The 54,392-nt window shown below is 68.1% G+C and carries 57 protein-coding genes and 2 tRNA genes (2 of these 59 running past the window's edge); 34 read left to right on the plus strand and 25 right to left on the minus strand.

What is annotated here, in order from left to right:
• The 6 genes from tpx to ACK4SG_RS00850 all read right to left on the minus strand — a co-directional run.
• Positions 1-403: the 5' portion of a thiol peroxidase gene (gene tpx, locus ACK4SG_RS00825; RefSeq protein ID WP_409598972.1), read on the minus strand. Its footprint begins 98 nt before the window's first position; only the first 403 of its 501 coding nucleotides appear in the window; the start codon lies at positions 401-403; its stop codon lies off the left edge, out of view.
• Positions 404-472: 69 nt separating this feature from the next.
• Complete coding sequence (locus tag ACK4SG_RS00830) at positions 473-1,246, minus strand: biotin/lipoate A/B protein ligase family protein (RefSeq protein ID WP_409598973.1); 774 nt, start codon at positions 1,244-1,246, stop codon at positions 473-475.
• Entirely contained in the window at positions 1,243-1,536 is a 294-nt protein-coding gene (locus ACK4SG_RS00835) for a biotin--protein ligase (RefSeq protein ID WP_409598974.1), read from the minus strand. The genes ACK4SG_RS00830 and ACK4SG_RS00835 overlap by 4 nt, the downstream gene beginning before the upstream one ends.
• A 40-nt stretch (positions 1,537-1,576) precedes the next feature.
• Complete coding sequence (locus ACK4SG_RS00840; RefSeq protein ID WP_409599681.1) at positions 1,577-2,377, minus strand: amidohydrolase; 801 nt, start codon at positions 2,375-2,377, stop codon at positions 1,577-1,579.
• 87 nt (positions 2,378-2,464) lie between these two features.
• Positions 2,465-3,799, minus strand: a complete 1,335-nt coding sequence (msrA, locus tag ACK4SG_RS00845; protein ID WP_409598975.1) for a peptide-methionine (S)-S-oxide reductase MsrA — start codon at positions 3,797-3,799, stop codon at positions 2,465-2,467.
• A gap of 22 nt (positions 3,800-3,821) precedes the next feature.
• Entirely contained in the window at positions 3,822-4,970 is a 1,149-nt protein-coding gene (locus ACK4SG_RS00850) for a pyridoxal phosphate-dependent aminotransferase (protein ID WP_409598976.1), read from the minus strand.
• Positions 4,971-5,081: 111 nt separating this feature from the next.
• Here ACK4SG_RS00850 and ccmA point away from each other — a divergent pair, with 111 nt between their 5' ends.
• From ccmA to ACK4SG_RS00910, 12 genes are all read left to right on the plus strand, one after another.
• Positions 5,082-5,732, plus strand: coding sequence for a heme ABC exporter ATP-binding protein CcmA (gene ccmA / locus ACK4SG_RS00855; RefSeq protein WP_409598977.1), 651 nt, complete (start codon positions 5,082-5,084; stop codon positions 5,730-5,732).
• On the plus strand, positions 5,729-6,400 hold the full coding sequence (gene ccmB, locus ACK4SG_RS00860; RefSeq protein ID WP_409598978.1) for a heme exporter protein CcmB: 672 nt from the start codon (positions 5,729-5,731) through the stop codon (positions 6,398-6,400). Before ccmA ends, ccmB begins: the two co-directional genes overlap by 4 nt.
• Positions 6,401-6,869: 469 nt before the next feature.
• Complete coding sequence (locus ACK4SG_RS00865) at positions 6,870-7,634, plus strand: heme ABC transporter permease (RefSeq protein ID WP_409598979.1); 765 nt, start codon at positions 6,870-6,872, stop codon at positions 7,632-7,634.
• The gene (ccmD, locus tag ACK4SG_RS00870) at positions 7,631-7,807 is read left to right on the plus strand and encodes a heme exporter protein CcmD (protein ID WP_409598980.1); all 177 of its coding nucleotides are present in this window, start codon (positions 7,631-7,633) and stop codon (positions 7,805-7,807) included. Before ACK4SG_RS00865 ends, ccmD begins: the two co-directional genes overlap by 4 nt.
• Positions 7,808-7,817: 10 nt before the next feature.
• On the plus strand, positions 7,818-8,303 hold the full coding sequence (gene ccmE, locus ACK4SG_RS00875; protein ID WP_409598981.1) for a cytochrome c maturation protein CcmE: 486 nt from the start codon (positions 7,818-7,820) through the stop codon (positions 8,301-8,303).
• The gene (locus ACK4SG_RS00880) at positions 8,303-10,225 is read left to right on the plus strand and encodes a heme lyase CcmF/NrfE family subunit (protein ID WP_409598982.1); all 1,923 of its coding nucleotides are present in this window, start codon (positions 8,303-8,305) and stop codon (positions 10,223-10,225) included. The genes ccmE and ACK4SG_RS00880 overlap by 1 nt, the downstream gene beginning before the upstream one ends.
• Complete coding sequence (locus ACK4SG_RS00885) at positions 10,222-10,767, plus strand: DsbE family thiol:disulfide interchange protein (RefSeq protein WP_409598983.1); 546 nt, start codon at positions 10,222-10,224, stop codon at positions 10,765-10,767. Before ACK4SG_RS00880 ends, ACK4SG_RS00885 begins: the two co-directional genes overlap by 4 nt.
• Positions 10,764-11,210, plus strand: a complete 447-nt coding sequence (locus ACK4SG_RS00890; RefSeq protein WP_409598984.1) for a cytochrome c-type biogenesis protein — start codon at positions 10,764-10,766, stop codon at positions 11,208-11,210. The genes ACK4SG_RS00885 and ACK4SG_RS00890 overlap by 4 nt, the downstream gene beginning before the upstream one ends.
• A complete protein-coding gene (locus ACK4SG_RS00895; protein ID WP_409598985.1) occupies positions 11,210-12,205 on the plus strand; it encodes a tetratricopeptide repeat protein in 996 nt (331 codons plus the stop codon). Before ACK4SG_RS00890 ends, ACK4SG_RS00895 begins: the two co-directional genes overlap by 1 nt.
• Positions 12,206-12,291: 86 nt before the next feature.
• Complete coding sequence (locus ACK4SG_RS00900) at positions 12,292-13,446, plus strand: homoserine O-acetyltransferase (protein ID WP_409598986.1); 1,155 nt, start codon at positions 12,292-12,294, stop codon at positions 13,444-13,446.
• Positions 13,447-13,474: 28 nt separating this feature from the next.
• Positions 13,475-13,561: transfer RNA gene (locus ACK4SG_RS00905), tRNA-Leu, on the plus strand.
• 259 nt (positions 13,562-13,820) lie between these two features.
• Positions 13,821-14,417, plus strand: a complete 597-nt coding sequence (locus ACK4SG_RS00910; RefSeq protein WP_409599683.1) for a cysteine dioxygenase — start codon at positions 13,821-13,823, stop codon at positions 14,415-14,417.
• Positions 14,418-14,433: 16 nt separating this feature from the next.
• Here ACK4SG_RS00910 and ACK4SG_RS00915 read toward each other — a convergent pair whose 3' ends face one another.
• Positions 14,434-15,822, minus strand: a complete 1,389-nt coding sequence (locus ACK4SG_RS00915) for an FAD/NAD(P)-binding protein (protein ID WP_409598987.1) — start codon at positions 15,820-15,822, stop codon at positions 14,434-14,436.
• Positions 15,823-15,963: 141 nt separating this feature from the next.
• Between ACK4SG_RS00915 and ACK4SG_RS00920 the strand changes: the two genes are divergently transcribed.
• The 9 genes from ACK4SG_RS00920 to ACK4SG_RS00960 all read left to right on the plus strand — a co-directional run bounded on the left by ACK4SG_RS00920 (position 15,964) and on the right by ACK4SG_RS00960 (position 23,675).
• Positions 15,964-17,112, plus strand: a complete 1,149-nt coding sequence (locus ACK4SG_RS00920) for a glycosyltransferase family 4 protein (protein ID WP_409598988.1) — start codon at positions 15,964-15,966, stop codon at positions 17,110-17,112.
• Positions 17,090-17,641: a phosphatase PAP2 family protein gene (locus ACK4SG_RS00925; RefSeq protein WP_409598989.1), complete on the plus strand. Its 552-nt coding sequence runs from the start codon at positions 17,090-17,092 to the stop codon at positions 17,639-17,641. Before ACK4SG_RS00920 ends, ACK4SG_RS00925 begins: the two co-directional genes overlap by 23 nt.
• Before the next feature lie 67 nt (positions 17,642-17,708).
• A complete protein-coding gene (locus tag ACK4SG_RS00930; protein WP_409598990.1) occupies positions 17,709-18,494 on the plus strand; it encodes an SDR family oxidoreductase in 786 nt (261 codons plus the stop codon).
• Positions 18,495-18,498: 4 nt separating this feature from the next.
• The gene (gene nei, locus ACK4SG_RS00935) at positions 18,499-19,326 is read left to right on the plus strand and encodes an endonuclease VIII (protein WP_409598991.1); all 828 of its coding nucleotides are present in this window, start codon (positions 18,499-18,501) and stop codon (positions 19,324-19,326) included.
• A gap of 9 nt (positions 19,327-19,335) precedes the next feature.
• Positions 19,336-20,763 carry an aldehyde dehydrogenase gene (locus ACK4SG_RS00940; RefSeq protein WP_409598992.1) on the plus strand — a complete coding sequence of 476 codons (1,428 nt, stop codon included), beginning with the start codon at positions 19,336-19,338 and terminating at the stop codon, positions 20,761-20,763.
• On the plus strand, positions 20,760-22,040 hold the full coding sequence (locus ACK4SG_RS00945) for a hypothetical protein (RefSeq protein ID WP_409598993.1): 1,281 nt from the start codon (positions 20,760-20,762) through the stop codon (positions 22,038-22,040). Before ACK4SG_RS00940 ends, ACK4SG_RS00945 begins: the two co-directional genes overlap by 4 nt.
• On the plus strand, positions 22,037-22,702 hold the full coding sequence (can, locus tag ACK4SG_RS00950) for a carbonate dehydratase (protein ID WP_409598994.1): 666 nt from the start codon (positions 22,037-22,039) through the stop codon (positions 22,700-22,702). The genes ACK4SG_RS00945 and can overlap by 4 nt, the downstream gene beginning before the upstream one ends.
• Complete coding sequence (locus ACK4SG_RS00955; protein ID WP_409598995.1) at positions 22,699-23,124, plus strand: RidA family protein; 426 nt, start codon at positions 22,699-22,701, stop codon at positions 23,122-23,124. Before can ends, ACK4SG_RS00955 begins: the two co-directional genes overlap by 4 nt.
• A gap of 5 nt (positions 23,125-23,129) precedes the next feature.
• Positions 23,130-23,675 carry a 3-hydroxyanthranilate 3,4-dioxygenase gene (locus ACK4SG_RS00960; RefSeq protein ID WP_409598996.1) on the plus strand — a complete coding sequence of 182 codons (546 nt, stop codon included), beginning with the start codon at positions 23,130-23,132 and terminating at the stop codon, positions 23,673-23,675.
• Positions 23,676-23,775: 100 nt separating this feature from the next.
• On the opposite strand, the gene pnp is transcribed toward ACK4SG_RS00960, so the two are convergent.
• The 14 genes from pnp to ACK4SG_RS01030 all read right to left on the minus strand — a co-directional run bounded on the left by pnp (position 23,776) and on the right by ACK4SG_RS01030 (position 38,303).
• Positions 23,776-25,881 carry a polyribonucleotide nucleotidyltransferase gene (pnp, locus tag ACK4SG_RS00965; RefSeq protein WP_409598997.1) on the minus strand — a complete coding sequence of 702 codons (2,106 nt, stop codon included), beginning with the start codon at positions 25,879-25,881 and terminating at the stop codon, positions 23,776-23,778.
• Between the two features lie 158 nt (positions 25,882-26,039).
• Positions 26,040-26,300 (minus strand): 30S ribosomal protein S15, encoded by a 261-nt coding sequence (gene rpsO / locus ACK4SG_RS00970; protein WP_114960194.1) that lies wholly within the window; start codon positions 26,298-26,300, stop codon positions 26,040-26,042.
• A 133-nt stretch (positions 26,301-26,433) separates the two neighbouring features.
• On the minus strand, positions 26,434-27,438 hold the full coding sequence (gene truB, locus ACK4SG_RS00975) for a tRNA pseudouridine(55) synthase TruB (protein ID WP_409599685.1): 1,005 nt from the start codon (positions 27,436-27,438) through the stop codon (positions 26,434-26,436).
• Positions 27,428-27,799: a 30S ribosome-binding factor RbfA gene (rbfA, locus tag ACK4SG_RS00980; protein ID WP_409598998.1), complete on the minus strand. Its 372-nt coding sequence runs from the start codon at positions 27,797-27,799 to the stop codon at positions 27,428-27,430. Before rbfA ends, truB begins: the two co-directional genes overlap by 11 nt.
• Positions 27,800-27,815: 16 nt before the next feature.
• Positions 27,816-30,422, minus strand: coding sequence for a translation initiation factor IF-2 (infB, locus tag ACK4SG_RS00985; protein ID WP_409598999.1), 2,607 nt, complete (start codon positions 30,420-30,422; stop codon positions 27,816-27,818).
• An 85-nt stretch (positions 30,423-30,507) separates the two neighbouring features.
• Positions 30,508-31,995 carry a transcription termination factor NusA gene (gene nusA / locus ACK4SG_RS00990; RefSeq protein ID WP_409599000.1) on the minus strand — a complete coding sequence of 496 codons (1,488 nt, stop codon included), beginning with the start codon at positions 31,993-31,995 and terminating at the stop codon, positions 30,508-30,510.
• Between the two features lie 6 nt (positions 31,996-32,001).
• Positions 32,002-32,634 (minus strand): ribosome maturation factor RimP, encoded by a 633-nt coding sequence (gene rimP, locus ACK4SG_RS00995; protein ID WP_409599001.1) that lies wholly within the window; start codon positions 32,632-32,634, stop codon positions 32,002-32,004.
• A 171-nt stretch (positions 32,635-32,805) separates the two neighbouring features.
• Positions 32,806-32,882: transfer RNA gene (locus ACK4SG_RS01000), tRNA-Met, on the minus strand.
• An 88-nt stretch (positions 32,883-32,970) separates the two neighbouring features.
• The gene (locus ACK4SG_RS01005) at positions 32,971-34,074 is read right to left on the minus strand and encodes a flavin monoamine oxidase family protein (protein WP_409599002.1); all 1,104 of its coding nucleotides are present in this window, start codon (positions 34,072-34,074) and stop codon (positions 32,971-32,973) included.
• Entirely contained in the window at positions 34,071-34,745 is a 675-nt protein-coding gene (locus ACK4SG_RS01010) for a cupin domain-containing protein (RefSeq protein ID WP_409599003.1), read from the minus strand. The genes ACK4SG_RS01005 and ACK4SG_RS01010 overlap by 4 nt, the downstream gene beginning before the upstream one ends.
• A 139-nt stretch (positions 34,746-34,884) precedes the next feature.
• On the minus strand, positions 34,885-36,090 hold the full coding sequence (locus ACK4SG_RS01015) for an MFS transporter (protein ID WP_409599004.1): 1,206 nt from the start codon (positions 36,088-36,090) through the stop codon (positions 34,885-34,887).
• A gap of 202 nt (positions 36,091-36,292) precedes the next feature.
• A complete protein-coding gene (locus ACK4SG_RS01020; RefSeq protein ID WP_409599005.1) occupies positions 36,293-36,661 on the minus strand; it encodes a type II toxin-antitoxin system RelE/ParE family toxin in 369 nt (122 codons plus the stop codon).
• On the minus strand, positions 36,648-36,917 hold the full coding sequence (locus tag ACK4SG_RS01025) for a type II toxin-antitoxin system ParD family antitoxin (RefSeq protein WP_409599006.1): 270 nt from the start codon (positions 36,915-36,917) through the stop codon (positions 36,648-36,650). The genes ACK4SG_RS01020 and ACK4SG_RS01025 overlap by 14 nt, the downstream gene beginning before the upstream one ends.
• An 87-nt stretch (positions 36,918-37,004) precedes the next feature.
• Entirely contained in the window at positions 37,005-38,303 is a 1,299-nt protein-coding gene (locus tag ACK4SG_RS01030) for a DEAD/DEAH box helicase family protein (protein WP_409599007.1), read from the minus strand.
• A gap of 32 nt (positions 38,304-38,335) precedes the next feature.
• Here ACK4SG_RS01030 and ACK4SG_RS01035 point away from each other — a divergent pair, with 32 nt between their 5' ends.
• Complete coding sequence (locus ACK4SG_RS01035; protein WP_409599008.1) at positions 38,336-38,539, plus strand: DUF3489 domain-containing protein; 204 nt, start codon at positions 38,336-38,338, stop codon at positions 38,537-38,539.
• Positions 38,540-38,923: 384 nt separating this feature from the next.
• Here the strand turns inward: ACK4SG_RS01035 and ACK4SG_RS01040 are convergent, their stop codons facing one another.
• Both ACK4SG_RS01040 and ACK4SG_RS01045 read right to left on the minus strand, forming a co-directional pair.
• On the minus strand, positions 38,924-39,253 hold the full coding sequence (locus ACK4SG_RS01040; protein ID WP_409599009.1) for a type II toxin-antitoxin system RelE/ParE family toxin: 330 nt from the start codon (positions 39,251-39,253) through the stop codon (positions 38,924-38,926).
• Positions 39,250-39,501: a type II toxin-antitoxin system ParD family antitoxin gene (locus ACK4SG_RS01045; RefSeq protein WP_409599010.1), complete on the minus strand. Its 252-nt coding sequence runs from the start codon at positions 39,499-39,501 to the stop codon at positions 39,250-39,252. Before ACK4SG_RS01045 ends, ACK4SG_RS01040 begins: the two co-directional genes overlap by 4 nt.
• A gap of 69 nt (positions 39,502-39,570) precedes the next feature.
• Here ACK4SG_RS01045 and ACK4SG_RS01050 point away from each other — a divergent pair, with 69 nt between their 5' ends.
• From ACK4SG_RS01050 to ACK4SG_RS01060, 3 genes are all read left to right on the plus strand, one after another.
• Positions 39,571-40,182 (plus strand): hypothetical protein, encoded by a 612-nt coding sequence (locus tag ACK4SG_RS01050; protein WP_409599011.1) that lies wholly within the window; start codon positions 39,571-39,573, stop codon positions 40,180-40,182.
• Between the two features lie 559 nt (positions 40,183-40,741).
• The gene (locus ACK4SG_RS01055; protein WP_409599012.1) at positions 40,742-41,866 is read left to right on the plus strand and encodes a Fic family protein; all 1,125 of its coding nucleotides are present in this window, start codon (positions 40,742-40,744) and stop codon (positions 41,864-41,866) included.
• A gap of 83 nt (positions 41,867-41,949) precedes the next feature.
• Positions 41,950-42,159: a helix-turn-helix transcriptional regulator gene (locus ACK4SG_RS01060; protein ID WP_409599013.1), complete on the plus strand. Its 210-nt coding sequence runs from the start codon at positions 41,950-41,952 to the stop codon at positions 42,157-42,159.
• 461 nt (positions 42,160-42,620) lie between these two features.
• On the opposite strand, the gene ACK4SG_RS01065 is transcribed toward ACK4SG_RS01060, so the two are convergent.
• Entirely contained in the window at positions 42,621-43,208 is a 588-nt protein-coding gene (locus ACK4SG_RS01065) for a DUF3223 domain-containing protein (protein WP_409599014.1), read from the minus strand.
• Between the two features lie 151 nt (positions 43,209-43,359).
• Positions 43,360-43,728 carry a hypothetical protein gene (locus ACK4SG_RS01070; RefSeq protein WP_409599015.1) on the minus strand — a complete coding sequence of 123 codons (369 nt, stop codon included), beginning with the start codon at positions 43,726-43,728 and terminating at the stop codon, positions 43,360-43,362.
• Between the two features lie 122 nt (positions 43,729-43,850).
• Here ACK4SG_RS01070 and mads1 point away from each other — a divergent pair, with 122 nt between their 5' ends.
• From mads1 to ACK4SG_RS01115, 9 genes are all read left to right on the plus strand, one after another.
• Positions 43,851-44,132 (plus strand): methylation-associated defense system helix-turn-helix domain-containing protein MAD1, encoded by a 282-nt coding sequence (gene mads1, locus ACK4SG_RS01075; protein ID WP_409599016.1) that lies wholly within the window; start codon positions 43,851-43,853, stop codon positions 44,130-44,132.
• Between the two features lie 37 nt (positions 44,133-44,169).
• Entirely contained in the window at positions 44,170-44,739 is a 570-nt protein-coding gene (locus ACK4SG_RS01080; protein ID WP_409599017.1) for an Hsp20/alpha crystallin family protein, read from the plus strand.
• Between the two features lie 102 nt (positions 44,740-44,841).
• A complete protein-coding gene (clpK, locus tag ACK4SG_RS01085) occupies positions 44,842-47,700 on the plus strand; it encodes a heat shock survival AAA family ATPase ClpK (RefSeq protein ID WP_409599018.1) in 2,859 nt (952 codons plus the stop codon).
• A 17-nt stretch (positions 47,701-47,717) separates the two neighbouring features.
• Positions 47,718-49,148, plus strand: coding sequence for a phospholipase D-like domain-containing protein (locus ACK4SG_RS01090; protein ID WP_409599019.1), 1,431 nt, complete (start codon positions 47,718-47,720; stop codon positions 49,146-49,148).
• Between the two features lie 27 nt (positions 49,149-49,175).
• Positions 49,176-51,056, plus strand: a complete 1,881-nt coding sequence (ftsH, locus tag ACK4SG_RS01095; protein ID WP_409599020.1) for an ATP-dependent zinc metalloprotease FtsH — start codon at positions 49,176-49,178, stop codon at positions 51,054-51,056.
• Entirely contained in the window at positions 51,053-51,499 is a 447-nt protein-coding gene (trxC, locus tag ACK4SG_RS01100; protein ID WP_409599021.1) for a thioredoxin TrxC, read from the plus strand. The genes ftsH and trxC overlap by 4 nt, the downstream gene beginning before the upstream one ends.
• Positions 51,500-51,502: 3 nt before the next feature.
• Positions 51,503-53,227, plus strand: coding sequence for a cation:proton antiporter (locus ACK4SG_RS01105; protein ID WP_409599022.1), 1,725 nt, complete (start codon positions 51,503-51,505; stop codon positions 53,225-53,227).
• Positions 53,224-53,712, plus strand: a complete 489-nt coding sequence (locus tag ACK4SG_RS01110; protein WP_409599023.1) for a phosphate-starvation-inducible PsiE family protein — start codon at positions 53,224-53,226, stop codon at positions 53,710-53,712. Before ACK4SG_RS01105 ends, ACK4SG_RS01110 begins: the two co-directional genes overlap by 4 nt.
• On the plus strand, positions 53,699-54,392 hold the 5' portion of the coding sequence (locus ACK4SG_RS01115; protein ID WP_409599024.1) for a zinc metalloprotease HtpX. Its footprint extends 269 nt past the window's final position; 694 of the gene's 963 nt are visible here — the first part of the coding sequence; its start codon is at positions 53,699-53,701; its stop codon lies off the right edge, out of view. The genes ACK4SG_RS01110 and ACK4SG_RS01115 overlap by 14 nt, the downstream gene beginning before the upstream one ends.

Below are 54,392 nucleotides of genomic sequence, written 5' to 3' on the forward strand. Positions count from 1 at the left end.
CCACCGCGCGCGCCGCGACGCCAGCCAGCGGGCCATCCTCCAGCGCCACGCCGTAGTCGTGCAGGAACGCACGACCGCGCATGGTAGAGAGCATCACCACGTTCCCGATACCCTCGGCGCCGCAGAAACGCGCCTGCGCGAACGGCAGGTCGGCGGAGATGCACAGCACCACCGTGTTGGCCAGCTTGGCGGCGTCCTGGTTGAAATGGCGCACCGACGCGGCACACACGCCGGTATCGACGCTGGGGAAGATGTTCAGCAGCTTGCGCTTGCCGGCGAAATCCGCCAGCGCGCGGTCGGCCAGGTCGGTGCCGACGAGGGAGAACGCCGGGGTCTGGCTGCCGACGGCCGGAAGCTGGCCGCCAACGCGGACCGGGTTGCCTTTGAGGGTGACGCTGGACATGCGGAAGTTTCCTGTGTGGGGAACGGACGCGAAAGCATACGGGGCCGGGCGTCAGTCCGGCGTCACGATTCACGGTACCAGACCGTTCCATGCCGGCGACGCGAATTTCTCCCGTGCCAGCGCCTCCGCACGGGCCAGCTCGTCCGGCCGCACCGTGTCGTCCACCAGGCCATGCATATCGCGGAAGGTCTGGATCATCCGCGCGATCACCTCGGTGCGGGGCAGTCCGGTCTGGCTGCGCAGCGGATCGACCCGCTTGTTGGCGCTCTGGGTGGCCTTGTCGGACAGCTTCTCGCGCCCGATGCGCAGCACCTGCAGCATCTTGTCGGCGTCGATGTCGTAGGCCATGGTCACGTGGTGCAGCACCGCCTTGCCGCGGCGCATCTGGGCGGCGCCGGCAATCTTGCCGGCGTTCGAGGTGATGTCGTTGAGCGGCTGGTACCAGGCCTCGATGCCCAGCGAGCGCAGCGCCTCCAGCACCCAGGCGTCCATGAAGGCATAGGACTGCTCGAAGGACATGCCCGCCACCAGCGACTCCGGGGCCGACAGCGAGTAGGTGATGGTATTGCCCGGCTCGATGAACATCGCGCCGCCACCCGTGACCCGCCGCACCACCTCAATGCCATGGCGCGCCGCGCCCTCCGCATCCACTTCGTTGCGCAGCGACTGGAAGCGGCCGATCACCACCGCCGGCGAGGCCCACTCCCAGACCCGCAGCGTGGGCAGCCGGCGACCGGCCGCCACCTCGTCGGTCAGCACTTCGTCCAGCGCCATGTGCAGCGCCGGCGACTGCGGCCCGGCGTGGACCAGCCGCCAGTCCAGCGCGCGCCAGCGGGCGTTCATGCCACCGCACCGTCGATGGCGCGCCGCACCGCGACCGCCACCGCGTCCGCGCTGATGCCGAACAGCCGCGCGTCCACCGGCAGCGCCGCGGCCACCGCGGCGGCCAGCACTTCTGGCGCAGCGGCGGAAGGCATCCCGAACAGCGCGCGGTTCATCGCGTCCAGCGCCTCGTCGGGCTCGAGAAAGAAATCCCCGCTGATCGCCACCCGGACCAGCAGGTCGGCCGCGATGGCGACATCGGCCACCACCAGCTTGCCCCCCGGCATCTTGTATTCGCCATGTCCGTTCATCCGGCCATTCTAGGCCGGGGTGGACGCCCGGCGGGGACGGTCACGGCTCGATGGTGAACGCGTCGCCGTCCTGCAGCGCCGGGAAGCGCTGGCGGTGCGCCAGCAGTTCGGCGGCCTGCAGCGTGGTGGTCACCACCACCGGCTCGTCCATGCACTCGCTGACCGGCTGGCCAAGGAAATCCACCACCGCGCTGTCGCCGCTGTAGTGCAGGCCGTTGCCGTCGGTGCCGACCCGGTTGACGCCCACCACGTAGCAGACGTTCTCGATGGCGCGGGCGCGCAGCAGGGTCTTCCACGGATAGCTGCGCACCGAGGGCCAGTTGGCCACGTACAGCGCCAAGTCGTAGTCCGGCAGCCCCGGGCGTGCGGCGTCGAAGCGGTTGCGCGAAAACACCGGGAAGCGCAGGTCGTAGCAGACCTGCAGCAGGATGTGCCAGCCCTTCCACTCCACGATCACCCGCCGGTTGCCTGCCGCGTAACGCTCGTGTTCGTTCGCATACGAGAACAGATGGCGCTTGTCGTAATAAGCCAGCCCGCCGCCGGGCACGGCGAACAGCATGCGGTTGTAGATGCGCTCGCCGTCGCGCAGCTGGACGCTGCCGGTGATGGCGGTATCCAGGCGGTCGGCCTGCTCCAACAGCCAGTCCACGGTAGGCCCGCGCATGTCCTCGGCGGATGCGATGGCGTCGTTCGAGAAGCCGCTGGTGAAGGTCTCCGGCAGCACCACCAGGTCGGTCAGACCGTGCAGGGGGGCGATCAGCTGCCCGTAATAGGCGCGGTTGCCCGCCGGGTCGTGCCAGCGGGTGTCGCCCTGGACGATGGAAACGCGAAGATCGGACAGTCCGGTGTGCATGCCTTGCTCCCGCCCGGCGGGCGTGGAATCCAGCCAGGATTGTTCCACCTGCGCGGGCGGAAGGAAATCCTGGCTTCAGGCCTTGGGCGCGTCCGGCACGAACTTCAGCACGTTGCCGTTGATGCAGTAGCGCTTGCCGGTGGGTGGCGGGCCGTCGTCGAAGACGTGCCCGAGATGGATGCCGGAGCTGGCGCTGCGGACCTCAATGCGGTGCATGCCGTGGCTGTCGTCCTGCAGGAACTGCAGCGCGCCCGGCATCGGCTCGAAGAAGCTGGGCCAGCCGCAGGCGCTGTCGAACTTGGCGTCGCTGCGGAACAGCGCCGCGCCGGTAATCGGATCGAAATAGGTGCCGGGGCGCGCTTCGTTCAGGTGTGCGCCGGTGCCGGGCAGCTCGGTGCCGTTCTCGAAGGCGATCCGCTGCTGCTCGGGCGTGAGCAGGTGGAAGCCCAGCCATTGCCAGAACTTCCTGGCATCGCCGGCGTAGCCAGTGAAGCGCGACACCTCCTTGCCCTGCTGGAACAGCACGATGGTCGGCGTGCCCAACAGCGGGCCGGCCAGCGTCCAGCCGTTGGGCGCCTTCTGCGACCGGGTCTTGGCGAACGGCACGTCGGCCTTCCAGCTGGACAGCACGTCGGCCTCGAACTTCTCGCAGTAGGGGCAATCCTCCGCCTCGTAGACCACCAGCTGGCGGTCGGCGCGCAGCGCGCTGCCGTCCAGCGGCGGCGTCGCGGCCACCTCGGCGCCGAGGCCGAACTTCACGCCGGTACCCCCCAGCCCGCAGTAACCGTCCGGGTTCTTGATCAGGTAGTCCTGGTGCGACTCCTCGGCGCGGTTGTAGTGCCGCACCGGCAGGATCTCGGTGGTGATCGCACCATAGCCGGCCTTGGTCAGGTTGGCCTGGTAGATGGCGCGGCTCTGCTCCGCCAGCGTCTTCTGTGCCTCGCTTGTGAAGTAGATCGCGCTGCGGTAGTTGCTGCCAATGTCGTTGCCCTGCCCGCCCACCTGGGTGGGGTCGTGGTTTTCCCAGAACGCCGCCAGCAACGTCATCAGGTCCAGGCGCTTGGGGTCGTAGCGCACACGCACCACTTCGGCATGGTTGCGGGCCTGGCTGCGGCCGGCGCGGATCAGGCGCTCCTCGCGCAGAACGTCCTCATAGGCCACTTTCGGCGCATCGCCACCGGCGTAGCCCACCTCCACGTCCGCCACGCCCGGCACGGCGCGCAGGCGTTTTTCCGCGCCCCAGAAGCAGCCCATGCCGAAATAGATGTCCTGCAGATTGGTGGCGTTCACGACGGATGTCTCCGATGGCGGCAAGGCGGGGGTGGCGTGCAGGGCCCGCCAGGCAAGCAGTGCCGCAGCGCCCGTCAGCAGCAGGGAAAACACCAGGGCGAGGGTTTTGTCGGCCTGCATGGGGGTGGCCTCCGGTTCGTGGCTACAACTTGGACAAACGTTCGACGGCGCGGTTCACCGTGTCGTCGTTCTTGGCGAAACACAGCCGCAACAGGCGCTGGCCGGCCGGCGGCGCGGCGTAGAAGGGCGACAGGGGGATACCGGTCACGCCGTGCTCCACCGTCAGCCAGCGGGCGAATTCCAGGTCCGGCAGGTCGGACACCGCAGAGTAGTCGACCAGCTGGAAGTAGCCGCCCGGCACCGGCAGCGGCTTGAGCCGGGTCGCGGCCAGCTGCGCACGAAAGCGGTCGCGCTTGTCCTGGTAGAACGCGCCCAGGGACTCGTAGTGCTCCGGCTCGGCCTCGATCATCTCCGCGAACGCGTGCTGGGCCGGGTTGAAGCTACAGAACACGTTGTACTGGTGCACCTTGCGGAACTCCGCGGACAGCGCCGGCGGCGCGATGCAGTAACCCAGCTTCCAGCCGGTGCAGTGGTAGGTCTTGCCGAAACTGGAGATGACGAACGCGCGCGCACGCAGGTCCGGATACAGCAGCGCCGACTCGTGGCGGGCGCCGTCGAACACGATGTGCTCGTAGACCTCGTCGCTGAGCAGCAGGATGTGGGTCCCGCGCAGGATGTCCTGCAGCACCTGCATGTCGGCGGCGGTGAACATCGCGCCCGACGGGTTGTGCGGGCTGTTGACCATCAGCAGGCGCGTGCGCGGGGTGATGGCGGCGCGCACCGCGTCCCAGTCGGGCGCGAAGGTCGCCGGGTCCAGCGGCACGTGGACGGCCTTGCCGCCGGCCAGGTCGATGGCCGGCTCGTAGCAGTCGTAGCAGGGATCGAGCACGATCACTTCCTCGCCGGCGCGCACCACCGCGTGGATCGCGTTGAAGATCGCCTCGGTGGCGCCACTGGTGACAGTGATCTCGGCGTCGGCATCGGGGCGCCAGCCGTAGCAGCGTTCGGTCTTGGCGGCGATGGCCTGGCGCAACGCGGGGATGCCCGTCATCGGCGCGTACTGGTTGTGACCGGCCTGCATCGCCCGGGTAAGTGCGTCCACCAGGCGGCCGGGAACCGGAAAATCAGGAAAGCCCTGGCCCAGATTGACGGCGCCGTGTTCGGCAGCCAGCTGCGACATCACGGTGAAGATGGTGGTGCCGACGTTGGGCAGTTTGGTCTGGACGTGCATTGCGGTGCCGTGTTTAGCAGGCAGTCCAGTGTACGGAATCCTCCCGGGAACGGATGCGCGGACGGCATGCCCATCCGGCATGGGACGGGCATCCCGTAGAATCGCCATCCGATGCCCGCACCCGCCGCCGCCCACACCAGCCCCCTGCTCGCCGCCCGCGGCCTTGCATTCTCGCGCGACGACACGCCCGTGTTCGGGCCGCTGGACTTCGCAGTGGACGCCGGCGAGGCGCTGCTGGTGCAGGGCGGCAATGGTGCCGGCAAGACCACGCTGCTGCGCGTGCTGGCAGGACTGCTGCGCGCGGAAGCGGGCACGGTGGAGATCGAGGGCATGCCGGCCCTGCCCGCCTCGCGGGCCCGGCATATCGCCTACCTTGGCCACCTGCCCGGCCTGAAGGCCGACCTGTCAGCGCTGCGCAACCTGGAGTACCTCTGTGGCCTGCATGGCCAGCGGCGCAACCAGACGCCGGAGGCGGCGATGGCCATCGTCGGCCTGGCCGGCTTCGAGGACGCGCCATTGCGCACGCTGTCCGCAGGCCAGAAAAAGCGCCTGGGCCTGGCCCGGCAGTGGCTCTCGCCCGCACCGCTGTGGCTGCTGGACGAACCGTACGCCAACCTCGACCTCGAGGGCATCCAGTTGGTAAACCGCATGGTGGAAGCGCATCTGCGCGAAGGCGGCGCGGCGCTGATTACTACCCACGGCGCCTATGCGGCGCCGCCGGTGCGTACCCGCCTGCTGGAACTGGCGAGGCCGTCCGCATGATGGCCCGCGCCGCCCGCGCCCTGGTCACGCGCGACCTGCAGCTGCTGTGGGCGCGCCGCGGCGACGCGCTGCAGCCGGCGCTGTTCGCGCTGCTGACCGTGGTGCTGTTCGCGCTGGGGCTGGGCGGCGATGCCCGATCGCTGGCACCGGTGGCCTCGGCGGTGCTGTGGCTGGCAGTGCTGCTGGCGGGACTGCTGGCGCTGGACAATCTGTTCCGCGGCGATGCCGAGGACGGCTCGCTGGAGCAGTGGATGCTGGCCCCGGTGCCGCTCTGGTGGCTGGTGCTGGTGCGCACGCTGATGCACTGGCTGACCACGGCGCTGCCGCTGATCGTGGCGGTGCCGCTGCTGGGCGAGCTCCTGTACCTGCCGCGCGCGCAGTTGCCGGTGCTGATGGCCTCGCTGCTGCTGGGCACGCCCATCCTCAGCCTGCTGGGCGCCGTGGTCGCGGCGCTGACCGTGGGCATGCGCCGGGCCGGCATCCTGGTCGCGCTGCTGGCGCTGCCGCTGTACGTCCCGGTGCTGGTGTTCGGGGCCGGCGCGGTCGCGGCGGATGCACAAGGGCTGGACGCCGTGGGCGCGCTGCTGCTGCTGGGTGCGGGCCTGGTGCTGTCGCTGGCCATGGCGCCGCCGACAGCCGCCGCAGCGCTGCGCATCGCGCATTCCTGATCCGCGCGACGCCGCCGCGCCGGCCAAGCGCCCAGGCCGGCACTACCGTCTGCTTGCGCTGGATCAAGGCGGACCCGGCCGCGTCGTTCCAGAATGCCGCCACTGGCCCCACGGCCAATGCCCTTGGCTTCACGGAGTACTTGCATGACATCCCACCGGGCGCTGCCTGCCGGTGAACCTGCAACCTGAATCACGCGGGCAGGCGGGCCGCCAACACCACGCATCACATGAGGTCGATGCCCGCTTGATCGCCCCCGGCGCCCTCGGCAGCGGCAGACTCCACGCCCTGCAACGTCCCGCCTTCCCCGCCCCGGGGCAGGACTGTCTGCAGACGCGGCAAGCGCCGACGAGGCCGGGCAGCCTGCCACGCCCGCCCCGCCGGCCGCCCATCGGATATCGACCCCCGACGGACTGGTATCCTTCGCTGCACCACATGGGGCGATCCACACGCTGCCCCGCAAAGGCCACGATGTCTCCGCTGATCCGCTGGTTCCACCAACTCGGTTCCCCCCCGACCTTCGACCGCTTTGCCGCCCGCTGGGCGCCATGGGCTTGGTTGCTGGGCCTGCTGCTGATGGCGGTGGGTGCCTACGGCGCACTGTTCCAGGTGCCGGCCGACTACCAGCAGGGCGACAGCTTCCGCATCCTCTACATCCACGTCCCGGCAGCCTGGATGAGCATGGCGGTATTCGGGCTGATGGCGTTCTATTCCGTGATCGCGCTGGTCTGGCGCATCAAGCTGTGCGAGATCCTGGCGATGGCCTGCGCGCCCAGCGGCGCCGCCTTCACCGCCGTGACGCTGGCGACCGGTTCGATCTGGGGCAAGCCGATGTGGGGCACCTGGTGGGACTGGGACCCGCGCCTGACCACGGAACTGATCCTGCTGTTCCTCTACCTCGGCGTGATGGGCCTGTATGCGGCCATCGACGACCGCCGCAACGCCGCCCGCGCGGCCGGCCTGCTGGCGATCGTCGGCGTTGCCCTGCTGCCGGTGATCCGCTGGTCGGTGGTGTGGTGGAACTCGCTGCACCAGGGCCAGACCATCCGCCTGTTCGGCGAATCCAGCATGGATGCCAGCATGCTGCCGCCGCTGGTCTGGATGATCGTCGGTACCAAGCTGTGGTTCCTCGGCTCGCTGCTGGCGCGCGCCCGCGCCGACAACCTGCGTCGTGAAGCCGGCAAGGACTGGGTGGCCCGGCTGGCCGCCGGCATGCCACCGGAGACGGCCCGATGAGCTACCGCGAATACGTGATCGCCGCCTATGCGGTATTCGCCGCCATGCTGCTGTGGGACTGGCTGGTCCCGACCCTGCAGATCCGCGCCGCACTGCGCGCGGCCACGCGACGCCTTGCGCGCCGCAAGGCAACGCCCTCCCCGAACCCGGAACTCCCGCTGTCGCGGGACTGACCCAGACACCATGCACCCGACCCGCAAACGCCGCCTCCTGCTGATCCTCGTCCTGCTTGCCGTCGCCGGCGTGGCTACCGCGCTCGTTGCAATGGCGCTGCAGCGCAACGTGGCCTACCTGTACACGCCGCACGAAGTGCTGGGGGGCAGCGCCGGCGAGAACGTGCGCAATGGCGATGCCCGCTTCCGCCTGGGCGGCATGGTCGCGGCTGGTTCGTTCAAGCGCGCGCCCGGCTCGATGGAAGCGCATTTCGAAGTGGACGACGGCGACGCCCGCCTGCCGGTGGTCTACACCGGGATCCTGCCCGACCTGTTCCGCGAGAAGCAGTCGGTGGTGGCCACCGGGCGCATGCGTGGCGATGTGTTCGTGGCCGAAGAGGTGCTGGCCAAGCACGACGAGACCTACATGCCCAAGGAAGTTGCCGACAAGATGGGCGCCGCGCACAAGAAGCACCACGTGCAGGACGCCACCGCGCCCGCCGAAGGCACGCCCTGATGCTGCCCGAGCTTGGACAGATCGCGCTGATCCTGGCGATGCTGGTGGCCGCGCTGCAGGCGCTGCTGCCGCTGCTGGGCGCGCACCGCGGGCTGCCGGCACTGATGGCGGTGGCGCGGCCGGCCGCCTACATGCAGCTGCTGCTGGTCGGACTGGCCTTCGCCACCCTCACGCACGCCTTCGTGGTCGGCGACTTCTCGGTGCAATACGTGGCCGAGAATTCCAATTCCCTGCTGCCGACGATCTACCGCTACACGGCGGTCTGGGGTGCGCACGAAGGCTCGCTGCTGCTGTGGGCGCTGGTGCTGGCGCTGTGGACAGCCGCGGTGGCGCGCTTCTCCAAGGCGCTGCCGATGCCGGTGGTGGCGCGCGTGCTGGGCGTGATGGGCATCGTGGCGCTGGGCTTCCTCGCCTTCCTGATCTTCACCAGCAACCCGTTCACCCGCATCCTGCCGGCCGCCACCGAAGGGCGCGACCTGAACCCGCTGCTGCAGGACCCCGGGCTGATCATCCACCCGCCCATGCTCTATGCCGGCTACGTCGGCTTCGCGGTGCCCTTCGCGTTCGCCATCGCGGCGCTGCTGGAAGGCCGCATCGACGCGCAGTGGCTGCGCTGGACGCGGCCGTGGACCAATGCCGCCTGGGCGTTCCTGACCCTGGGCATCGCCATCGGCAGCTGGTGGGCCTATTACGAGCTGGGCTGGGGCGGCTGGTGGTTCTGGGACCCGGTGGAGAACGCCAGCTTCATGCCGTGGCTGGCCGGCGCGGCGCTGCTGCATTCGCAGGCGGTGACCGAAAAGCGCGGCAGCTTCGGCGGCTGGACCCTGCTGCTGGCGATCGCCGCCTTCTCGCTGTCGCTGCTGGGCACCTTCCTGGTGCGCTCCGGCGTGCTGACCAGCGTGCACGCGTTCGCGGCCGATCCGGGCCGCGGCCTGTTTGTGCTGATCTTCCTGGGCATCGTGGTCGGTGGTTCCCTGCTGCTCTACGCGCTGCGCGCGCCGGACACCGAAAGCGTCGCCAAGCCGTTCGCCACCGCCTCGCGCGAAACCCTGCTGCTGCTCAACAACCTGCTGCTGGCCACCGCGTGCGCGATGGTGCTGCTGGGCACGCTGTACCCGCTGCTGGCCGACGCGCTGGAGCTGGGCAAGATCTCGGTGGGCCCGCCCTACTTCGCGATCATGTTCACCCTGCTGATGGCGCCGCTGGTCGCGCTGGTGCCGCTGGGCCCGCTGACCCGCTGGCAGCGCGAGGACATGGCCAGCCCGCTGCGCCTGCTGGCGCCGTGGGCGGTGCTGGCGCTGGTGCTGGGCGTGGCCGCGTTCTTCCTCGCGCCGCAGGGCCGCTGGAAGACCGCGGTGGGCATCCTCGGGGCCACCTGGGTGGCGGCGGGCACGCTGCGCTTCGTCTGGTCGCGCCTGCGCGACAGCGGCCGCCTGACGCTGGAGATGTGGGGCATGAGCCTGGCCCATCTCGGCATCGCGGTATTCCTGATCGGCGCTCTGCTGGTCGAGGGCCTGAGCCTGCAGCGCGAGCTGGCGGTGAAGGCCGGCGACACCGTGGCACTGGGCGACTACGCCTTCCGCTTCCAGGGTATCGACGAAGCCACGGGCCCCAATTACGTGGCCGACCGCGCCACCGTGCAGGTGCTGCGCAACGGCACCGTCACCGCGACCCTGCATCCGGAAAAACGCCGCTACCGCGCAGGTGGCCAGGTGATGACAGAATCCGGCATCGCCCGCGGCGTGTTCGCCGATGCCTACGTGGCGATCGGCGAGTCGCTGGGCGGCGACAGCTGGGCGATGCGCGTGCACGTCAAACCGTTCGTGCGCTGGATCTGGGCCGGCGCGCTGCTGATGGCCCTGGGCGCCGGCGTCACCGCCTTCGACCGCCGCTTCCGCACCACGCGCAAGGAGCCCGCATGAAACCCGCCCGCTGGCTGCCGTTGGCCGCTTTCACCCTGCTTGCCGCGCTGCTGGCCGCCGGGGTGTGGATGAGCCGCAACCCCGACCGCAATGCCCTGCCCTCGCCACTGATCGGCAAGCCGGCCCCCGATTTCGCGCTGCCGGTGCTGCACGACCCCAGCTACACGGTGAAGCTGTCGGACCTGCGCGGCCAGCCGTTCCTGCTGAACGTGTGGGGCAGCTGGTGCGTGGAGTGCCGGGTGGAACACCCGGTGCTGACCAAGTTCGCCGAGACCAAGCGCGTGCGCGTGGTCGGTTACAACTGGAAGGACGAACCCGCCGACGCGCTGCGCTGGCTGGAACAGTTCGGCAATCCGTTCATGGTGGTGCTGTCCGACGTCGAGGGCCGCACCGCGCTGGATTGGGGTGTGTACGGCGCGCCGGAAACCTTCCTCGTGGATGGCAAGGGCATCGTGCGCTGGAAGCACGTCGGCCCGCTCACCGAGGCGATCATCGCGCAGGAACTGCTGCCACTGGTGGCGCAGATCGAGGCCGGGCGATGAGCCGCCTTCTGCTTGCCGCCCTGCTGTGGCTGGCCACGCTGCCCGCGTTCGCGCAGGCCAACCAGCAGACCGATGCCGCCCCGCTGCGCTTCCACGGTGCGGCGGAGGAAGCCCGCTTCCACGCGCTGACCCTGCAGCTGCGCTGCGTGATGTGCCAGAACCAGTCGCTGGCGGACTCCAACGCCCTCATCGCACTGCAGCTGCGCCGCGAAGTGCTGGACCTGATGCGCCAGGGCAAGAGCGACGACGAGATCAAGACATACCTGGTGCAGCGCTACGGCGAGTTCGTGCTGTACAAGCCCCGATTCGAAAGCGGCACCCTGCTGCTGTGGCTGGGCCCGGCGGTGGTGCTGCTGGCAGGCATGGGCGTGGTGGTGACCCTGGTGCGTCGCCGCAAGGGCGCGACCCCGCAGGTCGCCACCGACGACGGGCAGGAGTGGTGATGGCCGTTTTCCTCATGATCGCGCTGCTGTTGTGCCTGCTGGTGCTGGCCACGCTGCTGCGCCCGCTGTGGCAGGGTGCGCGCGGCGTCGCGCTGGGCATCGGCATCGCGGTTCTGCTGTCCACCGGCCTGCTGTACAAGCTGGTGGGCACCCCGCAAGCACTGGATCCCGCCACCCGGCAGGCGCCGCGCACGCTGGAGGAGGCCGTGGTGCAGCTGCAGGCCGCACTGGCGCGCGACCCTGCGCAGGCCGACGGCTGGGCCTTGCTGGGCCAGGCCTACCAGCGCCTGGGCGAGGCCAGCAACGCCCGCGACGCTTTCGCCAAGGCGGCCAAGCTGGCCCCGGACAATGCCGACGTCCTCACCGAAGCCGCACAGTCCCGGGCGCTGGCCGACCCTAGCCGCACGTTCGATGCGCAGGCCGTTGCGCTGCTGGAAGCGGCCCTGAAGGCCAACCCGGCCCACGAGCGCGCGCGCTGGTTCCTCGGCGTGGCCCAGCGCCAGGCCGGCCGCAACGCCGAGGCCGCGGCCACCTGGGCGCCGCTGCTGGCGCAGGTCGACGCCGCCACGGCGGCCAGCCTGCGTAAGGAAATCAACGCCGCCCGCGCACAGGCCGGCCTGGCGCCACTGGCCGAACCCGCCGCGCCGCCCCCCCTGTTGTCCGTGAAGGTCTCCCTGGATCCCGCGCTGGCCGCGCGGGTGCGGCTGCGGCCGGATGCCACCGTCTTCGTGATCGCGCGCCAGGTCGGCGGCCCGCCGATGCCGGTGGCCGCGCAGAAGCACGCCGTGTCGGAGCTTCCCTTCACCGCCGCGCTGGGCGATGCCGACAGCCCCATGCCCACGCTGAAGCTGTCGCAACTGCGCGAGGTGGAACTGGTGGCCCGGCTCTCCGAAAGCGGTGAGGCGATGCGCCAGGATGGCGACCTGGAATCCAAGCCGGTCCGCGTTACCCTGCCCGCCACCGGCCCGGTGACTCTGGTGATCGGCACCCCCTGACCTGCGGGCATCCGGCCATGACCGATCGGCATGGCCGCGCGCGGTCGAACCTGCAACCATGGCAGGCTGCGCCGCGTAGAAGCCACATGACCGAATTCATCCCGCCCGCCACCCGCTGGTTCCCGCTGCCCTCGCCGTTCCCGATGAAACGCGGCGGCGCGCTGCACGGTGCGCGGCTGGCCTATGAAACCTGGGGCACGCTCGACGCCGGTGCCACCAACGTGGTGCTGGTGCTGACCGGCATGTCGCCTGATGCCCACGCGGCCTCCAGCGCGGCCGACCCCAGCCCCGGCTGGTGGGAATGGATGATCGGCCCCGGCAAACCGATCGACACCGACCGCTGGTTCGTGGTGTGTATGAATGCGCTGGGCAGCTGCAAGGGCAGCACCGGCCCTGCCTCGCCGGATCCGGCCACGGGCGAGCCCTACCGCCTCGGCTTCCCCGAGCTGTCCATCGAAGACGGCGCCGATGCCGCCGCCGCACTGGTGCGCGGGCTGGGCATCCGGCAACTGGCCTGCGTGGTGGGCAATTCGATGGGCGGCATGACCGCGCTGGCGCTGCTGGCCCGCCACCCCGGCATCGCCCGCGGCCACGTCAACATCTGTGGCGCGGCACGCGCGCTGCCGTTCTCCATCGCCATCCGCTCGCTGCAGCGCGAGGCGATCCGGCTGGACCCGCAGTGGAACGGCGGCGACTACGAAATCAACGGCTGCTACCCGGAAAACGGCATGCGCATGGCGCGCAAGCTGGGCGTCATCACCTACCGCTCGGCGCTGGAATGGGATGGCCGCTTCGGCCGCGTCCGCTTGGATCCGGAGCGCCGCGAGGACGACGACCCGTTTGGCCTGGAGTTCGAAGTGGAGAGCTATCTGGAGGCGCATGCGCGCCGTTTCGTCCATCGCTTCGACCCCAACAGCTATCTCTACCTCAGCCGCTCGATGGACTGGTTCGACCTCGGCGAGGCGCACGGCGGCGACACCCGGCGCGGACTGGCTTCGCTGCAGGACGTGACCCACGCGCTGGTGATCGGCGTGAAGACCGACATCCTGTTCCCGATCCAGCAGCAGGAGGAAATCGCCGCCGGGCTGCGCGATGCAGGGGCGGACGTGCGCTTCCTGCCGATGCCCTCGCCGCAGGGCCACGATGCCTTCCTGGTGGACGAAGCGCGGTTCGGCCCGGCCGTCGCCGGCTTCCTGCGCACCCTGCCCACCGCCAGGCTGGACGCCAACCGCGTGGCGTGAGCCACACTCGGCTATACTGCGCACCCGCGCCGGAATGGCGGAATCGGTAGACGCAGCGGACTCAAAATCCGCCGCCCTTAAAAGCGTGTGGGTTCGAGTCCCACTTCCGGCACCAGTGCACGCGGCATCGACGTCCACGACGGCCCGCTGCTTTGATCAAAAACCCCGCCCATGCGGGGTTTTTTGTTGTTCTGACACCCCCAGCAATGGCGCTTCAAGTCACAACTTCCGGTCGTCGCGCACGCTGCGCAGGTGACAATGAGAGGCCGGCCCAGACAGCACTCGATCACATGCGTTATGCAAATCCGGCATGTCGAGATGCCATCGCGTGATCAGATCCGCCCGACTGCAGTACACTCGGGCTGGTGAACGCCATGCCCGCCTTGTCCGACCTGCCCGCCACCGACTTCCCCGGAAGCGACCGCTTCTACGCCCTGCTGGACGCCGCCGTGGCGCTGGGCGAGCCGGAAGCCATCACCAATGCCCTGCGCGCGGCGCTGGAATCGCTGATCCGCGACCCGTCGGTCCAGCTGCCCGATGCCGTGCGCATGCCGGTGGCCGGCCACTACGCCCGGCGCGAGCTCTACCGCAGCCCGATCCACGGCTACAGCGTGGTCGCGATGACCTGGGGCCCCGGCCAGGACACTCCGCTGCACGACCACGACGGCCGCTGGTGCGTGGAAGGCGTCTGGGAAGGCGAGCTGGACATCATCCGCTACGAACTGCTGGAAACCGATGGCGTGCGCGCGCGCTTCCGTGCCGCCGAGACGCTGCGCGCCGGCCCCGGCAGCGCCGGCAGCCTGATCCCGCCGCACGAGCACCACGTGCTGCGCAATCCGCATGACGACGCGGTGGCCGTATCGGTGCACGTGTACCAGGCGCCGCTGACGCAGTGCGCCCGCTTCCACCACGACGGCAACGACTGGTACGTGCGCGAGCAGTCCTGCCTGACGACCGACGCCACCGACTGACGCGCAACATCGCGCCTCAGCCGCGGTGCGCTTCACCTCGGGGCAACGCGATGGCCGCCGCGATCTCGCGCGCCTGCTCGCGCAGCTCGTGGATGGCGGTGGTTTCCCACAGCTGGCCCATGCGCAGGGCGCCGATCACGAACAGGGCGGAATCCGCGCGTCCGGCCGCATCGACCACGCGCCCATCAGCAGCCACCGCAAGCCCCAGGCCGTGGGGACCCGCCACGATGCGGCCGTTGGCCTGCAACTGGCCCAACAGGCAGTCCGGACGCGGATCGATGGTGGTGTCGATGCCGGTGGCGTTGATCACGCGGTCCACCGTGAATTGCTCCGGTGCGTCCGCATGACGCGGCTGCACGGCCACCTGGATGCGGCCACCGTCGCGCAAAGCCAAAGCCTGCAGGCGGGCCGCCTGCACCCGCAAGCGTCCACTGGCCTGCAAAGACGCCAGCGTGGCGGCCGCGACCGGGGCGATGCGGTGGCGGTGGACATCCCAGTAGCGCACCGCATGGCGCAGGAAACGCCGCTGTTCCGCATGCGGCAGCGACGTCCAGAGCTGCTGGCCCCGCGGGCGCAGGCGATCGAAGACCCACTGCCAGGGCTCACCGGCCGCGGTCGCCGCCTGGGTGGCGGCACGCAACGCCCGGAAGCGGGCGCGTAGCGACGGGGCGTCCAGTCCCGTGGGCGGTGCACCCACCGGGCCCGCGGCGGCATGCGGCCGCGGCAACAGACCGTGGCGGGAGACCACACGCAGGCGCCCGCGATGGCGTTCGGCCAGACACAGCACGGCATCGACCATGCTCAGGCCGGAGCCGACGATGCAGACGTCGGCGTCCTCCGGAATCCCCGCCACCGCGCCGTCGTCCCACGCCTCCACCACGGGCACCGCGCCCTGCATGATGCTGGCCGGCAACGGCCGCGGCCGGTTGCCCACCGCCAGCACCACGTACCGCGCGTCCAGCCGGATGCCGGAGGCCAATCGCAGACGCTGGCTGCCGGGGACGACGTCGATGCCGTCCACGCGGTCGCGCAGCACGCGCAACGCCCCGAACCGGGGCTGCGCGCGCAGCGTGTCGAGCAGGTAGCGGCCGTAGGCCTGGCGCGGGACGAAAGCCGTCGCCAGCAGCTCCGCGTCCCCGTATCCACGGGCCGCCAGGTAGCGGACGAAATGGCCGGGATCGTCCTGGAGCGCGCTCATCCGCCCGGCCGGGACGTTGAGCAGGTGCGTTGCCTGGGCGGTGGCATAGGCGGCGCCACCGCCCGGCTCGGCTGCGGGGTCGATCAGCGCCACGCGTAGGGACAAGGCGGGATCCGCCAGCAGCTGCAGGGCCACCAGCACGCCAGCGGCGCCGCCGCCGACGATGGCGACGTCGACGGCGGCAGGAGTGTCACGGTCGTCGCTCATGCTGGCGCTGATCGAAAGGAGGTCAGCATTGTAAGTGCGGACCGGCGGCGGCTCGCGTCACCGCCGCTTCATCCCACCGACACGCGGCGGTCACGGCCTGCCGCGATGCTGCCTGGCACCGGCCACCGGGGAGTACCGGCCATGCGCTATAGCCTCGTCACCGAGACCTACCCGCCCGAAGTGAACGGCGTCGCCTTGACCGTGCACGGGCTGGAGCTGGGCCTGCGCGAACGCGGCCATGCGGTCGCGCTGGTCCGCCCCCGCCAGCCCGCTGATAATGGCGGCGCCGACGGCACCCTGCTGATCCGCGGCGCGGGGCTGCCCCGCTATCCCGGCCTGCGCTTCGGCCTGCCGGCTTCCCGCGCGCTAACGCGGCACTGGCGGGCCGAGCGACCGGATGCGATCTACGTGGCCACCGAAGGCCCGCTGGGCTGGTCGGCGCTGCGTGCGGCCCGCCGCCTTGGCATCCCTGCGGCCACCGGCTTCCATACACGGTTCGACGACTACGTCCGCAGCTACGGCGCACCGTGGCTGCAGGGCACGGCATTGCGCTGGATGCGGCACTTCCACAACGGCGCGCAGGCCACGCTGGTGCCAACCCGCGAACTGCAGCGCTTCCTCGAAGGCCAGGGGTTCCACAACGTCGTCCTGCTGCCGCGCGCAGTGGATACCTGCGCCTTCCACCCCGACCACCGCGATCCGGCGCTGCGCGCCAAATGGGGGCTGGACGACAACGCCCTGGCGGTGATCCACGTCGGCCGCATCGCGCCCGAGAAGAACCTGCCGCTGGCGGTGCGCGCCTTCCGCGACCTGCAGCGCGTGCGGCCCGATGCCCGCTTTGTCTGGGTTGGCGACGGCCCCGCGCGCGAGGCGCTGCAGCGCGAGAACCCGGATTTCGTCTTCTGCGGCGTCCAGCGCGGTGAGGCGCTGGGCCGGCACTTTGCCAGCGGCGATCTGTTCCTGTTCCCCAGCCGCAGCGAGACCTTCGGCAACGTCACCCTGGAAGCCCTCGCCAGCGGCGTGCCGACGGTTGCCTTCGATTACGGTGCCGCCCGCGAAGTGTTGCGCGATGGTGTCCACGGCGCCGCCGTGCCCTGCGGCGATGACACCGCCTTCCTCGCCGCTGCACTGCGGTTGGCCGGCGACGACGCCCTGCGCACGCGGATGCGGCCCGCATGCCGCCAGGCCGTGGCCACCCTGCGCCCGGCGCGGGTCGCCGAGGCCTTCGACCACCTGCTGCAATCGCAGGCCACCGGGAGCACGCCCCATGTCGCAACCGCCGTCCCCTGAGCGTCTTGCCGCCGTCGAACAGGCCTGGTGCCTGCAGGCCAACGGGCTCTGCGCCCGCCGCCTGCCCTTCCACTACTTCGCCACCGTGAGCCGGCTCGGCGATGGCGTGTTCTGGTACCTGCTGATGGCCGTGCTGGTCGCCGCCGATGGCATCGACGGCCTGCGCGCCTCGCTGCATCTGGCGGTGACCGGACTGGCGGCACTGCTGCTGTACAAGCGGCTGAAGCGCTGGACCCGTCGCCCGCGGCCGTTCGCCCGCGACCTGCGCATCCGTGCATGGGTGGCGCCGCTGGACGAATTCAGCTTCCCGTCCGGCCACACCTTGCACGCGGTCGCCTTCAGCGTGGTGGCGGTGGCGCACTACCCCGTGCTGGCCTGGCTGCTGGTGCCATTTGCCGCAAGCGTCGCAATCTCGCGCGTGGTGCTGGGCCTGCACTACCCCAGCGACGTGCTGGCGGCAACCGGCATCGGCGGCCTGCTGGCAACCGGCTCACTGTGGCTGGCAGGCATGGGCGGCTGGCTGCCCTGACCACCGTGCCAGCCGGCGCGGCCGGTACACGCGCCCGTACAATCGGCGGGTCGACTCGGGAGCCCGCATGCAACTTGATCTCACCGGAACCCACGCACTGGTCTGCGGCGCCTCGGAAGGCATCGGCCGCGCCACCGCCGTCGCACTGGCCGGTCTTGGCGCCAACGTCACCGTGCTGGCCCGGCGCCAGGACGTGCTGCGCGAGGTCGTCGCCAGCCTGCCGCATACGCACGACCAGGCGCACGGCCTGCTGGCCGTCGACCTGGCCGACGCCGACGCCCTCCGGGCCGCAGCCGATGCGCTGGCGGCCCGCTCGCCCGTGCACATCCTGGTCAACAACACCGGCGGCCCGCCGGGCGGCCCCGCGCATGCTGCGCCGGCCGAGGCCTACCTCGACGCCTTCCGCAAGCATCTCATCGCCAACCAGACGCTGGTACAGGCGCTGCTGCCCGGGATGCGCGCCGCGCGCCGGGGCCGCATCGTCAACGTGATCTCGACCTCGGTGTACGAGCCCATCCCCAACCTTGGCGTGTCCAACACCATCCGCGGCGCGGTGGCCAGCTGGGCCAAGACGCTCTCGCGCGAGCTGGGCGGCGACGGCATCACCGTGAACAACGTGCTGCCGGGTTATACCCGCACGCGCCGGCTGGAGCAGATCCTGGCCGACCGCAGCGCCGCCACAGGCAAGTCCCGGGACGAGGTGGCGCAAGCGATGCTGGCGACGGTCCCTGCCGGGCGTTTCGCCGACGCGGAGGAACCCGCAAACCTGATCGCCTTCCTGTGCAGCCCGGCCGCGGCCTACATCAATGGCCAGTCCGTCGCGGTGGACGGCGGCCGCATGCAGTCGATCTGAGCGCATGCCCGAAGGTCCCGAGATCCGCCGCGCCGCCGATCGGCTGGCCGCTGCCGTGGCGGGGCAGCCGCTGCTGCGCGCGCACTTCGCATCACCCGCGCTGAAGCAGTTTGAACGCAGACTGCCGGGCAGCCGCATCCTGACGATCACGCCGCGCGGCAAGGCCCTGCTGACCGCGTTCGACAACGGCTGGACGCTGTACACGCACAACCAGCTCTACGGCGTGTGGCACGTTGCCGGCCCGGGCGAGCGCCCTGAGACATCCCGCAGCCTGCGCGTCGCACTGGAAACCCGGCGCGCGTCGATCCTGCTCTACTCCGCCTCGGACATTGAACTCTGGCGCAGCGACGAGATCGAAGGCCATCCGTTCCTGCAGCGCCTTGGCCCGGACGTGCTGGACACCACGCTGGATGTCGCCACCGTGGCCGCACGCCTGCAGTCACCTGCATTCCGCGGCCGTGCGCTGGGCGCGCTGCTGCTGGACCAGGGCTTCCTGGCCGGCATGGGCAACTACCTGCGCGCGGAGGTGCTGTTCGACGCGGGCCTGCACCCCACCCTGCGCCCGCGCGATCTGGACGACGCACAGACCACGCGCCTGGCCGAGGCACTGCTGTCGATCCCGCGCCTGAGCTACGCCACCCGCGGCATCGAACCCACCCGCGGCATGCGTGCGGACTACCTGGCGCGCGAAGGCCAGGCGTTCCGCTTCCGCGTGTTCCAACGCGATGGGCAACCCTGCGAGCGTTGCGGCACGCCGCTCGAACGCATCGCCAGCCAGTCGCGCCCGCTGTTCCTGTGCCCGCGTTGCCAGCCCGGGCGGCCACCGAAGTAAACTGGCGGAATGCGACGGTTCGGACACGTCATCGGCGCCGCCAGCGGCGGCTTGCCCAGCGCGCGCTGGCTGCCGGTGTTCGACCCCGCCCATGCGCAGCCGTATGCCGAGGTTGCGGCAGGCAATGCCAGCACCATCGAGACGGCGGTTGCCGCGGCCAGCAACGCCGCGCCGGCCTGGGCCGCACTGCGCAACAGCGACCGCGCCCGCCACCTGGAGCGGCTGGCGGACGCGCTGGAAGCACGCCTGGACGCCTTCGCCCGCGCCGAGGCGATCGACGCCGGCAAGCCGCTGGCGCTGGCGCGCGAGGTCGAGATCCCGCGCGCGATCTCCAACCTGCGCTTCTTCGCGCACGCCGCCACCCAGTTCGCCAGCGAATCCCACCACGGCGAGGCCGGCCTCAACTACACCCTGCGCCTGCCGCTGGGCGTGGTGGGCTGCATCAGCCCGTGGAACCTGCCGCTGTACCTGTTCACCTGGAAGATCGCGCCGGCGCTGGCCGCCGGCAACACGGTGGTCGCCAAGCCATCGGAGATCACCCCCGCCACCGCCACGCTGCTGGGCGAACTGGCGCTGGAGATCGGCCTGCCGCCGGGCGTGCTCAACATCGTCCACGGCCTCGGCGCGGACGTCGGCGAGCCGCTGGTGGCGCACCCGCAGGTCAAGGCGATCTCGTTCACCGGCAGCACCGCAGTGGGCCGCCGCATTGCCGGCATCGCCGGGCCGCAGCTGAAGAAGGTGTCGCTGGAGCTGGGCGGCAAGAACGCCACGCTGGTGTTCGCCGACAGCGACTGGCGCGCCCATCTCGATACGCTGGTGCGCAGCGCGTTCCAGAACAGCGGGCAGATCTGCCTGTGCGGGTCGCGAATTCTCATCGAGCGTGCGATCTACTCCGAATTCCGCGATGCCTTCGTCGCGCGCGCCCGCGCGCTGCGCATCGGCGGCCCGCTGGAGGACGGCGTGCAGCTGGGACCGATGGTGTCGCAGGCCCATTTCGACAAGGTGATGGCGGCGATCGCACGCGCACGCGCCGAGGGCAGCCGCGTGCTGTGTGGTGGCGAGGCGATCGCGCGCGCGGGCTGGTTCATCGCACCCACGGTGATCGAAGGCCTGGGGCCGGACTGCGCCACCAACCGCGAGGAGATCTTCGGCCCGGTGGTCACGCTGCAAGCCTTCGAGTCCGACGACGACGCGCTGATGCTGGCCAACGCCTCCGACTACGGCCTGTCCGCCAGCGTGTGGACGCGCGACCTGGCACGCGCGCACCGCTTCGGCGCGCAGCTGCGGGTCGGCATCGTGTGGATCAACACCTGGCTGCTGCGCGACCTGCGCACGCCCTTCGGCGGCACCGGCGCCTCCGGCATCGGCCGCGAGGGCGGACGGGAGGCGATGCGGTTCTTCACCGAGCCGCGCAACGTCGGCCTCGCCTTCCCATGAGTCGGGCGGCTGCAATGGGCGCAGGGCTGTGCCTGGCACTGCTGGCCGGCGTCGCCGTGGCGACGGGCACCGGCGATGACGCGCCCGCCGACCCGATCGCCGCCTACTTCGCGCGGATGCGGGCGATGACGACGCCGTTCGCGGAGTTCCGTTTCATGACCGGACCCGAGGTGGCCGCCAATCCGACCTGGAAGCAGATCGCGGGGCAAACGCTGGCGGCCAGCCTGGCCACGCTGGGACGGCCGAACGACGCCATCCGCAGCTTCCCCATCCACGACCGCCGCGCCGCGCCCGACGACCTGCCGACGCCGGCCACCCACACCGCCCAGCCGGCGGTGGACTGGATCGTCGACCGCGCCGCCGACCTGCGCGTGGTCATGGTCAACGAGGCGCACCACCGCCCCGAGACCCGGCAACTGACGCTGGCCCTGCTGGCACCGCTGCGGGCACGCGGCTTCACCCATCTCGCCGTGGAAGCCCTGGCCGATCCGCCGCTTCCCAAGGGCTACCCCACGCGCGACACCGGCTACTACACCCGTGAACCGGTCTTTGCCGAGCTGCTCCGCTCCGCGCTGCGCCTCGGTTTCGTGCTGGTGCCCTACGAGCCGGCATCGACACCCGGACAGACCCAGCAGCAGCGCGAAACCGGCATGGCCGCCACGTTGGCGGCGTTGCTGCGCGCGCAGCCCGACGCGAAGGTCCTCGTGCACGCCGGCTACGGCCACATCGGCAAGACCGCAGGCAGCCAGCCCGGCGGGGCCGATCCGATGGCGCTGGAATTCATGCGCCTGTCCGGGCTGCCGATCCTCGCCGTCGACCAGACCCGGCTGACATGGGAGGACGGCGCCGCGGCCGACCGGCTTGTGCGGACCTTCGACGTGCAGGCACCCGCGGTGCTGGTGGAACGCGGAGCCCGGTCCGCATGGCGCGGCGAACCCGAGCGCTTCGATGCCAGCGTGCTCCTGCCCGCCGTCGATGCCGGCGCGCTGCGCCCCGGCTGGCTCACCCTCGGCGGCCGACGCCAATCCGTCCCCCTCGACCTGACACCCTGCATCGGCCACCTGCCCTGCCTCGCCGAAGCCCGCTACGCCAACGAAGGCGACGACGCCATTCCCGCCGACCAGTTCGTGCTGCTGGCCGATGGCGAAACCGACACCCCGCTCTACCTCGCCCCCGGCCAGTACCGCATGCGTCTGACCGGCCCCGACGACACCGTGCTCGCGGACCGGACGCTGGACGTCCCCGCGCACCGCCCATCCCCATCGGACACCCCATGAAGAAGCAACTCCAGACCCTGCTGCGCAACAACCAGTCGTGGGCCGACCGCGTCACCCAGGAAGACCCCACGTTCTTCGACCGCCTGTCGCGCCAGCAGAGCCCGGAATACCTGTGGATCGGCTGCTCCGACTCGCGGGTGCCGGCCAACCAGGTGATCGACCTGCTGCCGGGCGAGGTGTTCGTCCATCGCAACATCGCCAACGTGGTCGTGCATACCGACCTCAACTGCCTGTCGGTGCTGCAATTCTCGGTGGACGTGCTGAAGGTCAAGCACATCCTGGTGGTGGGCCATTACGGTTGCGGCGGCGTGGGCGCCACCCTGCACGGCACCCGGCTGGGGCTGGCCGACAACTGGATCCGCCACGTCGGAGATGTCGCGCAAAAACACGCCGCGCTGCTGGACGGCCTGCCCGCGGAGGAGCGCCACGACGCGCTGTGCGAGCTGAACGCGATCGAGCAGGCGGTGAACGTGTGCCAGACCACGGTGATCGCCGATGCCTGGGCGCGCGGCCAGCCGCTGGCCGTGCACGGCTGGGTATACAGCCTGGCCGACGGCCGCGTGCGCGAGTTGGGCATGGACGTGGATTCCGCGGAAGCCCTGGAGCAGGTGCAGGCCGCGGCGATCGCCGGGGTCGGCCAGCGCCGCCGGGGCCGCGCGTGAACACCGGCATCCACGCCGGCGCGGCGCCGAAGGCGGTGGGCCACTACCCGCACGCGCGCCGGGTGGGCAACCTGCTGTTCCTGTCCGGCATCGGCCCGCGCGATCCCGCCACCAACGCGATTCCCGGAAACCGCCACGATGACGCAGGCCGCCTGGTCGGCTACGACATCGAGGCGCAGGCGCACGCGGTGTTCGCCAACGTGCGCGCGGTGCTTCAGGCCAGCGGCGCACGCTGGGAAGACCTGGTGGACGTGACGGTCTATCTCACCGACATGGCGCGCGATTTCACGGCCTACAACGCCGTGTGGGCCGAGTATTTCCCCGACCCCGCGCTGGCGCCCTGCCGTACCACGTTGGGCATCACCGCGCTGCCTACGCCGATCGCCATCGAACTCAAGTGCATCGCCCGCCTCGAGGACTGAACGCCATGCTGCCTTCTGCTTTCAACCTGCACGCCTGGATCGAGGAACACCGCCACCTGCTCAAGCCACCCGTGGGCAACAAGTGCATCGTGCAGGAGGATTTCATCGTGATGGTGGTCGGCGGCCCGAACGCGCGCACCGACTACCACTTCGAGGAAGGCCCGGAGTGGTTCTTCCAGCTGGAAGGCGAGATGGTGCTGCGCGTGCAGGAGGACTTCGACGGCGAACGCGGCCGCGTGCGCGACATCCCGATCCGCGCCGGTGAGGTGTTCTACCTGCCGCCGCGCGTGCCGCATTCGCCGCAGCGGATGCCGGATTCGGTGGGGCTGGTGATCGAACGCAAGCGCCTGCCGCATGAAAACGACGCGCTGATGTGGTTCTGCGTGCACTGCAACCACAAGCTCTACGCGGACTTCTTCCACCTGGTCGACATCGAGCAGGACTTCTTCCGCGTGTTCGAGCGGTTCTACCGCGACGACCACCTGCGCACCTGCGCGCAGTGCGGCACCCTCAACCCGCGGCCGGGCCGCTACGAGCAGCCGGCGGAATAAGCCCCGTTCCCTGCCTGCATGGCCAGGCAGCCGGAAACGGCGTGCAACGAAAAAGCGGGCGCAAGGCCCGCTTTTTCGTGTCTGGCGCAGAACGCGGCGATTACTCGCCGCTGCCCTCGCCTTCGGTGACGGCCTTGATCGACAGGCGGATGCGGCCCTGCTTGTCCACTTCCAGCACCTTGACCTTGACCAGGTCGCCTTCCTTCAGCCTGTCGGAGACCTTCTCCACGCGCTCGGCGGAGATCTGCGAGACGTGCACCAGGCCGTCCTTGCCCGGGGCGATGGTCACGAACGCGCCGAAGTCCATGATCTTGGCGACCTTGCCCTCGTAGATCCGGCCCGGCTCGACGTCCGAGGTGATCTGTTCGATCCGCGCCTTGGCCGCGATCCCGGCGGCAGCGTTGACCGAGGCGATGGTGATGGTGCCGTCGTCCTGGATGTCGATCTGGGTGCCGGTCTCCTTGGTGATCGCCTGGATCACCGAGCCGCCCTTGCCAATCACTTCGCGGATCTTGTCCGGATGGATCTTGATGGTGATCAGGCGCGGCGCGTAGTCCGACAGCTCCGGGCGCGGCGCGGTGATGGCCTTGGCCATCTCGCCGAGGATGTGCAGGCGGCCCTGCTTGGCCTGCGCCAGCGCGACCTTCATGATCTCCTCGGTGATGCCCTGGATCTTGATGTCCATCTGCAGAGCGGTGACGCCGTGCTCGCTGCCGGCCACCTTGAAGTCCATGTCGCCGAGGTGGTCCTCGTCGCCCAGGATATCGGACAGCACGACGTACTTGTCCCCTTCCTTGACCAGGCCCATCGCGATGCCGGCGACCGGGCGCTTGATCGGCACGCCCGCGTCCATCAGCGCCAGCGAGGAGCCGCAGACCGAGGCCATCGACGAGGAGCCGTTCGACTCGGTGATCTCGGACACCACGCGGATGGTGTACGGGAACGCCTCCATGCCCGGCATCATCGCCAGCACGCCGCGCTTGGCCAGGCGGCCGTGGCCGATCTCGCGGCGCTTGGGCGCGCCGAAGCGGCCCGCTTCGCCCACGCAGAACGGCGGGAAGTTGTAGTGGAACAGGAAGTGTTCCTTCCACTCGCCGGCCACGTCGTCCATGATCTGGCCGTCGCGGGCGGTGCCGAGGGTGGTGACCACCAGCGCCTGGGTCTCGCCGCGGGTGAACAGCGCCGAGCCGTGCACGCGCGGCAGCACGCCGACCTTGCAGCTGATCGGGCGCACCTCATCCAGCTTGCGGCCGTCGATGCGGATCTTGGTGTCCAGCACCGCACCGCGCATGGTCTGGTATTCCAGCTCGCCGAATTCCTTGGACATCTCGGCGCTGCTCCAGCCCTCGGCCTCGGCGCGGCCGGCCAGCGCCTGCATCACGTCCTTCTTGATCGCGGCGATGGCGTCGCGGCGCTGCAGCTTGTCGCGCACCTGGAAGGCCTGCGCCAGCTGGTCGCCGACGGCGTCCTTCAGCGCGGCGATCATGGCGGCGTTCTTCTCCGGCGCCTGCCAGGTGGATGGCGGGGTGCCGGCCTCGGTCACCAGCTCGTTGATGGCGTTGATCGCCTTCTGCATCTCGCGGTGGCCGAACATCACCGCGCCCAGCATCACGTCCTCGGACAGCTCCTTGGCTTCCGATTCCACCATCAGCACGGCGCTGGAGGTGCCGGCCACGACCAGTTCCAGGTCGCTGGTCTTGAGCTCGGACACCGACGGGTTCAGCACGTACTGGCCGTTGATGTAGCCGATCTTGGCGGCACCGATCGGGCCCTGGAACGGGCTGCCGCACAGCGACAACGCGGCGGAGGCGCCGATCAGCGCGGGGATGTCGCCCTCGACCTCGGGGTTCAGCGACACCAGCTGGGCGATGATCTGGACTTCGTTCTTGTAGTCCTCGGGGAACAGCGGGCGGATCGGGCGGTCGATCAGGCGGCTGATCAGCGTTTCCTTCTCGGTCGGACGGCCTTCGCGCTTGAAGAAGCCGCCGGGGATGCGACCACCGGCGTAGAACTTCTCCTGGTAGTCCACGGTCAGCGGGAAGAAGTCCTGGCCTTCGCGCGCCGACTTGGCCGCCACCGCGGTCACCAGCACCTCGGTGCCGTCGACCTTCACCAGCACGGCGCCGCCGGCCTGGCGTGCGATTTCGCCGGTCTCCAGGGTCACCTGGTGCTTGCCGTACTGGAAGGTTTTGCTGATCTTTGCCACTTGGGAATCCTTGATGTCTTGAACGTCGACGCAGGCAAGCCCCGCTTGCTGCGCTGCATCGCGCTGGGCGATGCGGGAATGCGGCCGGGCCGCGGCGGGTGGAACGGGTACCGCACAAACGAACCGCGGCGCATTCCTGCGCCGCGGTGGGGGGTCGGTCAGCGACGCAGACCGAGCTTGCCGATCAGCGCCTTGTAGCGCTCTGCATCCTTGCGGTGCAGGTAGTCGAGCAGGCTGCGGCGGCGGTTGACCATCATCAGCAGACCACGACGGCTGTGGTGGTCCTGCTTGTGGGTCTTGAAGTGCTCGGTCAGCTGCTCGATGCGCGCCGTGAGCAGGGCGACCTGGACTTCCGGCGAGCCGGTGTCATTGTCGCCGCGCTTGTGTTCGTTGATGACTTTCTGGGTATCGATGGACATGGTTGCCTCGTAGTCGCGTGGCCGGCAGGAACGGGCGGAAAACGCTCGCCCGCACCGCACGGCTCGCCGTGATGATGCGGAAAGAATGTTGGTGTGCCCTTGAGAGCAGCGGGAGTATAGCCCGCGGCGGGGGTCACGGGCAACGCGGGGCGTCCGCGCGGGCCTCGGCCGCGCCGGCGACGGCCGCCCAGCGGAACAGCCGGGCCGGGCGCAGGCCGCCCTCGGCATCCACCTCGCCCAGGCCCAGGCCGCGCCCCTGCTCGTCCAGGATCGCCACCTGCCGGCCACGCGGCGGATACGGCCCGCGCAGGCCCTGACCGCGGCCCAGCCGCTGTGCCTGCGCCGCGTTCACCCGCACCTCGGGCCAGGAGGCCATGCCGGCCTCGATCGGCAGCAGGCAGGCATCCAGCACGCGCTCGCCGGCGTGCGCGCGCAGCTGCTCCAGGCCGTCCAGCGTCCACATGCGCGGATCGCGGAACGGGTCCACCCACAGCCGGCGCAGCTCGGCCACGTGCGCGCCGCAGCCGAGCAGTTCGCCGAGGTCGCGGACCAGGCTACGCACGTAGGTGCCGGAGCCGCACTCCACGTGCAGGCGCAGCAGCGGCTCGCCGCCGTCCAGCAAATCGGCGGCGCTGAGTAGGTCGAAGGCATGCACCTCGACCTCGCGCGCCTCCACCGCGATCGTCTCCCCGCGGCGCGCCTTGGCATACAGCGGCTCGCCGCCACGCTTGAGCGCGGAATAGATCGGCGGGCACTGGCGGATGCGCCCGGTCAGCCGGCGCAGGGCGGCGTCGATGGCGTCGATCGTGAGCACCGGCACCGGGCGCTCGCGCAGGGCCTGGCCCTCGGCGTCGTCGGTGTCGGTGGTGATGCCGAGGCGGGCCACGGTCTCGTAGGCCTTGCGCGCGCCCAGCAGGCCGCCGGCGATCTTGGTGGCCTCCCCGAAGCAGACCGGCAGCAGGCCGGTGGCGAGCGGGTCGAGGCTGCCGGTGTGGCCGCCCTTCTCGGCGCGGAACAGGTGGCGCACGCGCTGCAGGGCCTGGTTGGACGACAGCCCCTGCGGCTTGTCCAGCAGCAGGATGCCGTCCAGGCGGCGGAACACGGTGCGCGGACGGCGCTCGCGCGGGTCAGTCGGGATCGCCACTGCCGTGGACGTCGGGCAGATCGCGCAGCAGGTTGTCGATGCGCTCGCCGCGATCCACCGATTCGTCGTAGTGGAAGTGCAGTTCGGGCACGTGCCGCATCCGCACCGCGTGCGCCAGCTGGTAGCGGATCTCCGGCGCCAGCGCCTTCAGCGTCTTCAGCGTCTCCGCCGCACGTTCGGGCTGGAGCACGGTGACGAACACCTTGGCATGCGCCATGTCGCGGGTCACCTCGACGTCGGACACGCTGGCCGACGCCAGGCCGTGCTCGCGCACGAAGGCATGCACCAGCGTGCCCAGCTCGCGGCGGAGCTGGGCGGAGACGCGGTCGGTACGGTGGAAGGATTTCTGCGCCATGGCGGGGACGCACGCCTTACAGCGTGCGCTGCACCTCGATGCGTTCGAAGCACTCGATCTGGTCGCCCGGCTTGACGTCGTTGTACGCCTTCACGCCGATGCCGCACTCGGTGCCCGCGCGCACCTCGTCCACGTTCTCCTTGAAGCGGCGCAGCGATTCCAGCTCGCCCTCGAAGATGACCGTGTTGTCGCGCAGCACGCGGATCGGCTTGGACTTCTTGACCACGCCCTCGACCACCATGCAGCCGGCGACCGCGCCGAACTTGGAGCTGCGGAACACGTCGCGCACTTCGGCGATGCCGATGATCTCCTCACGCACTTCCTTGCCGAGCACGTTCGACGCGACCTGCTTCACCTGGTCGATCACGTCGTAGATGATCGAGAAGTAGCGCAGGTCGACGCCATTGCCCTCGATCACCTTGCGCGCGGAGGCGTCGGCGCGCACGTTGAAGCCGATCACAGTGGCCTTGGAGGTCACCGCCAGCTGGGCGTCGGACTCGGTGATGCCGCCCACGCCGGAGCCGATCACGTTGATCCGGATCTGGTCGTTGGACAGCCCGGTCAGCGCCTCGCGCAGCGCCTGCATGGTGCCGTGCACGTCGGCCTTCACCACCAGGTTGAGGGTCTGCTGGGTGCTGCCCTCGCCCATCTGCGCCATGATGTCCTCCATGCGGTTGCCCGCGGAGGCCACCAGCCGCAGCTCGCGGCGCTTGGTATCGCGCTGCTGGGCCACGTCCTTGGCCAGGCGCTCGTCGGCCACCACCACGAAGTCGTCGCCCGCCTCCGGCACGCCGGACAGGCCGAGGATCTGCACCGGGATCGACGGGCCGGCGTCCTGCACCTGGCGGCCGTTCTCGTCGAACAGCGCGCGCACGCGGCCGTACTGGATGCCGCACACCAGGTAGTCGCCCTTGGCCAGGCGGCCCTGCTGCACCAGCACGGTGGCGACCGGGCCACGGCCCTTGTCCAGCGCGGACTCGATCACCACGCCGGTGGCACGGCCTTCCGACACCGCCCGCAGGTCGAGTACTTCGGCCTGCAGCGAGATCGCGTCGAGCAGGTCGTCCACGCCGAGGCCGGTCTTGGCCGACAGCTCCACCATCTGCACGTCGCCGCCGAACTCCTCGGCCACCACGTCGTGCGCCAGCAGGTCGTTCTTGACCCGCGACGGATCGGCGTCGGACTTGTCGATCTTGTTGATGGCGACGATCAGCGGCACCTTGGCCGCCCGCGCGTGCTGGATCGCCTCCACCGTCTGCGGCATCACGCCGTCGTCGGCCGCGACCACCAGCACCACGATGTCGGTGAGCTTGGCGCCCCGCTGGCGCATCTGGGTGAACGCCGCGTGGCCGGGGGTATCCAGGAAACTGATCACGCCCTTCGGGGTGGTCACATGATAGGCACCGATGTGCTGGGTGATGCCACCGGCCTCGCCGGAGGCCACCTTGGTGCGGCGGATGTAGTCCAGCAGCGAGGTCTTGCCGTGATCGACATGCCCCATGATGGTGACCACCGGCGGGCGCGGCGCCTTCTCGCCCTGCACTTCCCCGGTGTGTGCCAGCAGCTCGGATTCGGCGTCACCGGCATCGGCGTGCACCGCCTTGTGGCCCAGCTCTTCGGTCACCAGCACCGCGGTGTCATGGTCGATGGTCTGGGTGATGGTGGCCATCACCCCCATCTTGAACAGCGCCTTGACCACCTCGCCGCCCTTCAGTGCGAGCTTCTGGGCGAGGTCGCCGACGGTGATCGCGTCGCCGATGGCGATTTCGCGAACGACCGGCGCGGTCGGCTTGTTGAAGCCCGACCCCGTACGCGACTGGTCCAGCGAGCGCTTGGCCGGCTTGCTGCGTGCACGCGTCGGATTGCTGCGGCGCGCGCGGTCGGACGCCGACAGGTGCAACTGACCGGCAAAGCGTGCGGTATTTTCGTCATCCTCAACACTGGCCTGCATGATGTGCGAGCCACGGTGGATCGGCTTGCCCTTGGCATGGGCAGCTCCCTTGCTGTCCGCCTCGCGCGCGGGCGCAGCGGGCTTGGGATGGCCGTGGCCATGGCTCTTGGCACTGCCGCCCTCTTCCAGTGCCGCCTCCGCGGCCGCCGCGGCTTCGGCGGCGGCACGCTCTGCCGCCTCCTGTTCACGACGGCGGATCTCGGCCAGTTCCTCGGCGCGCTGGCGGTCCTTCTCGGCCAGCGCCTGCTGCTCGGCGAGGTTGCGGGCGCGCGACTCCTCAAGCTTGCGCAGCGCATCGGCGCGCTCGGCGTCCAGCTTCTCGTTCGCAGTCAGCGGCCGGCCTTCGCCCGGCTTCAGGGTGATCTTCTTGCGGGTCACCACTTCGACGGTGCTGGCGCCGCGACCGGCTTTGCCGCCGCCGCCCACGGTGATTGCCTGCTTGCGGCTGCGGCTGAGGGTGATCTTGCCGGGCGCGATGACCTCCTCGACCGGCTTGTCGGCCTTGCCGTGCGCGCGGCGCAGAAAGCCGTGCAGCTTGAGTTTCTCGGCGCTGGTGATGACCTGGTCGGGCCCGCTGAATTTCATGCCGGCCTCGGCCAGCTGTTCCAGCAGTTTCTCGACCGGCGTGTTCACCAGTTCGGCCAGCTTGCGGATGGTGGTTTGCTGCGACATTCGGTTTCCGGTGTCATTGGCCGCCGCAGAGGCGGCCGGATGGGGCGATTGTAGGACGGGCCCGGCCCGCCGGGTGCCGACGTTCTTATTCGAACCAGTGCTTGCGCGCTTCCATGATCAGCGCGGCGGCGCGGGCCTCACCCATGCCGTCCAGGTCGGCGATCTCGTCGGTGGCCGCCTCGGCTAGGTCTTCGCGGGTGCGCACGCCACGCTCGGCCAGTGCATAGGCGGTGGCCTCGTCCATGCCCTCAAGCGTGAGCAGGTCTTCGGCCGGCTGGTGCTCCTCCAGGCTCTCCTCGGCGGCCAGCGCCTCGTTGAGCAGGGCATCGCGGGCGCGCGAACGCAGCTCCTCGACGATGTCCTCGTCGAAGCCCTCCACCGCCAGCAGCTCGGCCACCGGCACGTAAGCGACCTCTTCGACGGTGCTGAAACCTTCGCTGACCAGGATGCCGGCAATTTCCTCGTCCACTTCCAGCTTGTCCATGAACAGCTGGCGGGCGGCGGCCTGCTCGGCCTCGGACTTGGCCTGCACCTGGTCGGCGGTCATCACGTTGAGCTGCCAGCCGGTCAGGCGACTGGCCAGACGCACGTTCTGGCCACCGCGGCCGATCGCCTTGGCAAGGTTCTCCTCGGCCACGGCGAGATCCATCGAATGCTTGTCCTCGTCGACGATGATCGACTGCACCTCGGCCGGCGCCATCGCATTGATGACGAACTGGGCCGGGTTGTCGCTCCACAGGATGATGTCCACGCGCTCGCCATTGAGCTCGTTGGTCACCGCCTGCACGCGCGAGCCGCGCATGCCGATGCAGGCGCCGATCGGGTCGGTGCGGTTGTCATGCGCCAGCACCGCGATCTTGGCGCGATCACCCGGGTCGCGGGCGCAGCCCATGATCGAGACCAGGCCCTGGCCGACTTCCGGCACTTCCAGCTTGAACAGTTCGATCATAAATTCCGGCGCGGCGCGGCTGATGAACAGCTGCGGACCACGCGGCTCGCTGCGGACGTCGTACAGGTAACCGCGCACGCGGTCGCCGGTGCGCAGCACATCGCGCGGGATACCCTTGTCCTTGGGAATGATCGCTTCGGCATTGCCACCCAGATCCACGTAGACGTTGCCGCGCTCGACGCGCTTGACCACGCCCGTGACCAGTTCGCCCACGCGATCCTTCCAGGCGTCCACCACCTGCTGGCGCTCTGCCTCGCGCACGCGCTGCACGATCACCTGCTTGGCGGCCTGCGCCGCGATGCGGCCGAATTCGGGGTTCTCGATCTGTTCCTCGATGTAGTCGCCAACCTCGACGTCCTCGCTCTCTTCAAGCGCGTCCATCAGGCGCACCTGGCGGTCCGGCGACTCCATCACCACGTCGTCGGCCACCACTTCCCAGCGGCGGAACGTCTGGTAGCTGCCGTCCTTCGGGTCGATCTGCACGCGCACCAGCACGTCCTGGTCGACGTAGCGCTTCTTCGCCGCCGACGCCAGCGCGGCCTCGATGGCCTCCAGGATGACCGACTCCGGCACGCCCTTCTCGGCCGCGACCGCATCGACGACCAGCAACAGTTCCTTGCTCATGCCCGCTTACTCCGCATCGGACGACCCGCTGGCCGCCGTCTTGTTGGTTGGATGTGTCTTCGCCGCCGGGGACTTGCCCGGCGCCGTGTTGTGCTTGGAGGATTTCTGCTTGCCCGGACGCAGATCGCGCCCCGACTTGTCCTGCGCAGGCGCCAAGCCCAGCGCCACCCAGTCCGGCACCAGCCGCGCCTTTTCGATGTTGGCGGCGGCGGCGGCGAATTCGGCGCCATCGAGGCCGAACACCACGGTATCGCCGTCCACGCGCAGGATCTGGCCCTGCAGGCGGCGACGGCCGTCCTGCGGCAGCTTCAGGGTGACCTTGGCCGACTCGCCGACGAAGCGCGCGAACTGCGCGGCGCCGAACAGCGGCCGGTCGATGCCGGGCGAGGACACCTCGAGGGTGTAGTTGCCCGCGATGGGGTCTTCCACGTCCAGTTGCGCCGACACCTCGCGGCTCACCGCCTCGCAGTCCTCGATGCCGACCATGCGCGTCCCGGCCTCGGCTTGCGGCACGTCGATGTAGAGGCGCACGGTAGCTCCGCCCGGGGCGGGCAGGTATTCGATGCCCAGCAGCTCCAGCCCCATCGATGCCACGGTGGGCGAGAGCAGCGCGGCGATGTCGTCGGCCTTGTCAGTCACGTCTTTTGTTTGCCAAACCCTGGTTCATGGAACGGCCCTGCCCGGACGCGGACCCCGGAAACGAAAAAAGGCCCCGTAGGGCCCTTTTCCGATGACGCTGGAGTGCGAAAGCTTGGAGCGGCTTTCGCGAGCCCGAGCCCGGTGCCGTCGAAACCGGACGGCACTGAAACTTGGTAGCGGGGGCAGGATTTGAACCTGCGACCTTCGGGTTATGAGCCCGACGAGCTGCCAGACTGCTCCACCCCGCAGCAGAGTCGCGCATTGTAGACAGACCGCGTTCCACTTGCAACTCTCTTTTTCCGTTCACGCGGATCGCTGCGCTGGCCCGCCGGCGGATCAGGCAGTGGCGTTGCGCAATAGACGCTCCACGCCCAGGCGTGACGCCTCGACTGCTCCGGCGAGATAGCCCGGGAACTGCGGCGACCACTCGCTGGCGATCCCGGTCAACACCTCCCGCCAAGGTCCGTCCGCCGCACTGGCAGCGGGTGCCGGCACATGGTCTGCGGGGCCCGCGAGGTCGGCCGGGGTGGCGGCGCGGGGATCGATGGCCCAGTCCTGGAGATACTCCGCCCGCGGCACCCCGGCGGCAGCGCCGAACAGCCGCACCAGCTGCGCGCGGCAATGGGCACGCAGCACGTCCGGCGGAATCGCACGCCGCGCCAGCGCGGAGACACCCAGGAAGCCGAACAGCGCGGCAACGCCGTCCGGTTGCGACGCGTCGTGGATCTCGGCCAGCGGACCGACGGTACTCTGCGCCATGCCCGACAGACCCGCCTCGCGCCAGAACGGCCGGTCGAACACCGCCACGTATTTGGCGTGCGGTGCCATCCACGTCGGCGTCGCCGGCCAGGCGGCCGCAAGCTCCAGCGGGAGCGCCGGCGCGAATGTGATCGCCGCCTCTGCGACGCGCGGCGGTACTGCCAGCAGCACGTGCGCCGCATGCCAGCACACAGTACGACCCGCAGCATCGGCGGCTTCGATCTCGACGCCCTTCGGCGTGTGCCGGAGCGCACGCACGGCGACCGACGTGACCACCTTTGCTGCGTCGATGTGCCCATGCAGCGCATCCACCAACGCACGCATCCCGCCGCGCAGACGGAACGCATCCGCCATGCCGATGCCACCCGGATCACGCATCGGCGGCAAGGATGCGGCGCGCTCCACCAGCCCGTCGCCCTGCCCCGGCTGCGCGAACCGCACCAGCCCCAGCGCATCGACCAGTGCAGCCAGCTCGGGCTGGAACGATGGCCAGAACCAGGTCGGCCCCAGATCCACCTGCGCGGCCGCCGTGCCGTCGACGGACACTCCGAGGATGCGGCCCCCGAGGCGATCACGCGCCTCCAGCATCACCCAGTCGGTGATGCCGACAGCGGCCAACCGCGCCGCGGCAGACAGGCCGGCCAGCCCGCCCCCGATGATCGCCACGCGCACCGGCGTCATGGCGTGCCGTCGGGCGCCCACAGCCCCAGCGCGCCCGTCTTCAGGTAGACGGTGGCTCCTTCGGGACTGGCCACAATGTCGGAATGTGCGCCGGGCGGAAGACGCAGCCAGCTGCCCGGGCCCAAGCGCTGACCGTCGGCCAGCAGCGCGCCCGCCAGCACCACCGCTTCCGCCCCGGGCGCTGCGGCCGCCAGCAGCGGCAGCCCGGGCGCCAACGCCAGCAGGCACACCGCCTCATCCTCGTTCGTGAACAGATCACAGCGTCGGCGATCGCCGTCCTTACGCCACCGGGCAGGATCCCGCGTGTCAAGGCGGACCCAGGCCCGCTCGTCCGGCCGCATCTGGCGCAGCTTCACGAAGATCACCGCACCTTCCGCGCTGGCGGGGCGATGGCGGGAACCCGGCGGACTGCGCAGGTACCAGCCTGCGGGGAAGTCCTTGCCGTCCTCGGAGAACGTACCCGACAGCACCGGGATTTCCTCGCCGCCGGGATGGTCGTGCGCGGGAAAGTCGGCGCCGGGCGCATAGCGCACGAAACTGGTGGCCCGGGCCTGCTCGCCGCCGATGCGGTCCAGCATTACCCGCTCGACGCCCGCCTGCGGCGACGCCACCCAGTTCCAGGCATCCCCCGGCACGACCACCCGGCGCGAAAAGTCAGCATTGATCCACATGGCGCTCTCTACGGTACAGATGGCAGGCATGGATTCGCTCTTTCAGCGGTAATACCCGCAATCGATCCGATGGCGGAAGCACCACTGGGCGCCGCAGCAAGGTCAAGGACATCGTGAAGCGCCGCCTGAGGACGGGAACTCACCCGGTTGCGCGGTCCCTGTCCTGCGCCGTCGCCAGCCACGGCACGGCCAGGGCGGCCAGCGTTGCGGCGGCGGCACCGGCCCAGAACGTCACGGAAGGCGACCAGCGGTCCCACAGCCAGCCGGCCGTGCCGCTGGCCAGCAGCAGCGCCACGCCCGACAGCAGGTTGAACACGCCGTATGCGGTGCCGCGATAAGCAGGTGGCGCGGTGTCCGTGACCAGGCTGGCCAGGATGCCCTGGGTCAGCCCGAGGTGCAGGCCCCACAGCGCGATACCGGCGAACAGCAGCCCCGGCCCCACCGCCAGCGCCAGTGCGATGTCTGCGAGCACCAGCACCGCCATGCCGATCGCCAGCACGTGCCGCCGCGGCAAGCGATCGGAGAGTTGACCTGCAGGATACGCGGACAACGCGTAGACGGTGCTCATCACCACCAGCACCAGCGGCACCCATGTCAGCGGCACGCCCCGCTCCGAGGCACGCAGAACAAGGAACGCCTCGCTGAAACGGGCCAACGCCACCAGCGTCCCCAGCGCCACCAGACGCCAGAATGGCGCGCCCAGACGGGCAAGCCCCGCGCGATCCAGCGGCAGCCGCGCGGGCCGCAAGCCGCGGTCGGCAGGCTCGGGCACTTTCAACAGCAGCAGCACCGCAAGGATGCCCGGCAGCACCGCCACCCACAGCACCAGCCGGATGTTGTCCGCGAAGGCCCATAGCAGCGCGATCGCCAGCGTCGGGCCGAGCACCGCGCCCACCGTATCCATCGACTGGCGCAGGCCGAAGCAGGCGCCGCGGATGGCCGGCGGCGCGAGGTCGCCGATCAGCGCATCGCGGGGCGCCCCGCGGATGCCCTTGCCGAACCGGTCCAGCAGACGCGCGGTGGTCACCGTGGCCACCGAATCGGCCAGCGGGAACAGCGGTTTGACCAGCGTGGCCAGCCCGTAGCCCAACAGCACTAGCGGCTTGCGGCGACCCAGCGCGTCGCTGATGTAGCCGGAGAACACTTTGGTCACCAGCACCAGCGCCTCGGCGGCCCCTTCGATCAGGCCGATGGTCAGCGCGCTGGCGCCCAGCCCACCGGCCAGCAGCACCGGCAGCAGCGCATGGACCATTTCCGATCCCACGTCGGTAAACAAACTGACCCAGCCCAATGCCCAGATAGTGCCGGGGATAGGGACACGGGGACGGTCAGCGGCGTCGGACATCGACACAATCTCTCACAGACATAGGGTGCAGACTCTACCTAGCTTCGGGTGGTGTGGCTCAGTGGGGCCAGGTCAGCCACAGGCAAGAAAAAACCCCAACCGAGAACGGTTGGGGTTTTGTTATTGGTGGCGGACGGTGTTGACCATGTGCCGACCGGCCTCCCGAGCTTATGAGCGTTTCTGCGGGCGCGAGCGGGCGCAGTCAGGCTTTTCGTTTCAGCCGCGCGACTTCTGCGTGGAAGGCCGGGGTCAGGTCTGCGATCAGCGACTCAATGTCGCGCACCTGATGTTGAACCGTCAGCACCGCGATGCCTTGCGGCACGAGGTCGTAGATCACGAAGTGCTGCCGCGCCGGAACCATCAGAAACGGAGCAGAGCGGTACTGCCGCAAGCGCCCGCTCTCCGGGTTGGCGGCAGCAACGCCCATCGCTGCGTACAGGTCGGCGATGTACTGATCGGCAACGTCATCACCCCATTCGCGCTGTGACCGCGTATGGATGCGGCGCAAATCCAGCGCCGCAGTCCGGGTCAGCAAGAACGTGGCGGGTGATGGCGTGTCATTGCCAGCCATCGGCTTCCTTGCGGTCGAGCACAGCCATGTCGGTCTTGAAGTCGCCGCTGGACGCAAAGGCGCGGCCAGCTGCCAAGTCGCGGTAGCCAGCGAGGATGGATTCCTGCACGAACTGGCCCTCGCGCCGTTCCATGTCGCGGCGGATCAAGTCGCGCACGTATTCGCTGGGCGTTTCGTAAAGCCCCGCTTCGCCGACCATTCGATCCACGAATTCGGCCAGGGGTTGCGACAGGCGGGCATTGATGCGTTCGGACATGGGAGCCTCCCGGAGGGATTAGACTTGAGCATTGTCGCACAAGAGGCAGACTTTGTCGCAACTATTGCGCACACGGGAGACAAGTGACTACCACTCCCTGATTTCGCTGATTTCCCCAAGTTCGCGCTGCTCCTCGATGCGATACCCCATCGCCCGGTAGCCCCGTTGCCGCTTGTCCCACATCCGCAGCAAGGCCGCATGGCCGGTGTCCACGAAGTCGATGATCCGCACATCGGTCTTGCTGGCGTGCTCCCGGTGCAGACGCCCAGCGTACTGTTGCAGCGTGCCCTTCCACGAGACGGGCATCGCCAGCACCAAGGTGTCCAGCGGCGGGTGATCGAAGCCCTCGCCGACCAGCTTGCCGGTGGACAGGAGAACGCGCGGTGCGTCGGGCGGCAGCGCATCGAGGTTTGCCACCAGCGCCGCTCGCTGCTTCCTGGACATTCGGCCATGCAACACGAAAGGCACCGGTTCCAACCCATTGAGTGCCGCTTTGATCGCATCGAGGTGTTCCGTGCGTTCGGTCAGAACCAGCACCTTGCGCCCCTGTACGACGGCACCACGCACCTCGGCGGCAATGGCTTCCGTTCTGGCGTGGTCGTTGGCCAGATACCGAAACACGTCCTGAATGCCTGCATCGGTCGGAAGATCGATCCGTGTGAAGCGTGAATGAGGCTGTACTTTGAGATCGTGAGGCGCACCGGCAGGCTTGGCCGCCGTGAAACGGATCGGCCCGCACTGCATGAAGATGATCGGCTGCTGACCATCACGGCGGATGGGCGTCGCTGTCAGGCCCAGCACGTACTTGGCCTTGGTTCGCTTCAGGATGGCATCAAACGACACAGCGCCAACGTGGTGGCACTCGTCGACGATCACCAGGCCGTAGTTTTCTACCAACGGGTTCACCTCGCCCTGCCGGGAGACGGACTGCATTACAGCGATGTCGATCTTGCCAGTTGGCTTGGCCTTGCCACCGCCGATGGTGCCGACCACACCCTTGCCAACGCCCAGGAAAGCCTGCAAGCGTTCCTGCCATTGCTTGAGCAGTTCCGTTCGATGCACCAGCACCAGGGTGTTCACACCTCGGCGCGCGATCACTGCGGCGGCAGTGACCGTTTTGCCAAAGGCCGTCGGTGCGCATAGCACGCCGGTGTCGTGACGGAGCATCCCAGCAACTGCGGCCTCCTGGTCCAGACGCAAAGTACCGACGAAGGAAACATCGATGGGCTCCCCTCCGAAGCGCTCATCACGCAGGTCGCAGGCGATACCGTTGTCCTGCAGCAGGTCCAGCGCGGCGTCGAGGCAACCGCGAGGCAAGGCGATGTGCTGCGGGTAGTTCTCCGCGTTGCCAATGACACGGGGCTTGTCCCATACCGACATACGCATGGCCTGACCTCCACGTTTTGGAGGGCATCCCGGTGCGCCCCGGCACCAAGCTCGCCGCCCTCGTGGTGGCGCTGCGCCACCCGCAGGGCGCGATCAGCCTGCAACTGATGCTGGCCACCGGCTGGCAGCCGCACTCGGTGCGCGGCGCGATCTCGGGCCTGCTGCGCAAGCGCCTGGGCCTGAACGTGGTGCTGACGCGCAACGCCGCCGGCGAGCGGGTGTACCGCATCGGCTGACGGTTGGCAGTGCCGCAAAGGGTGGGAGTTCGGTTCACACCCCTGGGGTACGCACGACATGCGTACCCTGGCCGTCCCTCCGGTCGCTGGCCGTGGCCGCGTCGGCGTCGCCGGCCTGCAAACCGCAAACCCTGCAAACCTGGGTTTGCAGTCGGACGCTAGGCGAATGCCGCGCTCGCGCCCCCCGTATGGCGCCTTCGCCAGGAAGGACCCCTTTTACCTGGGGCATGTATGCGTGCGCCGACCATAACAATCGACGCTGACCATCACCATCGTCACCACCATCACAAGGACCGGCCCAGCGTGACAGTGGTGATGGTTGTGACGGTCGCCGCTTATTGTTTACACCGGCCAGCGCGCAGACATGCCCTGGCGATCCAACCGTCACACAGAATCAGGCGCCTGCATCCACGCCGGAATGTCTCTTTGGCCGTGCAACACACGCCAAACGTCGATGTGGTCCGAGTGCTCGACGTAGAGCACGAGGTGCGGGTAGCGCGTCAGCGGCCATGCGCGCAGGCCCGGCAGGTTGAGTTCATGGGCGTAGCGTTGTGAGCCCGTAGCCGGGTGGCGACCGATGTGCCCGTAGGCCCTCTCCAGCGCATCGACGAAGCCCATTGCCACGGCTTCGCCCGCTTCATTCAGGTAGTAGGCGACCGCCTCGTCCACATCCCGATTGGCCTGCTCACGCGGGATGACGGGCTTAGTCTTCACGCCTTGGGAGCAGGTTTGGCGGCCTTGCGCACTCGGTCACGCAGCCCGTCGAAGTAGCTGGCATCGGCGAGGGCCGCCGGGGCCGAGGTTGCTCCCGCCAACAGCAGGTTGCGCAGTTGCAGGCGGTCTTGATCCTTGCGGATCAACTCGCGCACGTACTCGCTGCTCGTGCCGTAGCCGCGCTGGCTGACCTGTTCGTCCACGAAGGACTTGAGGGTGTCGGGGAGAGAGATGTTCATCGTGCTCATGGCGCAAGCGTAGGTTCTTTGGCAAAATTTGGCAAGACTCATATTCCACCCAGCCGAAAGAAGGCATCCATGCCCAACCCGAACAACTGTCTGCGCTACTGGGATTTGGCCGACCACATCTGCATCGATGACGCCATTGCCCTGTGGTGCGGCGTGGAGCCTGCACAACTCGCCAATCTGAACTTCGAGACCCAGTGCATGAGTGCCAAGCGAGCCGCCTTGGTCACCGCCCTGCGCACGGGGCGCCTCGAATATGAAGATCTGGGCATCCTCACCTCGCATGGCAAGGTGTTCAAGGGCGCGCCCATCGACGAGTTGCTGGAGAAAGATCGTCTGGTCATCAACAAGGCCAGCCTGCGCCGCTGGTTCGAACAACTGCCGTTTGAGGACCGCCCAGCCTTCCTGTTCGACGAGGCCCGCCAACCCGTACTGCCCGATGGCAGCGAGGCAGCCGAGATGAACAGCCTGAAGGCCATCGCGCTCATGGCGCACCTGCTGGCCAAGTCCGCCAGCAAATACCAGGTCGGCAACCGCCCGAACGCCTCTGCCATCAGTGAAGCCGTCATCCAGGCGGCCGAAGAACTGATGCCCAACGACACGCGCGGCCTGCTGTCCTTCAACAAGAAGTTGGGCGAGGCAATCAAGCTGTTCGGGCCGGAGATCAATCGGCACCGGACCTGAAGATGGATTTTTGAAGTTCAGAAAACCTTTCTGAACTTCCTATTCGCCAAGTTCGAGGCGAACCACGATGGCGGCATTCCAAATGAACCCGAAGGAATGCCGCCATGCCCAAACGGGCCCGAACATCACACATTGCCAGCACCGCTGACCTGCGCGCTGAAAAACCCCAACCGAGAACGGTTGGGGTTTCATTATTGGTGGTGGGGCAGCACCCCGCACCAAACGACTATTGAAAGTACGCAATCGAAGCGTTGCGGGTTGCTGCGAATCCGTGCGAACCGGATCGAAAAGCCTGTCGGTACGGCCTTTTGCTGCGGACAATCAGACGGTTTTTTCGCTCTGATTGGCCTCCGGAAAGGCCGCTCAACCTCGTCTGCTTTCCGTGGCCAGTTCAATTCTCGAAACGAGAACTGAACCCGCGTCCGTTGCCACAGCCAATGACACACCCATTTATCCCTGGTGCAAGGCGATCCGCCATGCGGCGAATGGCACCCATATTCACCGCATAACGTGCGGCTATTGACTTGCGCGTGCGGAGAATGTGTTCCATAATCTCCGCATGAATAGCGGCGATTACAAATACATCTGGCAGGCCAACGACTGGCCGAACTTGCGCTTCGACCTGGCGGCGTTGGCTGGCCCCATGGCCGAGGTCAGTCGTGCCCAAGGTTTATTGATGGGACGCTTGGCCGATGTCGGCATGGCGTTGCGCGACCAGGCGAGCCTCGCGGCGCTCACCGAGGACGTGGTCAAGACCAGCGAGATTGAGGGTGAGCAGCTCAATGTTGAATCCGTGCGTTCCTCCATCGCCCGCAGGCTGGGCGTGGACATCGGCGCGCTCGCTCCGGTCGATCGCCACGTCGAGGGCGTGGTCGAGATGGTGCTGGATGCCACGGCCAACTGCCAAGCACCGGTAACTCGGGAGCGTCTGTTCGGCTGGCATGCCGCACTGTTTCCTACCGGCTACTCTGGGCTCTCCAAAATCAAGGTCGGCGGCTGGCGCGACGATGCCACCGGCCCGATGCAGGTGGTGTCCGGCCCCATTGGCCGCCAGCGGGTGCATTTCGAAGCGCCGCCTTCTGATCGTCTGGATGCAGAAACCAGTCGCTTTCTCGACTGGCTGAACGCAGCATCGAACGAACCGCCGCTGCTCAAGGCCGGGCTTGGTCACCTGTGGTTCGTCACCTTGCACCCGTTCGACGACGGCAATGGCCGTATCGCCCGAGCCATTGGCGATCTGCTGCTGGCGCGTGCCGATGGCAGCCCGCAGCGCTTCTACAGTTTGTCGGCGCAGATCCAGCGCGAACGCAAGGCTTACTACGACATTCTGGAGCGGACCCAGAAGCGGTCGCTGGACGTCACCGAGTGGCTCATGTGGTTCCTCGACACGCTTCACCGTGCCGTCGACCAGGCGCAGCACACCCTCAATGCCGTGCTGGCCAAGGCGCGGTTCTGGCAGCGCTGGGCGACCACGCCGCTCAACGAGCGACAGGTGAAAATGCTGAACAAGCTGCTCGACGGTTTCGAGGGCAAGCTCACCAGCAGCAAGTGGGCGGCCATCGCCAAGTGCTCGCCGGACACGGCGTTGCGCGATATCAACGATCTGCTGGCGCGTGGCGTCCTGAGAAAATCAGATGCTGGCGGGCGTAGCACCAGCTACGAGCTGAATGATCTGCCCGAGTAGTGGCGCTTCCTGAAATTGCCTTGGCTCGAAGGCGGAATAGCGCCTTCATGGACTCCTGCCAACTCGTTCAGACGGAGACCAAGATGGAAGTCGCTCACCTCAATCAAAAACAACTCGCTGCCCGCTGGAGTATCAGCGAGGCCACCCTGGAACGCTGGCGCAGCGCAGGGATCGGCCCCAAGTTCCTGAAGCTATGCGGGAGAGTGCTCTACCGGCAGGTCGACATCGAGACCTACGAGGAGTCGTGCCTGGCGACCTCGACCAAGGTCGCGACGCAGATCAGTGCTGGCTGAGATGTTCCGCTTCGTCGGTAGATATCGACAAGTACCGACGATTTGCAACATGGCAGCACCGGCAGCCGTTTGGACAAGCCAGATTTTCGGCCGATGGAAAGTCCGCAGTCCGCAAGCGCGGACTGATCGAGCGTTTTGTTGAAAATCAATGGCCTGGCATCAGGCCGTGCGGGCTGGTGAGGGTTCCTGCGGGTTCGTGCGGAAAGATTCGAACGCCTGCGGGTTTTCGGTGGGGTGGAACCCTGCGCCAAACCTATGTAACTCAGCGCCTTAGAACCGCTGCGAACTCCTGCGGAAAGGTGCGGAATCCAGCCCCAACTGCCAACAATCCTACCAGTTCTGCCCGGCCGGGGTCACCAGCCAAGTGCATCGGACAGGACGCCAGTTCGATTCCATTTACGGAATTGAACCCGCGTCCGCCAGGCGTCTACTCTGACCTGATGGCAGGCGACCGGAGCGGGTCACGCCAACCGGACTGGCCGTGCAACTTTTGGCCGGCGAGCTGAACTCGCGGTCTGCAGATTTGCTTCCCGGCTGAGAATCCGAAGGACCGCTTGGTCATGGTGGAACGATCGGAATGCCTCAGTCACGGCGCTGTCCACGAATCTTGCAGTGGTCTGGCCGTCAGCTGGGGCGGAAACGATGCCATCCGGGATGTTCCGCGACCAACCCCTGGCAGCCCGAAATCCACTCACCATGTGCGAGAAGTACGGCCATGCGTGGTCAAGGTGTGCGTCGTCGATGGTGACCATCTTTCCGGTCAACTCGCATTCAACCCGGCCTTGATCGTCGCCGTACCGGGCAAACGCCTGCTTCTTGGCGAGAACGAGATCAAGCGCGACCGCCTGCCGGCACGCGTTGTAAAAATCCTGGGACGGCCCCTTCGGCTTGCCCTTGACCGCATCGATGTACGAGAAGTCGGTTTCAGTGCCGTCCTGCCGAACAATCCAGAACCCCGATGTGCTCCAGCCGGTCCCGGTATTCAGGCGTCGCTCAAAGTGAGCAATTTGGCCGGCACCTTTTGTGGGCTCACCGACAGCATCGAGCACCGGGTCCCCTTGGCGGACACCCCTTGTGCGGCACGCCAACCCCACTTCCTGCGCATTTCCTGCACCCGTACCACGTGGGGGTTTACCTTCAGCTTGACCGCCCAGGCCAGTGCGCGGCGTCGCAAGTCTTGCGCCGGGTACTGCGACGATTTCATTCGCCGCCCTCCGCGAGCAGCAAACGCACAACGAGATCGACGACCCGTGCCCGCTCGTCCTGCGCCAGGGCGAGGAGGGGCTTGTAGAGCGAGGCACGGAGCCGTCGCTGCTCGTCGGCGTTAACCGAGGCATTCGGGAAACGCCCGAGCAACTCCTCGGCATCCTTGGCCAGCGTCATGGGATCGATGCCCGCCGCTTTGACGGCCGCGTCCTCACGCAGCACCCAGGCGACGGCAAAGGCACGCGCGGACAGGCCACTGTCGCGCGCCGCTTTCATGGCCGCTTCCTTCTCGGCAGCCAGTGCCGCCAGCTGGTCCATCGCCGCCAGACCGGTCGTCTTTCCTAAGCAGTTGACCTGCGTCAATCGGTCGGGAGATGGCTATGCATCGTCTCTTGAATTTTTTCCTGACAGGCGCAATATCCTGCAAAGTCTTGCAAGGATTTCCTTGAACGGAACCGCAAAGCGGCCCGGTTGGAGAGGGTGAAATGAAAGCGCACCTACAGGAGATCTTCACGCTCGACGAGTTGGCTGCGTACTTGAAGGTCGGTAAACGGACGCTTTATCGCCTCGCCGCGCACGGGGAAATTCCGGCTTTCAAGGTCGGCGGGACGTGGCGGTTTCGTCAAAGTGAAATCGATCGCTGGATCAATGATCAGACCCAAGCCGGGGCAAAGAAGGAGGTGATGCGCAAGCGTGAACAGCAGAAGTCATTCGAGTCGCCCGTATCGCCTGGGCGCGCAGTTTGTCGCGGTAGGCGAAGGGATTAAGTGATTTGTCAATTTCTTAATTTTCTGGAGGTGTGACATGGATTTTGATCTGAAAAAATTGGCTCCGTGGAACTGGTTCAAGAGCGAGCAAGATGAGCAGAAGGCATCCCCTTCGTTGCCGGTACAGCGTCATGATCAGTCGGCAGGCAGTGGCTCGATCAGCCCGATCCTGCAACTGCATCGGGAGATCGATCGGCTGTTCGATGATGCATTCCGAGGCTTCGGTTTTCCGGCGCTGACCATGCCGCGCCTTCCATCCGATTGGCCTGGCATGTTGAAGCCGGCCCTGGATATCCAGGAAACCGAGAAGCAGTACGTGATTGCGCTGGAAGTGCCTGGTGTCGAAGAAAAAGATATCCAACTCACGCTGGACAACGACGTGCTGACGGTGCGGGGCGAGAAGCGCCAGGAACAGGAGAAGAAGGAAGGTGGCTTCCACCGCATCGAACGCTCGTACGGCAGCTTTCAGCGTGCCTTGAACCTGCCTGAGAACGCCAACCAGGATTCGATCAAGGCCTCATTCAAGAACGGGGTGCTCACGATCACGATCGATAAGCACGAAACCAGTGCGCCGAAGCGAGGGCGCTTGATCCCGATCAACGGCTAACGCCGCCGGCTCGTCCGTCACAAGAAAAACCTTGCAAGAGACGAGGTATCGTGTAGTGACTCGCGATACCTCGTCACATCAACCTTTTTGAGGAGCATCAGCATGGCCAGAAAACAATGCCAAGTCTGCGGCCAACCCGCTACCGTGCGGGTGGAAGCGAATCTCAACGGGCGCCATAGCACCATGCTGTTGTGCGACGACCATTACCGCCAACTGGTGCGGCAGCAAAAGCGCACCGTCTCGCCGCTGGAAGCCCTGTTCGGCTCGCGCAGCGGCCTGTTCGAGGATTTTCTGGGCAACGACTTCTTCCGCATCGGTGACGACGCCTCTCCCGCTGCGTTGGCCGCCGGCGATGACGAGGTGGTCGATGCCTCTTTCGGCGAGCCCGCGGCTTCGGGTGGCGGCACGTCGCGCCGTCGCGGCAGTGGGCTGGCCAGCCGCATCAGCGAACAATCAGGAGCCCTGCTGCAGGAGGCCGCCAAACAGGCCGCCGAATTCGGCCGTTCCGAAGTGGATACGGAACACCTGCTGCTGGCGCTAGCCGACAGCGATGTGGTCAAGACCATCCTGGGTCAGTTCAAGATCAAGGTCGACGATCTCAAGCGCCAGATCGAATCCGAGGCCAAGCGCGGCGAGAAACCTTTCGAGGGCGAGATCGGCGTGTCGCCGCGGGTCAAGGATGCGCTCAGCCGCGCCTTCGTGGCTTCCAATGAGCTCGGTCACTCCTATGTCGGCCCTGAGCACTTCCTGATCGGTCTGGCCGAAGAGGGCGAAGGGCTGGCCGCCAATCTCTTGCGCCGCTATGGCCTGACACCGCAGGCGCTGCGCCAGCAGGTCAGCAAGGTGGTCGGCAAGGGCGCCGAAGATGGCCGCGCCGAGGCGCCGACCAACACGCCGGAGCTCGACAAATATTCGCGCGACCTCACCAAGATGGCGCGCGACGGCAAGCTCGATCCGGTGATCGGCCGCGCGCAGGAAATCGAGACCACCATCGAGGTGCTGGCGCGGCGCAAGAAGAACAACCCGGTGCTGATCGGCGAGCCCGGCGTGGGCAAGACCGCCATCGTCGAGGGGCTGGCGCAGCGCATGGTGGCGGGCGAAGTGCCCGAGACGCTGCGCGACAAGCGTCTGGTGGAGCTGAACATCAACGCGATGGTGGCCGGCGCCAAGTATCGCGGCGAGTTCGAGGAGCGCGTGCAAAAGGTGCTCAAGGAGATCGCCGAGCACCAGGGCGAGCTGATCCTGTTCATCGACGAGGTGCACACCATCGTCGGCGCCGGTCAAGGTGGCGGCGAAGGCGGGCTGGACGTGGCCAACGTCTTCAAGCCGATGATGGCGCGTGGCGAGCTGAACCTGATCGGCGCCACCACGCTCAACGAGTACCAGAAATACATCGAGAAGGACGCCGCGCTGGAGCGCCGCTTCCAGCCGGTGATGGTGCCCGAGCCGACCGTGGCGCAGGCCATCATGATCCTGCGCGGCCTGCGTGACACCTTCGAGGCGCACCACAAGGTCAGCATCAGCGAGGAGGCCATCATCGCCGCCGCCGAGCTGTCCGATCGTTACATCACCGCGCGCTTCCTGCCGGACAAGGCCATCGACCTGCTCGACCAGGCGGCCGCCCGCGTGAAGCTGTCGGCCACGGCGCGCCCGGTGGCGGTGCAGGAGCTGGAGTCCGAACTGCACCAGCTGCGCCGCGAGCAGGACTATGTGGCCGCGCGCAAGCAGTACGACAAGGCGGCCGAGATCGGCAAGCGCATCGAGGCCAAGGAGGCCGAGCTGAAGAAGCTGACCGAAGCCTGGGAGCGCGAGCGCGCCTCGGGCAGCGCCGAAGTCAAGGCCGAGCATGTGGCGCAGATCGTCTCGCGCCTGACCGGCATCCCGGTCAACGAGCTGACCGTGGAGGAGCGCGAGAAGCTGCTGCACCTCGAGCAACGCCTGCACGAGCGTCTGGTGGGCCAGGACGAGGCCGTGCGCGCGGTGGCCGATGCCGTGCGCGTGGCGCGCGCGGGCTTGCGCGAAGGCAGCAAGCCCGTGGCCACCTTCCTGTTCCTCGGCCCCACCGGCGTGGGCAAGACCGAACTGGCCAAGGCGCTGGCCGAAGCCATCTATGGGGATGAACATGCCCTGCTGCGTATCGACATGTCGGAATACGGCGAGCGCCACACCGTGGCGCGGCTGGTCGGTGCGCCCCCGGGCTATGTCGGCTACGACGAAGGCGGCCAGCTCACCGAGAAGGTGCGGCGCAAGCCCTACAGCGTGGTGCTGCTCGACGAGATCGAAAAGGCCCACCCGGATGTCTACAACATCCTGCTGCAGGTGTTCGACGACGGCCGTCTGACCGACGGCAAGGGCCGCGTGGTGGACTTCACCAACACCATCATCATCGCCACGTCGAATCTCGGCTCGGACATCATTCAGCGCCGCCTCAAGGGGCGTGGCGAGGTGGGGGACGCCTACGAGAAGACCAAGCACGAGGTGATGGACGTGCTGCGCGGGCACTTCCGTCCGGAGTTCCTCAACCGCATCGACGAGATCATCGTCTTCCATGCCCTGGGCAAGGAAGAGATCCGCCACATCGTCGGCTTGCAGTTGGACCGCGTGGCACGCAATGCCGCCACGCAGGGCGTGACGCTCGCCTTCGACCAGACGCTGATCGACCATTTCGCCGAAGAAGGCTACAAGCCCGAATTCGGTGCCCGCGAATTGAAGCGCTTGATCCGCAGCGAGCTGGAAACCGCTTTGGCGCGCGAAATGCTCGGAGGCGGCATCGGCAAGGGCGATCACGCCACCGCACGTTGGGACGACAAGGCCGAGCGTGTGAGCTTCGAGCGCACGACGGCGCCCGAGGGCGAGGCGGAGGTTGAGAAAGCCGAGTCCGACGCGAAAGCCCAGGGCGAAGCGCCGAGTGACACGGGCAAGGGCTCGCGCAAGAAGAAGCCGGCGAGCGACGCGTCCTGACGGTGGGCGAGGCCGCCGTGTCCGCCCCCATCGGCTTGGCATGGGCAGCCACGCTGGTGTCGCTGGCTGCCGCCTTTGGCGCAGCGGGTCACGCCGTCGTCTACAAGCGTGACCCGCGTTCGGCCACCCTCTGGGTGCTGCTGATCGTTCTGCTGCCGCTGGGCGGATCGCTGCTCTACCTGCTGTTTGGCATCAACCGCTACCAGCGGCGCGCGCGGCGGCTTTGCCCTGGCGACGGCCACCGACAGGGCGCGACCGACACACCCTTGGTGCCCGCGAACCTGCCGGTCGGGCTCGGTGGGCTGGCCCATCTGGTGGGCCGCAGCACCGGCCTGCCGCTGACCGCCGGCAACCGCATCGAGCCATTGCACGGGGGCCAGCAGGCCTACCCGGCCATGCTCGCTGCGATCGACGCGGCGGAGCACAGCGTGGCACTGGCCTCCTACATCTTCGACGGCAACGGCATCGGCGGGCAGTTCGTTCAAGCGCTGCAACATGCCCATGCGCGCGGCGTGCAGGTGCGCGTGCTGATCGACGACGTGTACGCAAGGTGGACGCCCCGCAGTGCCTACAAGGCGTTGAAACAAGGCGGTGTGCCCGCGGCGGCATTCAACCCGACGCTGATCCCGGCACGCCTGCACGCCGCGCACCTGCGCAACCACCGCAAGCTGCTGGTGGTGGATGGCACCATCGGCTTCACCGGCGGCATGAACATCGCGGCCGACTACTGGCAGCCCGACGCCCCGGAACGGGCCTGCCGCGACCTGCATTTCCAGCTGCGGGGGCCGGTCGTGTCCCACCTGGCGCAATGCTTTGCCGACGACTGGTTCGACACCACTGGCGAACGGCTGGCCGCATCGTTCTGGGGGACGCCCACGCCCCCCACAGACGCGGCGGGTGCCAGTTGGGCGCGCGGCATCGAAACCGGCCCCGACGAGACGATGGATCGGATGCGCTGGACTTTCATGGGGGCCTTGAGCGCGGCGCGGCAGTCGGTGCGCATCTGGACGCCGTACTTCGTGCCCGATCAGCCGATGATCGCGGCCCTGAGCACGGCGGCGCTGCGGGGTGTGCGCGTGGATGTGCTGACCCCTGCCGAGGGCGACCACCCAACCGTGCAATGGGCTGCGCGCGCGCACTACTGGCAGGTGCTGGAGCATGGTGCTCGCATCTTCGAGCGGCCCGGAGCGTTCGATCACAGCAAACTGATGCTGGTGGATGACCAGTGGTGCTGCTTGGGCTCCGCCAACTGGGATGCGCGCAGTCTGCGCCTGAATTTCGAGTTCAATGTCGAGGTCTACGACGCGGCGTTGTGCCAGCAACTGGCTGCGCACTTCGACGCGATACGGGATGCCTCGCACGCCGTTTCACCCGAGGCAGTGCGCTCCAGACCGCCGGCCCAGCGCCTGCGCGACGGCGTGGCCCGGCTGTTCGCTCCCGTCCTTTAGCCTGACCGACCCTGAGGAACACCCGAGATGGAGAAGAAAGACCAATGGAACGCCGGCTACTGGCTGGTCGCCGCGCTGCTGCTGCTGATGCTGCAGAACTACTGGCAGACGGCCAGCACCGTCGCGCCGGTGCCTTACAGCGAATTCGAGAAGGCGCTGGCCGAACGGCGTGTGGCCGAGGTGCTGGTGGCCGACCGCACGGTCACCGGCAAGCTGAAGTCGCCCGACAGCCAGGGCAAGACCACGATCGTCGCCACCCGGGTCGAGCCGGATCTGGCCGAGCGGCTGTCGAAGTACGAGGTGCCCTACACCCGCGTGGTGGAGAGCACCTGGCTGCGCGACATCCTGTCGTGGATTCTGCCGGCGCTGGCCTTCTTCGGCGTCTGGTTCTTCCTGTTCCGGCGCTTTGCCGAGAAGCAGGGCATGGGCGGCTTCCTGAGCATCGGCAAGAGCCGCGCCAAGGTCTATGTGGAGAAGAACACCGGCGTCACTTTCTCTGACGTGGCCGGGGTGGACGAGGCCAAGGCCGAGCTGGTGGAGATCGTCGATTTCCTGAAGAACCCGCAGGACTACGGCCGGCTGGGCGCGCACATCCCTAAGGGCGTGCTGCTGGTGGGCCCGCCGGGCACCGGCAAGACGCTGCTGGCCAAGGCGGTGGCGGGCGAGGCCGGCGTGCCCTTCTTCTCCATCTCGGGCTCGGAATTCGTCGAGATGTTCGTCGGCGTGGGCGCGGCGCGCGTGCGCGACCTGTTCGAGCAGGCACGCGCCCAGGCGCCGGCCATCATCTTCATCGACGAACTCGACGCGCTGGGCCGTGCGCGCGGCGTCGGCGGCCCGTTGGGCGGCCACGACGAGCGCGAGCAGACGCTCAACCAGCTGCTCACCGAGATGGACGGTTTCGACAGCTCGGTGGGGCTGATCATCCTGGCGGCCACCAACCGGCCGGAAATCCTCGATGCGGCGCTGCTGCGCGCCGGCCGCTTCGACCGCCAGGTGCTGGTGGACCGGCCCGACAAGAAGGGGCGGCTGGACATCCTGAAGGTGCACGTCAAGAAGATCACGCTCGCGCCCGATGTGGACCTGGAACAGGTGGCGGCGCTCACCACCGGCTTTTCCGGCGCCGATCTGGCCAACCTGGTCAACGAGGCGGCGCTGGCCGCGACCCGGCGCCGCGCGCAGGCGGTGGAGCTGGCCGATTTCACCGCCGCCATCGAGCGCATCGTCGCCGGCCTGGAAAAGAAAAGCCGCGTGCTCAACCCGAAAGAGCGCAAAACGGTGGCCTACCACGAGATGGGCCATGCCCTGGTGGCGCTGGCGCTGCCGGGCACCGACCCGGTGCACAAGGTCTCAATCATCCCGCGCGGCATCGGCGCTTTGGGCTACACGCTGCAGCGGCCGACGGAAGACCGCTTCCTGATGACGCGCGCCGACCTGGAGCACAAGATCGCGGTGCTCTTGGGCGGGCGGGCCGCCGAGAAACTGGTGTTTGGCGAGCTCTCCACCGGTGCCGCCGACGACCTGGCGCGCGCCACCGACATCGCCCGCGACATGATCACCCGCTTCGGCATGGACGAGGATCTGGGCTACATCGCCTTCGAAGCGCAGCGCCCACGCTTTCTCGATACCCCGGAGCTGACCAGCGGCGGCTGCCGTGTGGCCGAATCCACGCAGGCGCGCATCGACGCGGCCATCCGCGCCATCGTCATGGGCGTGTTCGAGCGTGCCACCGCCATCCTGCAGGCCAACCGGGACGTGCTGGAGCGCTGCGCCCAGGAACTGCTGCGCCGCGAAACCTTGGACGAAAACGACATCCGCCAACTGACCGAGAGCCCCCAGCGGGCAGCCTCGACGACCGAAACAGCGCCGCTCCTTCCCTCATCTTCAACCTCTCCAGGAGTCTCAACATGAGCGACAGCCTTCATATCGTCTGCCCGCACTGCCAATCGATCAATCGTGTCCCGGCGGCCAAACTGGCCGATCAACCAAACTGCGGGCGTTGCCAGCAGCCTTTGTTCACCGGTGCGCCCATCGAGCTGACCACGACGACCTTCTCGCGCCAGGTGGAGCGCAGTGACATTCCCGTGCTGGTCGATTTCTGGGCGCCCTGGTGCGGGCCCTGCAAGATGATGGCGCCGCAGTTCGAGCAGGCTGCGCGCCTGCTCGAACCCAAGGTGCGGCTGGCCAAGGTGAACACCGAGGCCGAGCCGCAACTGGCCGCCCGCTTCGGCATCCGCAGCATTCCCACCTTGGCGCTGTTCCAGGGTGGGCGAGAGATCGCACGTCAGGCCGGTGCCATGGGAGCACAGGACATCGTGCGCTGGGCATCGTCTGTGCAGGCCAGCCGCCGCTGAACGATGCACGACCTGCTGGGCACGACCCTGCTTCTGTTGGCCGCATGCAGTCTGGCGGCCACGCTAACCGCCAGACTGAAGATCCCAACCTTGTTGGGCTATCTGGTTGTCGGTGTCTTGCTGGGCCCTACGGTCACGGCCTGGATCGTACCGGGGCAGGCGTTGAGTTTCCTGTCCGAGCTGGGCGTGGCCTTGCTGCTGTTCATGGTCGGGCTGGAGTTCTCCCTCGGCCATTTCTGGCTGACCCGCAAGACCGTGCTGCTGGCCGGTACGCTGCAAATGGCGATCGTCGCCGGTGCGGTTGCGCTGGCATCGACGTGGCTGGGTGTGTCGCCCGGCATCGCTGCGCTATTGGGCGCGGCAGCGGCCATGTCATCGACCGCCTTGGTCAGCCGGCAACTGGCCGATCAGGGCGAGCTGACCACGCGTCACGGCCGCAGCGCGATTGCCGTGCTGGTCTTTCAGGACTTAGCCAGCGTGCCCCTGCTGGCGCTGATAGCGATCTGGGCGCGCGGCGACTCCCCCGAACTTGGCCGTGTGCTGATCGAGGTGGCGGGCGTGCTGCTCTTGTTCGCTGGCTCGGCCCTGGCTTCGCGCCATCTCTTGCACGGTCTGCTGGGCTGGGTGGCGCGGCAGGGTCATGAAGAGTCCTTCGTGCTGGTTTCGCTGTGCCTGGTGGTGGGAGCGGCTGCGGCGGCCCATGCATTGGGTGTGTCGGCTGCACTCGGGGCCTTTCTCGCCGGCATGGTACTGGGTGAGAGTGATGTCCGGCACCTCATGGAGGACCGTCTCAAGCCCTTTCGCGACGTGCTGTCGGGCCTGTTCTTCGTGACCATCGGCCTGCAACTGGATGTGGTCCAGATCGTTGCGGCGCCGCTGAAGGTGCTGGGCTGGTTGGTGGCCTTGGTGCCCCTCAAGATCGGGCTGAACTATCTGGCGCTGCGGGCAACCCGTCTGTCGGCCCTCGACGCATGGCGCACGGCTTTCGTGCTGGGGCATGGCGGGGAGTTCGCGCTGCTGCTCGTAGGCATGGTCATGCAGCAGCACCTGATTGCCGTCACCGTCGTCCAACCGATGCTGGTGGCGTTGGTCTTGAGCATGGGGCTGGCGCCGCTGTTGATCCGCCACCACGACCGGCTGGCGCAGATATTCAGCCGCTCACCTGCACGCGGTCAGCCGCCGCAAGCCGAAGAAGGCGAGGTCGCTGAGCAGGCGCAGTCGCTGCATTACCATGTCATCCTCTGTGGCGCGGACGAGGCCGGGCAACTGCTCAGTCAAACGCTGCGCCTGGCAGGCGTGCCGCACTTGCTTCTGGAATCGGACCGCCAGAAGGTCGAAGCTGCGCGGGCGCTGGGGATGCCGGCATCGTATGGCGATGCCAGTCGGCTGCCGACACTGCTCGCGGCGGGGCTGGACAAGGCGCGCCTGGTGGTGCTGAGGTTTGCCCATCCGCAGCCGGCCGAGCGCATCGCGCGAGCGGTCCTCGAACGCTGTCCCGGCTTGCCGGTGGTGGTGTCATGCCGCCAGTTGCACAGCGCGCACGACGCCAGCACCTGGCAGGCGCTGCCCAACGTGCGCGTGTATCACGAATCTTTTGCGGCTGCGCTGGGGCTGGCCGAGCAGGTCTTGCTGCACAGTGGCGTGTCCGCCGAGGGCATCAATGCCGCCCTCAGTAACATGTGGCAAAAACTGGCCAGAACAGATCCATCAACGAGCAAGCCTTCATGACACAAGACCGCCGCAGCGTGTTTCAAGTCTTCCGCGACCAGTGGGTCATCATGAGCTTTTACGAACGCTTCGAGCAGGTGATTGCGCTCATCTTGTCGGCGGTGATCGCCGTGATCGTCTTGGTTTCGCTGATGCAACTGATCTCCGTCGTCTTCACGCTGCTGATCGTCGATGCATTCAATCCACTCGATCACAAGGTATTCCAAAGCGTGTTCGGCATGATCATGACCTTGCTGATCGCCATGGAATTCAAGCATTCCATCGTGCGCGTGGCCTTGCGCCGCGACAGCATCATCCAGGTCAAGACGGTGATCCTGATCGCCTTGATCGCGCTGGCCCGCAAATTCGTGATCCTCGATCCCGAGGTGAGCCCGGGGAAGATCGCGGCCCTGGCCGGTGCCACCCTGGCCTTGGGTGCGACCTACTGGCTGCTGCGCGAGCGCGATGACCGGGCCGCCGGGGAAAGCCCAAATGAGCAGTCGTGATCTGCGCCACGCGCAGGATGCCGGCGCGCGGCATCGCGGGCTCAATCGTCTGCAGACGGCGCTGCTGGTGCTGACCTTGCTCGGCATCGCTGCCATCGCTGGCAGCCTGCTATTGGGCGAGCAAGGACTGTGGCTGGCGCTGGCGTCCGCCATCCTCGCGTTACTGATCGAGCCTGCCACGGCATCGCGTCTGACCCTGCGCCTGTATCGCGCGCGCCCTCTGTATCCGGATGAAGCGCCCGAGCTTTGGGCCATGCTCCGCGAACTGACGGCACGCGCCGGATTACCTACCGTGCCGGTGCCGCACTACGTGCCCAGCGCTGTGGTCAATGCCTTTGCCACCGGCTCGAAAAATCACGCCGCCGTCGCGCTCACCGATGGGCTGTTGCGCAGCCTCACGCCTCGTGAACTGACCGGGGTGCTCGGACACGAAATCGCCCACATCGCCAATGAGGATCTGCGCGTCATGGGCCTGGCCGACTCCATCAGCCGGCTCACCCACCTCATGGCTCTACTCGGTCAGATCACGATTCTGTTCAGTGTGCCTGCGCTGTTGCTGGGCATCGCGGAGGTCTCTTGGCCTGCGCTGCTTTTGTTGGCGGTCGCGCCACAATTAGCCCTGTTGGCGCAGCTGGGGTTGTCCCGGGTCCGTGAATTCGACGCCGACCGGCTCGCCGCCG

Source organism: Thermomonas sp. (assembly GCF_046293095.1).
Lineage (GTDB): Bacteria > Pseudomonadota > Gammaproteobacteria > Xanthomonadales > Xanthomonadaceae > Thermomonas.

Excerpts from the sequence above, each read along its gene's own strand:
- ACK4SG_RS00830 (WP_409598973.1), bottom strand. The coding sequence starts at position 1,246 with ATGAACGCCCGCTGGCGCGCGCTGGACTGGCGGCTGGTCCACGCCGGG.
- ACK4SG_RS00835 (WP_409598974.1), bottom strand. The coding sequence starts at position 1,536 with ATGAACGGACATGGCGAATACAAGATGCCGGGGGGCAAGCTGGTGGTG.
- msrA (WP_409598975.1), bottom strand. The coding sequence starts at position 3,799 with ATGCAGGCCGACAAAACCCTCGCCCTGGTGTTTTCCCTGCTGCTGACG.
- ACK4SG_RS00850 (WP_409598976.1), bottom strand. The coding sequence starts at position 4,970 with ATGCACGTCCAGACCAAACTGCCCAACGTCGGCACCACCATCTTCACC.
- ccmA (WP_409598977.1), top strand. The coding sequence starts at position 5,082 with ATGCCCGCACCCGCCGCCGCCCACACCAGCCCCCTGCTCGCCGCCCGC.
- ccmB (WP_409598978.1), top strand. The coding sequence starts at position 5,729 with ATGATGGCCCGCGCCGCCCGCGCCCTGGTCACGCGCGACCTGCAGCTG.
- ACK4SG_RS00865 (WP_409598979.1), top strand. The coding sequence starts at position 6,870 with ATGTCTCCGCTGATCCGCTGGTTCCACCAACTCGGTTCCCCCCCGACC.
- ccmD (WP_409598980.1), top strand. The coding sequence starts at position 7,631 with ATGAGCTACCGCGAATACGTGATCGCCGCCTATGCGGTATTCGCCGCC.
- ccmE (WP_409598981.1), top strand. The coding sequence starts at position 7,818 with ATGCACCCGACCCGCAAACGCCGCCTCCTGCTGATCCTCGTCCTGCTT.
- ACK4SG_RS00880 (WP_409598982.1), top strand. The coding sequence starts at position 8,303 with ATGCTGCCCGAGCTTGGACAGATCGCGCTGATCCTGGCGATGCTGGTG.
- ACK4SG_RS00885 (WP_409598983.1), top strand. The coding sequence starts at position 10,222 with ATGAAACCCGCCCGCTGGCTGCCGTTGGCCGCTTTCACCCTGCTTGCC.
- ACK4SG_RS00890 (WP_409598984.1), top strand. The coding sequence starts at position 10,764 with ATGAGCCGCCTTCTGCTTGCCGCCCTGCTGTGGCTGGCCACGCTGCCC.
- ACK4SG_RS00895 (WP_409598985.1), top strand. The coding sequence starts at position 11,210 with ATGGCCGTTTTCCTCATGATCGCGCTGCTGTTGTGCCTGCTGGTGCTG.
- ACK4SG_RS00900 (WP_409598986.1), top strand. The coding sequence starts at position 12,292 with ATGACCGAATTCATCCCGCCCGCCACCCGCTGGTTCCCGCTGCCCTCG.
- ACK4SG_RS00910 (WP_409599683.1), top strand. The coding sequence starts at position 13,821 with ATGCCCGCCTTGTCCGACCTGCCCGCCACCGACTTCCCCGGAAGCGAC.
- ACK4SG_RS00915 (WP_409598987.1), bottom strand. The coding sequence starts at position 15,822 with ATGAGCGACGACCGTGACACTCCTGCCGCCGTCGACGTCGCCATCGTC.
- ACK4SG_RS00920 (WP_409598988.1), top strand. The coding sequence starts at position 15,964 with ATGCGCTATAGCCTCGTCACCGAGACCTACCCGCCCGAAGTGAACGGC.
- ACK4SG_RS00925 (WP_409598989.1), top strand. The coding sequence starts at position 17,090 with ATGTCGCAACCGCCGTCCCCTGAGCGTCTTGCCGCCGTCGAACAGGCC.
- ACK4SG_RS00930 (WP_409598990.1), top strand. The coding sequence starts at position 17,709 with ATGCAACTTGATCTCACCGGAACCCACGCACTGGTCTGCGGCGCCTCG.
- nei (WP_409598991.1), top strand. The coding sequence starts at position 18,499 with ATGCCCGAAGGTCCCGAGATCCGCCGCGCCGCCGATCGGCTGGCCGCT.
- ACK4SG_RS00940 (WP_409598992.1), top strand. The coding sequence starts at position 19,336 with ATGCGACGGTTCGGACACGTCATCGGCGCCGCCAGCGGCGGCTTGCCC.
- ACK4SG_RS00945 (WP_409598993.1), top strand. The coding sequence starts at position 20,760 with ATGAGTCGGGCGGCTGCAATGGGCGCAGGGCTGTGCCTGGCACTGCTG.
- can (WP_409598994.1), top strand. The coding sequence starts at position 22,037 with ATGAAGAAGCAACTCCAGACCCTGCTGCGCAACAACCAGTCGTGGGCC.
- ACK4SG_RS00960 (WP_409598996.1), top strand. The coding sequence starts at position 23,130 with ATGCTGCCTTCTGCTTTCAACCTGCACGCCTGGATCGAGGAACACCGC.
- rpsO (WP_114960194.1), bottom strand. The coding sequence starts at position 26,300 with ATGTCCATCGATACCCAGAAAGTCATCAACGAACACAAGCGCGGCGAC.
- rbfA (WP_409598998.1), bottom strand. The coding sequence starts at position 27,799 with ATGGCGCAGAAATCCTTCCACCGTACCGACCGCGTCTCCGCCCAGCTC.
- infB (WP_409598999.1), bottom strand. The coding sequence starts at position 30,422 with ATGTCGCAGCAAACCACCATCCGCAAGCTGGCCGAACTGGTGAACACG.
- nusA (WP_409599000.1), bottom strand. The coding sequence starts at position 31,995 with ATGAGCAAGGAACTGTTGCTGGTCGTCGATGCGGTCGCGGCCGAGAAG.
- ACK4SG_RS01005 (WP_409599002.1), bottom strand. The coding sequence starts at position 34,074 with ATGACGCCGGTGCGCGTGGCGATCATCGGGGGCGGGCTGGCCGGCCTG.
- ACK4SG_RS01010 (WP_409599003.1), bottom strand. The coding sequence starts at position 34,745 with ATGTGGATCAATGCTGACTTTTCGCGCCGGGTGGTCGTGCCGGGGGAT.
- ACK4SG_RS01015 (WP_409599004.1), bottom strand. The coding sequence starts at position 36,090 with ATGTCCGACGCCGCTGACCGTCCCCGTGTCCCTATCCCCGGCACTATC.
- ACK4SG_RS01020 (WP_409599005.1), bottom strand. The coding sequence starts at position 36,661 with ATGGCTGGCAATGACACGCCATCACCCGCCACGTTCTTGCTGACCCGG.
- ACK4SG_RS01025 (WP_409599006.1), bottom strand. The coding sequence starts at position 36,917 with ATGTCCGAACGCATCAATGCCCGCCTGTCGCAACCCCTGGCCGAATTC.
- ACK4SG_RS01030 (WP_409599007.1), bottom strand. The coding sequence starts at position 38,303 with ATGCGTATGTCGGTATGGGACAAGCCCCGTGTCATTGGCAACGCGGAG.
- ACK4SG_RS01045 (WP_409599010.1), bottom strand. The coding sequence starts at position 39,501 with ATGAGCACGATGAACATCTCTCTCCCCGACACCCTCAAGTCCTTCGTG.
- ACK4SG_RS01050 (WP_409599011.1), top strand. The coding sequence starts at position 39,571 with ATGCCCAACCCGAACAACTGTCTGCGCTACTGGGATTTGGCCGACCAC.
- ACK4SG_RS01055 (WP_409599012.1), top strand. The coding sequence starts at position 40,742 with ATGAATAGCGGCGATTACAAATACATCTGGCAGGCCAACGACTGGCCG.
- ACK4SG_RS01060 (WP_409599013.1), top strand. The coding sequence starts at position 41,950 with ATGGAAGTCGCTCACCTCAATCAAAAACAACTCGCTGCCCGCTGGAGT.
- mads1 (WP_409599016.1), top strand. The coding sequence starts at position 43,851 with ATGAAAGCGCACCTACAGGAGATCTTCACGCTCGACGAGTTGGCTGCG.
- ACK4SG_RS01080 (WP_409599017.1), top strand. The coding sequence starts at position 44,170 with ATGGATTTTGATCTGAAAAAATTGGCTCCGTGGAACTGGTTCAAGAGC.
- clpK (WP_409599018.1), top strand. The coding sequence starts at position 44,842 with ATGGCCAGAAAACAATGCCAAGTCTGCGGCCAACCCGCTACCGTGCGG.
- ftsH (WP_409599020.1), top strand. The coding sequence starts at position 49,176 with ATGGAGAAGAAAGACCAATGGAACGCCGGCTACTGGCTGGTCGCCGCG.
- trxC (WP_409599021.1), top strand. The coding sequence starts at position 51,053 with ATGAGCGACAGCCTTCATATCGTCTGCCCGCACTGCCAATCGATCAAT.
- ACK4SG_RS01105 (WP_409599022.1), top strand. The coding sequence starts at position 51,503 with ATGCACGACCTGCTGGGCACGACCCTGCTTCTGTTGGCCGCATGCAGT.
- ACK4SG_RS01110 (WP_409599023.1), top strand. The coding sequence starts at position 53,224 with ATGACACAAGACCGCCGCAGCGTGTTTCAAGTCTTCCGCGACCAGTGG.